The organism is Levilactobacillus spicheri DSM 15429, assembly GCF_001435095.1.
Classification (GTDB): domain Bacteria; phylum Bacillota; class Bacilli; order Lactobacillales; family Lactobacillaceae; genus Levilactobacillus; species Levilactobacillus spicheri.
Genome location: NZ_AZFC01000028.1, coordinates 126721 through 176521, shown reverse-complemented (window position 1 = coordinate 176521; position 49801 = coordinate 126721). Strand labels below are relative to the sequence as shown.

Below are 49801 nucleotides of genomic sequence, written 5' to 3'. Positions count from 1 at the left end.
GCTGACTAACAATCATTTCACCACGGGAAAAACGCCGACGCCACGTTGCTGGATAGTGGCTGGTCAGCCACATCAGTTAAGCAGCTGGCCACATTGTCGATTCCTCCAATCAGGAACGTGACGTTAAGATTAGCGCTGGATGGTCGATACCGTGCAATCGAGCGTTGTTGCCCAATTAGGCCGTGTTCGCCGAGAGGGAGGTCAGAATCGGGCTCAGTCGCCTCGTTTCTGTTATCCGGGTGAATTTCCCGGATTACAGAAAGGCCGAGCTTTGAGATCTTCGCGGGTTGGGCGAGGAGCTCAAAGTCGTGCCGGCAACGTTCCAGCCCGATTCTGGCCGACCGGTAGGCGCTGATTTCGGCTAGCTTGTCTGCCAACGTGGGGGTTGGGTCTCGCTGCAACTTCTTTGGGGCGTGTAAGTCGCGCTCGGGCGGGGGATTTGCTAAAATAGAGGCAAGAAAGCGTGACTGACGACATCGAAGGAGGCCATTAGGATGACTGAAAACTTGCTGTTAAACACCCAAGACTCCCGTGAATTGCTGCAACACCTTGACGAATGGCAACGCTGGCGGCAGTATCAGGATCCCATGACCGCCGATATGCACTGGGACCGGTTCATCGAGAAGAGCCGGGAGAAGGCCGCCTGGCAAGCCGGCTTGGCCACGGAGATTGACCATTGGGAATCCCTGCAGGCCATTCATCGGGCCCTGCAGGACCAATTAGTCGGTGCCGCCCATGGTGGGCAGACGCCGCAATAACGTCATTTGACTGTGAACGAACATCGTCTGGATGGTTAACCCCATCCGGACGATTTTTTTATTTTATTTTTAGGTAAACGTTAACCTAAAGCGTTCAGTCGTAGCAGGCGTTTGGCTAATTATTGCTGACACCAAAGCAATTGCATGAGTGGATAAACTTTAGGAAAACGTTTGACAAGGATTAGGAAAACGTTTACCATAGCTTATGAAATCACGTGAGGTCAATCGAGACGGAGGTCCTGAAGATGGCAGACAGATTATTCATTGATCCAACCACGTTCGCCCACAATTTTGCGACGGCGGCGACGGAAGCGGGCATCGACACCAAGCAGGTCACCCAAGAGGCGAAGAAATACCTGCTGAGTTATTTAACCGCTTATTACCTGGTAAACGACTTTAATCAAATTGAAAAACAGAACTTTCAAGCACCCGAATCGACGGTCAAGTTCAAGGACATGAGCTTTGAACAACTCCTGGACCGGGTCAGTAAACTCAATAAGTACTAAACGGAGGAAACCACGATGACATTAATTTTAAACACCTGGATCTTTGAAGCGGCGGTTCAACGGGGCACCTCGCAGGTGGACCTGGTTCAGCGCACGGCCGACCTGGGCGCCGACGGCATCGAAGTTCGGCGCGAATACTTTACCGACCTGCCCCGAGAAACGGCGGCGGTGGGGCAAGCGGCCCGGCAATTGGGCCTGATCGTGAACTACAGCGTGCCCGATGAGGTTTTCCTCGACGACGGCACGCTAAATCCCAAGCTGCCGACCTACTTTGCCGAGGGACAAGCCATGGGCATCAGCAAGATCAAGTTCAACACGGGGAACTTCGACCGGTTCACCGGCGACCTCGCGGCGGGTCTGGCCCAGCTGCCCCTGGACCAGATCGAAATGAACGTCGAAAATGACCAGACGCCGGTCTCCGGGACGGTCAGCGCCATTCGGACCTTCCTGGATGCGGTTCACGCGCAGACGTCGGCCAATCTCGGCTACGTGTATGACCTGGGGAACTGGGCCTTCACCCACGGGGATGCGGTCGCCGCGGCCAAGGCCTTGGCCCCGTACACCCATTACATTCATTTGAAAAACACCGCAGATCACGCGGGCACCCTGGTCACGACCGACGACCTCGACACGGGGCTGTACGACTGGCGGGCGCTGCTGACTAACCTGCCCCACGACGTTCAGTTCGCCCTGGAGTACCCGATGGCCACGGACGACCAGATTCGCCAACAAATTCAACTTTTTCGCGCGGGAGTAGGTGATTAGCATGGCCTCGTCGATCAGTGCCATTTTATTGTTAGTGACGTTTGTCGGCTTCATTTATTACATTATCAAGGGCGGGAACCTGATGATCGGGTTCTTCGTCATGGCGATTCTCTGGGCCATCATCGGCCAGGTGCCGGCGGACCAAGTGATTCAAAAGGTCTTCGCCGACCCCGCCCTGAACTACGGCCCGACCATCATCTACATCGTCTTCGGGTCCTGGTTCGGCCGCGTCCTGGTCGATAGCGGCATCGCCCCGGCGATTTCCGAAGCGACGAACAAGGTCGGGAAGAAGCGCCCGTTACTCGCGGTGATGCTGGTCATCATCGTGACGGCCTTTATCTTCGTGAGTGCTTACGGTGTCGGGTCGGTCATCGCCATCGGGGTCATCCTGTTACCGATCATGTTGTCGGTCGGGCTGCCCCGCGACATCGCGTTGTCGGCCTTCTCCATGGCGATTGGGGCGCCGATGTACTTAAACGTGGTGCTCTACAATCAGATCAAGGCCTTCTTCCCCAAAGCCGAATACGGCGGGACCTACTTGGTCTTCGGGGTCTGCGCCACACTGGTGCAGTTACTGGCGGTCATGGGCTTTCTTTTCTGGCACCGCAAGCAGATCGACCCGACCAAGGCCGATGAGAATCTGAAGATCATCGGGGCGGAAACGCAACAGGCCGCGAACGTGAAGGTTCCCAAGCTGGCCTTCATCGTCCCCATCGTGCCGGTGTTGATGAACATGCTTTTCAAGTGGGATGCCATTCCGGCGCTGACGCTGGCGACCCTGTTAGCCATGTTGTTGACCGGTAAATTTAAAGGCTATCAAAAATTCGTCAACTTCCTGAACAGCACCATCAAGCAGGCGATTAGCGACATTGCCGGCCTGATCATGTTCCTGATGGCGCTGATCATGTTCAGTGGGGCGGCGTCGATGGACGCGGTGCGTTTCCGGCCGTTGTTCGAGGCGATTCTGCCGCACAACATGTTGATCCTGGCGCTGGCCTTTGGGATTCTGGCCCCGCTAGCCCTGTTCCGGGGACCCTTCCACGTGTGGGGCGCCGGGGCGGCCACGGCCGCGGTTCTCTCCGGTATCGGCCTGTTCAGTGACGCCTTCCTGCTGCCACTGCTCTATGTGCCGACCCTGATGGCGGTTTCGACCGACATCACCCAGTCCTGGAACGTCTGGGGGCTGGATTACATGAAGGTCCAGACCAAGGACTTCCTGCGCCACGGGGTGCCGGTCATGTGGCTGGTCTCCATCGTAAACGAAATCCTGGTGTACGTTTTCTTCGGATAAACAACTGCTTTGTTCGTTCAAGTCGGTGGGAGCTGTCGATTGCTTCCGCTCAGCTGGGCCGTGACGACCGTGGTGAAATTGATGTTACCGGGTGTTTCTTGCCCGGTTACATCAAGGCCGAGCTTCGGAGACTCGTGGGTTGCGAGGCTTCGGAGTCGTGCCCACCTCGGCCGGCTTGCTCGCCGACGTGAAGCGACTGTTCTCAACAATGACAATTGAGCAAAAATTTAAGAAAAGAGGAGACAAGAATGAGTGAATTGATGACGATAGGCGAACCGATTGTGACGTTTGCCTCGAAAGAACCCGACGTGTCCATGACCGACGCCCTGGAATTCCATAAGATCCTGGGCGGCGCCGAACTGAACGTGGCGATTGGGGCCAAGCGCCTGGGCCACTCGGTCGACTACATCTCGCAGGTGGGGGAGGAACCCCTCGGCGACTACGTGATCAAGACCATTAAGAGCCACCAGGTCGGCACCCGCTACATCAGCCGGACGCCCGACTATTGGACGGCCTTTCAGCTCAAGGACCGGGTCACCCACGGGAACCCCTCGACGCAAAATTACCGCGAGGGGTCCGCGGCGGCGCACCTGACCAAGGACGTCATCGACCAGATCGACCTGAGCGACGTCAAGGTGGCGCACATGTCCGGCATCTTCCCGGCCATCTCCGCGACAGCCGAGGAGGCCTTCCGGGCGCTGATGGGCCGGTTGGAAGCCGCTGACATCCTGACGACCTTCGACCCGAACCTGCGGCCGACCCTCTGGCCAAGTCAGGAACAGATGGCCCGGACGCTCAACGAGTTGGCGGGCCACGCCGACATCGTGCTGCCTGGGGTGGAAGAGGGGAAGCTTCTGATGGGGTCCGACGATCCCGAAGCAATTGCCGACTTCTACCTCCAGGGCGCGCGGACTCAGGTGGTCATCGTGAAGGTGGGGCCAGCCGGGGCGTACGTCAAACGTGCGACGGGCGAAAGCTACATGGTCAAGGGCTTTCAGGTCGACCACGTGGCCGATACCGTGGGCGCCGGGGATGGCTTTGCCATGGGCGTCATCACGGCCTTGCTGGAACACAAGTCCCTCAAGTCCGCTGTGATGCGGGGCAACGCGGTCGGGGCCCTGCAGGTGCAGACCTACGGCGATAACGACGGATACCCGACGCCGGACGAATTACGGGCATTTTATCAACGGGAAGGAGTCACTGAAGACTAATGGACTTACAAGTAGCGATTGACCGGGTCACCCTGGAGCGGGCGGTCGACTTAGCGCGGCAGCTCGACGACCAGGTCGACATCATTGAACTGGGGACCTCGCTGATCAAGGATTACGGGGTACTGCAGATTCACCAGGCCTTGCCGGCACTGCGGCATGCCAAGCTGTTACTAGACATCAAGACCATCGACGAAGGCGAATACGAGTTTGACAAAGGCTTTGCGGCCGGGGATATCTTGACCGTGATGGGGGCGGCTTCGCGGGGGACCCTGGAAAAGGTCTACGCGCTGACCCAGCAGCGGCAGAAGCAGATGTTTATCGATATGATGGAGATCAACGACGTGAAGACTGGCCAAATCGTGGACTTCCCGCAGGCGATTTACGGGATTCACCACGCCAAGGACGCGCAGACGGGCTTTGACGCGGCGGCCACGGTCGCGGCGTTCCACCACCAGTATCCGGGGGTTCAGCACATCTCCGTGGCCGGGGGCATCGACCTGGCCATGGCCCAAAAGTTGGCTCAGCAGGGGATCGCGGAGTCCGTCATCGTGGGGAGCGCCATCGTGAAGACGGCCGATCCCGTGGCAACAGCACAGAAATTTATGGAGGTTATGCATTCATGACATTGATTGAACAGGTTACCAGCGAAGTAGACGAAGTGATGGGGTTGATCGATGAGCAACAACTCGACCAGGCCGAAAAGATTTTACAAAAGGACCAACGGATCTTCGTGTTGGGGGCCGGCCGTTCCGGTCTGATGGCCAAAGGGTTTGCGATGCGTCTGATGCACATCGGGTACACGGTCTACGTGATTGGGGAGACCATCACGCCGTCGATTCAGGCGGGGGACGTCCTCCTGTCCGTGTCCGGGTCCGGGAAGACGGCCAGCATCTTAGAGCTGACCGAAAAGGCCCACGAAAACGGGGTCAAGGTCGTGGCGGTTACCAGTCACGCCGACTCACCGCTGGGAAAGCTGGGCGACGCGACCATCGTGGTGCCCGGGGCGACCAAGGCGGGCGACGGGGTCAAGTCGATCCAGTTGCTGAGCACGCTGTTCGACCAAAGCGTCCACATCACGTTGGACATCCTGTGCCTCAAGCTCAGCCGGCGGGACAACGTTTCTAACGCTGCCGCTGCCGCAACGCACAGTAACATGGAATAAGCGTTCCCCATAGTCAAAAAAGCAGTGTGATTGCAAGAGAATCACACTGTTTTTTCGTAGAATCAGGTTGGCGTGGTAGAATAAATTATTGGCACGTGACGCGGCAGGCGGGGTGTTTAAAACCGGCCGGCCCCACGGTCGTCACGGCCCAGTTGAGCGGAATCAATCGGCAGCTATTACATGGCAACTTAACCAGCGACTGAGGCTTGGCCTCGGTCCGTACATATTTTGAAAGGGCGATAACCGCTATGGCACGTAAATCGAATAAAAATGCAAATATTAAAGACGTTGCGGCCCTCGCCGGGGTCTCCATCGCGACGGTCTCCCGGTTTCTGAACGGCAACCTCGGCCGGATGTCGGCCGCCACGGCGGCCAAGGTCCAGGACGCCATCACCAAGCTGAATTACGTTCCCAATTCCGTCGCGCGCCAGATGATCACCCGTTCCAGCAAGTTGGTCGCGGTCATCGTGGCCAACATTGACGATTACTTCTCGACCGAACTCTTTAAGGGTATCAGCTCGATCCTGGAGAGTCAGGGGTACATCGGGGTCCTCTTCGACGCCAACGCCGACATCGAACGGGAAAAGACGCTGTTGCGGGCGATTGGCTCGCACCAGTTCGACGGCTTGCTGCTCCAGTCCTTCAGCAACCCGCAGACGGTTCAGGAGATCCTGCACCAGCAGATGCCGGTGGTCAGCGTCGACCGGGAAATGGACGCCTGTCCCTGGCCCCAGGTGATCACGGACAACTTCCAGGCCGCCCAGGAGGCCACCGAGTACTTCGGCCGGCAGGGCTACACCCACGTGGTCGTTTTGACGTCGGAACTGGACCTTAGCCGGACCCGCCAGGAGCGCTACCGGGGCATCCTCTCGGCGGCCCAAGACGTCGACGTGCTGGAGGTCTCCGAGGCTTCCTACAACCACAGCGAGGTCCATCAGCGGCTGACCGCGCTGATTCACAAGAGCGACCAGAAAACGGTGGTCTTCGCGTTGAAGGAACGCTGGTTGCTGGAATTCTTCCCGAACCTGATCATCTCCGGGTTGATCGATAACCAGGAGGTCACGGCGACCGGGTTCGCCGACACGGACTTCATCCGCCGCATGGAACCTAAGCTGACACTGATCACCCAAAACCCGTTCCTGATGGGGGCCAGTTCGGCCGAAATCATGTTGCGGGAGCTGAACGGAGAGCACGTCGCACCGGACCGGATGATCATTCCGGCCAAGTTGCAGTAGGGGGCGAAACGATGCAGGTGCGCGAATTTTACGAGGCCGACAAACCGACCCTGTTGTTGTCGCTGCATCCGGCGATGGCCGCGCGGGTGCAACGGCAGGATAAGGTGCTGGAGTTTCGCAAACGCTTCTACCAACGGCCCTTCCAGGCGTTCGTCTGTGTGACCGGACCGGGCGGCGGGGTCGGCCTGTTTATCGACGTTGCCCAACCGGAAACGGCGGCCGTGACGACGCTGATTCAACGGGGGATGCGGACGCAACAAGATGACCCGGTGGCGTTGCGCGACTATTTCGGGACGGCCACGCGGGGCTTGGCCCTGCCGATTCGAACGGCGGTGACCTTACGATTACTCCCACGGGAACGCCTCCGGGAGCAGTTCCCCGGGTTCGTGGCGCCCCGGGCCTATCAATTCCTGGATAAGCCGGAGAAACGACCACTCTTGCAGCACTTGTTAACGGCAGAGGTGGTCGCTTCTTGGACGAGGTGAACCGAGCGTCAGGCAAATTGGGCCTGGCGTTTTTGACTTGGCGGTTAAGTATTGGGTGAGCCGAACAAGGGTGAGGGATGAGAATCAATTCATGCTAAGAATAGTTTGTAAATAAGTTATCCCCACCAGTTATCCCCATTGTGGATAGAAAAAAGGACGTCCAATTTGGGCGTCCTTTTGGTTAAACGGATTAGTTTATTGTTCTTCGTACCATGAGTAGTGGAAGTTGCCTTCACGGTCACGCCGTTCGTAGGTGTGCGCCCCGAAGTAGTCCCGTTGTGCTTGCAACAAGTTAGCTGGCAGCACTTCTGCCCGGAAACTGTCGTAGTAGGTGATGGCAGCGGAGAAGCTTGGCACCGGAATGCCGGCTTGAACGGCCGTTGCGACCACGTCACGGACGGATTGTTGATATTTAGCAGCGATGTCCTTGAAGTAGCTGTCGAACAACAGGTTGCTCAACTTCGGATCCTTGTTAAAGGCATCGGTGATGTTTTGCAGGAATTGGGCCCGGATAATGCAACCGCCACGCCAAATCTGTGCTAATTCACCGAACTTCAAGTCCCAGTCGTAGGTTTCGGAAGCCACGCGGAGTTGTTCGAACCCTTGAGCGTAACTCATCAACTTACTGAAGAAGAGGGCTTGACGAACCTTTTCCACGAATTCGGTCTTGTCGCCAATTTCGGCCTTGCCTTGCTTAGCGGCTGCTGGCAATTCCTTGGAAGCCTTGACCCGTTCGTCCTTCATCATGGAGATGTACCGTGCGTAAACGGATTCGGTGATGACGGATTGTGGTACTTGGATGTTCAGAGCATCTTCGGAACTCCACTTACCAGTTCCTTTGTTGTTCCCCCGGTCCAAGATGGCATCGACGATCGGCAAGTTCTTGTCGTCGCCCAGGTCATCCTTCCGAGTCAAGATGTCGGCGGTGATTTCGATCAAGTAGCTGTCGAGTTCGCCCTTGTTCCATTCCTTGAAGATGTCAGCCATTTCGTCCACGGAGATGCCGGCGACGTTACGCATGATGTTGTAGCTTTCGTCGATCAGCTCTTCGTCCCCGTATTCGATCCCATTGTGGACCATCTTAACGTAGTGACCAGCACCGTTCGGGCCGATGTAGGTGACACATGGCTTGCCGTCTTGAGGGGCCTTAGCAGAGATTTGTTCCAGGATTGGGGCAACTAAATCGTAGGCTTCTTTTTGGCCACCGGGCATCAAGGAAGGACCTTGCAGGGCACCCAGTTCACCACCGGAAACCCCCATGCCGATAAAGTTGATGCCGGACTTGTCCAGTTCGGCGTTCCGCGCCATGGTGTCGTGGAAGTTCGTGTTCCCACCGTCGATCAGGACGTCGCCCTTGTCGAGTAATGGCAACAATTCTTGGATAACGGCGTCGGTTGGCTTACCAGCCTTGACCATCAAGAGAATCCGCCGCGGCTTTTCCAGGGACTTCACGAAGTCCTCAACGCTGTAACTTGGAATCAAGTTCTTGTCGCTGTGATCCTTCATGACGTCCTTGGTGCGGTAATCGGACCGGTTGTAGATGCCGACCGTGTACCCACGACTTTCGATGTTCAGGGCTAAATTCTTGCCCATGACCGCCATACCAACAACACCAATGTTTGCTTGTTTGTCTGCCATTCGAAACCTTCCTTTGTGTATCAGAATTAAAATCAGGCCTTACAAACTAAAGTGTATCATCTCACAATCTGAAAGTGAAATAATTTGCCCCATCTTTTGAAAGGGGCCCCTTAATTTTCATGAGGCGCCCGTTTGACGGTAGCCATGAGCCGGTCGGGGTCGTCGTTGAGCCCCTCGATGTTGGCGGCCACGCGAGCCAGCAGTTCCTGGAGCATCAGCCGTTCGCCGGGGGTGAAGTCCTGGGTGCCAACGGTCAGCAGGGCCTGCTCGTAGCCGTGCAGCTGCGCGGCGTCGGCCTGGGCCTTGGCCGTGGGGACCAGCCGTTTGCGCCGCTGGTTGGTGGGATCGGCTTCCCGCGTCAGGTAGCCGCCGGCGCTGAGCTTGCGGACGGCCCGCAGGCAGGTCGAAGGGTCGACGTGGAGCTGGGTCGCCAGGTCGGCCTGGGTGATGCCGGGGTTTTCGAGGATGCGGAGCAGGTAGAGAAATTGGTTCGCCTGCAAGTTTTTGGGGGTGAAGAGGCGATTGCCCATGATCGAGGTCGCCCGGGCGATCAGCCCGATACTGCGGAACGCATTTTGCATGATTTTGGCCTTCTTTTTGAAATTAGTTATTGCAATTGCAATTAAAAAGTTGCATACTTGCCATTAATCATAACACGAAAGAGGACATGATAACATGATTAACTGGCAATCATTAACCTACGATGAGCTGACGAAGGACAATCTGTATGATCTTGCATATGAACGTATTCAAATCTTCGTGAAGGCCCAACAACGACCGTACCAGGAACTCGACGCGGCGGACAAGGTCGCTCACCATATCCTGGGTTACCAGGACGGGCACCTGGTGGCCTACGCCCGGGTCTTTCAGACGGAGAATCACGCCACCTTCGGCCGGGTCCTGACGGCGCCGGCCGTGCGCGGCCAGGGAGTGGGCCGCCAGCTGATGGCTCAGATCACGGCGGAGTTGGCCCGTGACTTTGCCGGCCAGTCGGTGGTCATCGAGGCCCAGGTCGATAAGCAGCACTTCTACGAGAAGTTTGGGTACCGGATCGATGGTGCCCCGTTCATCTTCAATCAGACGCCGCACATTAAGATGGTTCGTCAAGAAGGCCGGCTGCAAGCGGCTGAATAGTTTGTGATATTCATCTCAATCAGGCGGAATTATTTGTCGGTCGGGGGAGTTTCCAATAGCTGAAAGGGTCATACAAGCCGGGACGTTGTGGTGCCTTAACCGGGTAGACCAATTGGTGAGATGATGAAGAAAGTTCTGATAATGGGAAGAATTTACCCGTGAAAATTGCCACACGGGGAAGGGTGCGGACGGCCAAACGACGGTGACAGGACTTACGGCCAACATAAAAACCCGTTCCCCCTCTGAGCAAAAGGGAACGGGTTTTTGATGACTTGATTTACTTGTTGAGGCGGTAGATCCATTCACGGTGATCGCGTTGGATGAGTTCTTCAGCCGCAGCAGGTCCCATGGAGTGTGGCGTGTAGTTCGGGAATTGTGGTTCTTGTAAGTCCCAAACGCGACGGATCTGGTCCACGAACTTCCAAGCGTAGGAAACTTCTGGCCAGCTGGAGAAGTTGGTCCCGTCACCCTTCAAGACGTCATGCAACAGACGTTCGTAAGGTTCTGGCGTTTCCTTGGACTTGGCCGCATCGACCATGTAGTCCAACTTGATTGGTTCCGTTTGGAAACCGGCGTCGGCGGTCTTGGCGTTCAATTGCAGTGAGAATCCAGCGTGTGGTTCCACGAAGATGGTCAGCACGTTAGCTGCCAATGGCGTCGATTGACTTTGTGGGAAGGCGAAGATGTCCACTAATGGCTTCTTGAAGACGACGTCCACACGGGTGAACTTGTCGGCTAACATCTTCCCAGTCCGGACGTAGAATGGGGTACCAGACCAGCGGTAGTTGTCGAACAACAACTTGCCGGCAACGAACGTTTCAGTCGTTGAGTCGTGAGGCACGTTGTCTTCGTGACGGTAGTCGGGTTGGTCGTTGATCGACCCGTATTGGCCCCGGACGAAGTTGGTAGCGGCGTCGGCCACGTTGTAGACCCGCAGACTCCGTAAAGCCTTGACCTTTTCAGCCCGGATATCGGTGTCCGTGAAGGCCACTGGTTGTTCCATGGCTAACAGGCTGACGATTTGCATGATGTGGTTTTGGACCATATCCCGCAAAGCCCCACTGTTATCGTAGTAAGAAGCCCGTTCTTCAACGCCCAGCTTTTCGGACAACGTCACTTGGATGTTGTCGATGTACCGGTTGTTCCAGAGGGATTCGACTAAGGTGTTCCCGAAGCGCAGGGCTTCGATGTTTTGGATCATTTCCTTCCCCAAGTAGTGGTCGATCCGGAAGATTTGTTCTTCCTTGAAGGACTTGCTCAAGGCGTCGTTTAATTGCTTAGCGGAGTCGTAGTCGCGACCGAATGGCTTTTCGATGACCAGCCGGTTGAAGGCGTCCTTGTTGGTGGACATCAAGCCTTGGGTCTTCAAGTCTTGGGCAATCGTGCCGAAGAATTGAGGCGCCATGGACAGGTAGAAGATCCGGTTACCCTGTAACTTGTACTTCTTGTCCAACTTTTCGGCGGCGTCCTTTAAAACGGAGTAGTGCGCCTGGTCGGTTACGTCGTGTGCTTGGTAGTAGAAGTGGGAGATAAAGTCCGATGCTTCCTTCGAGTCGGCCCGGTTACCACTGTCGGCCAGAGACTTCTTAACGGCGGCGCGGAACTTGTCGTCGTCGAGCGTCTGCCGCGACGTGCCGATAACGGCGAAGTGGGTCCGCAGGTTGCCCTTCTTGTATAAGTTGAAGAGACTTGGATAAAGTTTCCGGTATGCTAAGTCCCCGGTACCACCGAAGAACATGAATAAAGCTGTACGTTCAGTTGCCACGAGATAGTCACTCCTTAAGTGAATGTCAAATGTGTTGTGTTATATGAGCAGAAAGTTACTTGAGAAACTGGGTTGTACATCGGTTAAGAACGAGATGGGCAAGTTCATCTCGTCACCGCGAGGGCCTGACGTTGCCGTCTAGACCACTTCGGCATTTATTATACGCTATCCTCCTCTGAAAAGCGACCTTTTTAAAGCAAGAATTCAAAATTTAGACAACCGGTTGCAATGCCGCAATATCAACGTTTTCATCGAAAAGACGTTTTCATGAAAACCAATTATTTTTCGGAGAATCCGCCTGAAAACGGCTTTCGAGAAACCGCTTTTTGTAATCGTTACCACTAGAGTATAACAAAAACGCCCGCCTCCCTGGGAAACGGACGCTCGGATTTTTCAGTTAGTTGGCTAAGGCTTTTAACGCCGCAAAGTCGGCGTCGCTCAGGGTGATGTCCTGGGCCCGGACGTTTTGCCGTTCGTGGTCGCTGGACTTGGTTCCCGGAATCGGAAGCATCACGTCGGAGCGCTTCAGTAACCAGGCTAACGCGATTTGCGCGGGCGTGGCGTCGTACTTCTGGGCAATCGTGGTCAGCGTTGGGTTGGTGATCAGTTTCCCGGTGGCTAACGGGTACCAGGGGATGAAGGCAATGTGCTGCGATTCGGCGTAGTTCAGCAGGTCCTCATCGCTGCGGTTGATCAGGTTGTACTGGTTCTGCACGGACGCGATGGGAACAATCTGCTGGGCGGCCTTGAGTTGGTCAACGGTGACCTGACTCAGGCCGATGTGGTCGATTTTCCCGGCGTCCTGGTAGGCCTTGAGCACGTTGAGCTGGTCGGCCAACGGGTAGTGGGGATCGATCCGGTGCAGCTGCATCAGGTTGATGTGGTCGACGCCCAGGGAGAAGAAGTTCAGCTCAATCTGCTGCTTCAGGTAGTCCGGGTTGCCCAGCGGCGTCCAGACGCCGGGGCCTTGGCGGGTAAAGCCGACCTTGGTCGCCAGCATCACGTGATTATCCGGCCGGGCCTTGAGCGCCGCGGCCAGGTAGTGGTTGGCGTAGAGGGGACCGTAGGCGTCGGCGGTGTCGATGAAGTTGACGCCGCTGTCGATGGCCGTTTCGATCACGTGCGGGGCATTTTCCGGATCAGCGGCGGGGCCCCAGACCCCGTCACCCGGGAGCTGCATGGTCCCGTAGCCTAAGCGGTTGACCGTGTGTTGATCGTCAAACGTAAACGTTTTTTCCATAAAACAACTCACCTCATTTAAATTTTGGAACACCTTAACCCTAGTTGGTAAGCGGCCAGCCGGCAACTATTTTCGCAGAACATACAGTAGTAAGTTTAGGGAACGATTAAGGTACCTAAAGAAATGCTAAACTCTGCAAAATTAATGTCACTAAATTGTATAAAATCTGTTATACTACGAGGCGGTTAAAAAAATTCAGTCGGTGGGAGGTCACCGACAACATTAAGGGGTCTGAGTGATGAAAAAATTTATGGTAGCCTTGACTGGTTTAGTCACGTTAGCCACGGTTGGTGCAACGGTACCAGCAGCGCCCGTGACGGCAAACGCCGCAACGAAGACGACGAAGTCAACCTACGTTAGCCCAAGCTTGAAGGTTAACGCCATCTACAGTAACGCCAAGAAGATTACGGGGACGGCCACGAAGGGTGCGAAGATTGAAGTCAAGAGCACCAAGAACGCGAAGAAGAACATTGCGAGTGCTACGGCATCCAGCAAGACGGGGAAGTACACCGTTAAGCTGTCCAAGTCGTTGAAGGCCAACAGCAACGTTTACGTCTACGCGACGAACACGAAGACCAAGGCTTACTTCTACCGGATCATCCGGGTCCAAGCCGCTGCTACCAAGGCAACGACGAAGAAGACGACCACTAAGTCAACCACCAAGAAGACGACAACTAAGAAGACAGCGACTAAGAAGACCACCACTTCCAGCACCAAGAAGGTCACGAGCTACGGCATCAAGACCCCTACTGGTACTTGGAAGTCCAACACGGCCAACAAGTACTCCCAGGTTTGGGTCTTCAGTCAAAAGACTGGCCTGAACCAATACTTGTACAAGAACGGTAAGAAGGTCAAGACGTTGGTTTCCTACGCGAAGTACAGTGTAGATGCCAAGACGCCAACCTTCTGGAAGATCACGTACACGCCTAAGGGTGCCAAGAAGTCTTCGACCTTATACATGCGTTTCACGTCTGCTAAGAAGTTCAAGGTCGTGAACAGCAAGAACCAGGTCGTGAAGACCAAGGCCGGCGTTGCGCCAGCTGCTAACTGGACTTTCAGCAAGAACTAGTCCGCTAAATCAGATCATTGAAACGCGTTCACCAATTGGTGGGCGCGTTTTTTCTTTAGTGGTGAATGAGGATGGCATGATGGGATGACTATTTCGCTTCACGCCGGCGAGCAAGATGGTCGTGGTGGGCACGATTCCGAAGCCCTGTGAAAAGCACACAGGTCTCCGGAACTCGGCCTTGATGTAACCGGGCAAAGAACACCCGGTAACATCAATTTCACCACGACCATCAAGTCGCCTCTGTTACGCTAACCTAGTGGGTTGACCGACATCAACGGTACGAATTGGCAACTATTCAGCACCAGCCAGTCGTTGACACCCACTTTCCGTCAGTGGTCAGGCCATCCGCTATCCCGCAACGTGACGTCGGCGTTTTCCCCCGTGGTGAAATGATTGTTAGTCGGCGTTCTTGGCTGGCTTACAATCAGGCCGAGTTCTGGAAACTCGCCGGGTCTTGGCGCGGTTTCAGAATCGTGCCCACCTCGGGGGAATGAAGCCGACCGAACGTTGCGCCAGCTACCACCAAGTTGCCAGTGTCATCCGAAAGAATACACAGGAAAAGGGCCCGAGACGATTTGTCTCGGGCCCTTGGCGGTTAGGCGCGGTGTGTTTGGAAGAAAGCGTGGGTTAGTTGGTGGCCAGCTGGTGCGTGGCCGGTGCGGTCGTCTTGGCGACCCGTGGCTTGTAGCCAATCAGGCGCATTGCGTTGAAGATGACGACCAGGATGGAGGCTTCGTGGACGAACATTCCACTGGCCATGTAGATGTAGCCGTAGACCAGGCCAATCAGCAGGAAGGCCACCGTTAAAATGGCGATCGTGATGTTCTGCTTGGTGTTGGCGGACGTCTTGCGGGCCAGACCTACCGCGTGGTTCAGGGCGGTGAAGTTGGATTGCATCAGGACCACGTCGGCCGTTTCGATGGCGACGTCGGTCCCACCACCCATAGCAATCCCGATGTTGGCGGTGGCTAACGACGGACTGTCGTTGATACCGTCCCCGACGAAGGCCACGTTCCGGCCTTGGTCTTGGAACTTCTTGACGTAGGTCACCTTGTCGGCCGGTAACAGGTCGGCGTGGACCTCGTCGATGGCCAGGGAGGCGGCTACGGCGTCGGCGGTGGCTTGGTTATCCCCGGTCAACATGACCAGGTGCTTGATACCTTGACGCTTCAGGGCGGCTAAGGCAGCGGGCACCTCCGGCCGAATCTGGTCGGCGACCCCTAAGATGTAGGCGAGTTTACCTTGGTAGCCCACCAGGACCGTGGATTGGCCGTCGTCTTGGAGTTCGTGTAAGTCGGCCGTCTGTTTGTCTGTCAGGGTGATGCCGTTTTCAGTGAGTAACTTGGCGTTGCCGACGTAGAGTGGCGCGTCGTTCCAGGAGCCAATCATGCCCCGGCCCTTGACCGTTTCGGTGGTCATGTCACCGGTCACATCGGTCAGATGGGCGGCGAGGTGTTGGGTGATGGCTTGGGCTAACGGGTGGTCGGAGGCTTGTTCAACTTGGGCGACACCGGCTAAGAGGCTGTCGTCGGTGGCGTAACGTTTGGTGGCGGCGACCGTCATTTTCCCGGTGGTCAGGGTCCCAGTCTTATCGAAGACCAGGGTATCGACTTTGGCCAAACTGTCGACCACGTCGCCCCCCTTGATCAAGATACCGTGCTTGGCACCGTTCCCGATACCGGCCACGTTGGAGACCGGTGCGCCGATGACCAGGGCGCCGGGGCACCCCAGGACCAGGACGGTGATGGCTAACCGTAAGTCACGGGAGAAGGCGAACACGAGGATGGCGATGACCAGCACGGCTGGCGTGTAGTACTGGGCAAACTTGTCGATGAATTTTTCGGCGGGGGACTTGGTATCTTGGGCTTCTTCGACTAATTCGATGATCTTGGCAAAGGTCGTCTCGTCACCGACCTGGGTGGCCGTGACCTGGACCGTGCCACTTTCAACGATGGCGCCAGAGTAGACGCTGTCGCCAGTCTGCTTGTTGATGGGCCGGGATTCACCGGTGATGGAGGCTTCGTTCACGTAGCCGGAACCATCGGTGACTTTTCCGTCGACGGGCACTTGGCCGCCGGCTTTGACCAGCACCACGTCGCCCTCTTCCAGGTCGTCGACGTCGACGTCACTGGTGGTGCCGTCGCTGGCAATCAGGGTGGCGGTGGTCGGGGCCATTTCCGTTAAGGATTGGATGGCGCCCCGGGTCTTGGCCAACGTTTTCTGTTCCAGGTAGGACCCGAACAGAAAGAGGAAGGTCACGACGGCGGATTCTTCGAATTCACCGATGGCGAACGCCCCGACGACGGCGATGCTGACTAAGAGTTCGATACTGAAGACCTTGGCGCGCAGGGCGCTGATGGCCCGTAAAACGATGGGGGCGGCGGCAATCACCGAAGCGATGATCCAGGCGACTTCCGTGACGGCCGGCAGGTGCAGGAACCAGGTGTTCAGGAAGCCGACGATGATGAGGCCGGCGGACCAGAAGGTGATGGGGGTGGTGTGTTGATAGATATAACGTTGAAAAGCCATAAGTAATCGTTCCTTTCGTATGATGGCAGGTTGGGTGAGTGAAGCTTGCTGTTTCCTAATTGATGAATTCATTATGCGCCCGGAACGGGGAGATTAACTTGATGTGAATCAAGTGGGCGAAAAAGATTGCGAAAAGCAGTGTTATTTTGAAAAATCGGGCTTTGTAATCGCTTTCTTAACCGCTAAACTAGGACATGGGAACTCTAATGATGAAACGATGGAGAAAGAAGCGGTGACGCATGACAACAGATTTTAGACAGTTTGCCCCGGTTCCGCCTAAGGGATGGAATAGCTGGGACGGGTACGGAGCTTCCGTGCGAGAGGAGGAAGTCAAACGCAACGCGGACTACATGAGTCAACACCTGAAGCAGTTCGGCTGGGAGTACGTGACGGTCGACATTCAGTGGTACGAACCGACGGCCGATTCATCGACCTATCATAACTTCGCCCCACTGGTGATGGACGACTATTCCCGGTTGTTGCCGGATCCGAAGCGCTTTCCGTCGGCGGCGAACGGTCAGGGGTTCAAGCCCTTGGCAGATTACGTCCACCAGCTGGGTCTGAAGTTCGGAATCCACATTATGCGGGGGATTCCCCGGCAAGCGGTTCACCAATCGACGGCCATTCGGGGGACCACGAAGACGGCTCGGGACATTGCGCTCAATAACATCTGTCCGTGGAATTCGGATATGTACGGCGTGAACGTGGCGTTACCTGAGGGCCAGGGGTACTACAACTCGTTAATGGACCTCTACGCTAGCTGGGGTGTCGACTTCATCAAGTGTGACGACATCGCCAACTCGGTAATCTATCAGGGGACCCATAAGGCGGAGGTGACGGCACTTCGCCGCGCCATCGACCAGACCGGGCGGAACATGGTGCTGTCCTTGTCACCCGGACCAGCCCCCGTCAAGAACGGTGCGTTCTTCCAGCGCACCGCCAACATGTGGCGGATTACCGACGACTTTTGGGATGATTGGGCCCTGTTACGGAACATGTTCGACCGGGCAGCGGAATGGTCGGCCATGTCGCAGCCCGGCACCTGGCCAGATTGTGACATGTTGCCCCTAGGTCACATCGGTATCCGGTCGGTCGACGGTCCTGGGGGTGACCGGCAGACCCGCTTCACCCCGGCGGAACAACGAACCATGATGACCCTGTGGTGTCTGATGCAGTCACCGCTGATCATGGGAGGAGAACTCCCAGACCTTGACGACTGGACGACGTGCCTCCTGACGAATGCCGACTTGTTAGCGATGGACGACCAGATCACCGCGAAGGCGGAGACTTACCGGGATGACCACGTGATTGTGTGGCAGGCAACCAGTCCGGTCCACCAGTACGTGGCGGTCTTTAACGTCGCCGATGAACCGGTGACCTTGACGCCAAATCAGCGGGTGCGGTTTGGTATCCCCCAGCAGGGGACGGCAATCTGGCAAGGCCAACCCGCAATGTCGGCGGTGACCCAGCCGTTACAGCCGCACGATGTTTGGCTGATAAAAGCCTAAATTAAAGGGCTCCCGCCGATTGGCAGGAGCCCTTCACTAGCTCGCAGTCTAGTGTGTAAAATTAATCTTCATCGTCGTCATCATCGTCTTCGTCGAGGCCATCGCGGGCGTCGTTGCCCAGGACAGCTTGGAGTTCCCGGATGATGTGGTTGTTGGTCCCACGTAAGGTGACCAAGAAGGCGGCCAGCGCTGGTCGTTCTTCCTTTTCAGCCAGCTTGATGGCCCGGTCGATGAACAGGTTGTGGGTGTCGGCGTCGCGCACCAATTCGGCCACTTGGTCTTCGGCACTCAGGTACTTCTTGTCGCCGCCCTCTTGGAGCATGTTGTAGTCGTGGAATTCTTGGGTGGTGGTCGAGACAATCTCGCCCTCATCCAGTAACAGCTCGCCTAAGGCGTCGAATTGGTGCCGGTAGGTGTCGATGTAGCCACTCAGCAGTTGGCGAACGCTTAAGGCCAACGGTCCCTTGACGGACCACCGAACTTGGTGGAACTTCACAATGGAGATGTGCAGGTTGGCCAGGATGTGGTTGGTCATCGCCCCAGCGGTGGGAACGTGGTGGTCGTGTTCAGTTTGGGCTTGTTCAGCGGCGTAACGGTCTTCAATGGTCATCGTAGTCATGGGCGTAACTTCCTTTCAGTTTGAGGGGATTAGAGGGCTTTTACTTTAGAACTCTTCACGGTGTAGCCGAGGTCGGTCACCGTGTTGGCCAGGTCGTCGGCGGACGTTTGACTATCGTCAAACTCCGCCTTGATCTTGCTGGCGTTGAAGAGTACTTTGACATCCTTGACGCCGTCCTTGTGGCTCAGGGCGCCTTCGATCTTGGTCATGCAAGATGGGCAAGTCAGGTCGTCTAATTTCATGGTTACTTTTGTCATGATGAATTCCTCCTGTCTTGATTACATAAGTTAGTATACGGGCGGCTGGGTCGAAAAAACTTGACTCAAATCAAGCTAGCGAAAAAAATGACGAAAAAAGGGATCTTTTTTGAGAAAGGGACCCAGAAACGGACTGACGCGTTGCCCGACTAAAAGCCGTCCCCGGCACTGAAGCCAAATCGTTGAAATCACGCGTTGGCGGGCCGGAAGGTGTTTCGCTTTGGGGGTAAGTATGCGACAATGAAGCCAATGAGACGAAACGATAAGTGAGGGACACTATATGGGAAAAACCAAACAGGAAGTTAGTTTGATGGGGATTTTAGCGGCGACCTTACTGCTGAACGCGGCGGCAGCGTGTATGTGGCCGCTGACCACGGTCTACATGCACAACCAGCTGCATCAGACCTTGGCGCTGGCCGGCGTCGCGTTGTTGGGGATGTCGCTATGTATGATTTTTGGGAACTGGTTTGGCGGGTGGCTCTTTGACCACTGGTCGCCGTTCTGGTCGGGCATCGTGGGGACGCTGTGCTCGATGGTGCCGATGATGCTCCTGATCTTCTTTCACGGTTGGCCGGTCTTCGGCATCATGCTGCTCTTCATCGGGTTGGGCGACGGGATCGTGATGACCGTGGTCAACTCGTTCGCGGCCACCGTGACCACCATCTCGAGCCGTAAGGTTTTTAATTACCTCTATATCGGGATGAACCTAGGGGTCGTGATTGGGACACTAATGGTCGGTTACCTGATGGCCCACGGGGTCGTCCTGGTCTTCTCGGTCGCCGCCATCTTTTACCTGGTCCTGCTCCTGATCCTGCTGTTCGACTTCAACGTTCAGCCGGTCACGACCAAGCTGGAACACACGCAGGGACCCGCTAAGCCGGCACACCTCAAGTTGATCTGGCTGATTGCCCTGATGGTCTTTTGCCTGTACCTCAGCTACTCGCTGTGGGAAAGCGTCATCTCGGTGCACATGACCAACCTGGGCATCTCATTTGAGAAGTACAGCCTGCTCTGGACGTTAAACGGGTTGATGATTGTCTTTGGCCAACCGCTGGCCAACCGGCTGGGCGCCAACTTCAAGCTGAGCACCCAGATCTACGCCGGCACGCTGGTGTTTGTCCTGTCGTTTTTGATTCTGGTGTTCGCCAAGAGCTACGCGACGTTCGTCATCACCATGATCATCCTGACGGTCGGCGAAATGACCGGCTTCCCGGGAATCCCAGCCTGGATCGATAGTCTGGCCGGCAACAACGACAAGGGGAAGTATCAGGGAATTTACAACATGGCGATCTCCTTCGGGCGGGCCGTGGGGCCGCTCTACGGGGGACTGCTGATTGAGTACGGCAGTTACCGTTCACTCTTCTGGTCGGTCACCACGATCATGTTGCTGTCATTGGCGGCCGTGGTCTGGCACAACCAGCGAATCCAGCACCGTCGGATTAAACAAGACTAATGAAGTATTTAAAAAGACAGGTTCCGCAACGATTGCGTGCGGGACCTGTCTTTTTAACTAGGAATGGGTTTGCTTATAAAGTGGTTGTTTGGATTGTCGATTCAGCTAGTAATCGTCGTGTACATCCTCCTCCCAGCGCTGATAACCCGCCGGCGTCTCTAAATCATTCACGGGACGATTGGCCTGGGCAATCGCGGCTTGAAGGTTCAAGGTGGCCTTTTGCCGTTCCGTCAACGCAACGTCGAAGGGCATTCGGCCGGTTGCGGCAACTTTTTTCAAAAATAGGGTGATGGCTGCTGATTGGGACAGCCCCAATTGCTCGAAAATGGCGTTGGTTTCAGCGACTAAAGAACGGTCAACGGTCACTTGAATCTGCTGAGTCTGGTTTGTTTGCATGAAAATGGCCCCCTTAGTTTACTAAGTAGGGCCACTATAGGATATTCAAATGAGTTTGACCCGCTAGAGGTCTTGAATTGACCCGAGCAGGGAATAATCAAGGTGGTTCACCGTTCGGCTTTCAGAGGCGTTGAGTTAGGGTGTCATCACCGTCACCGGATTACCGTGGTCCTTGATCAGTTCAATCAGGTCGGCGGTTTTCAGGTAAACGGTGGCGGTGTTGTCGTTGGGGTGCACGCCGATGATGCCCGGGGCCTCTAGAAGCGCGGCGTCGATATAGAAATGAACTTGGTGCGAGGCATCGTTAAGCAGTCCCAGCGGCGTCACGGCCCCGGCCTTCAGCCCCAGCATCGTTTGGAGTTCCGCCGCGGATGCGAAGGACAGGCGGCGGGTCCCGTAAGTTTTGCGAAAGGCCTTCAGGTCGAGTCGCCGGTCACCCTTGAGCGTGACCAGGTAGTCGTTTGCGTGATGATCATCGCGCAAGAAGAGGTTCTTGGCCTCGGCTTCGGGATGGGGCAGAGTGACCTGCGTCAGGTCCGCCATGGTGTAGACGGCGGGATGCTCGATGATCTCGTGCCAGATGTGGCGGTCGGTTAGCAGCTGGTAAATAGCGGCCTTGTTCATCGTTCCACCCCGCTATCAGGCGTCGGTGGGCCGCAGCCAGCCCTGTTGCCGCAGGCCGGTCAGGATGCCCGCGCGCTGTTGGGGGTCGCGGCTCAGCTCGGCGGCGATGTGGTGGCTGAAGGTCTCCTCGCGCTGGTTGGTGGTCCGTTGCTGGTAGTAGCGCGTGATCAGGGCGTTGTAGGCGACCAAAGTCGGGTCATCGGGAGTGATGCGCTGATAGCCGTTGGTGAAGTGGACCAGTTCTTGGGGCAGGCGGGGCTTGTGTTCCGGCTGTTCCGCGGGATGGCCGATGGCGAGGCCCAGCACGGGGAAGGTCAGTTCCGGCAGGTCCAGCAGGTCGATCACCCGGGGCACATCGTTTAAAATACTGCCCATGATGGTGCTGCCCAGTCCCAGGCTCTCGCCGGCGGTCACCACGGCCTCGGTCATGATGGTCGCGTCGAAGATCCCCGCCAGCAGCTTGTCTAGGCTGTGCAGGTTGGCCGTGGTCGTGGCGTTGGCGGGCGCCAGCTGGGCGTTGCGGTACTGGTCGGCCACGAAGACGAAGTAGTGTCCGGCCCGTTCCAGCCAGTGGTGTCCGCTGATGTCCCCGAGCACCGCAAGTTTGGCGGGATCGGTGACGCTGATGACGCTGGCCTGCTGGGAAAAGGTGCTGGTAGCCGCGTGTTGGGCGGCGGTGATGAGCGTTTGGACCTCCGCTGACGTCAGCTTCTCGGGGGTGAACCGGCGGATGCTGCGGTGGGCGAGTAAGGTCTCGAGGGTCGGATTAGTCGACATGGCCGTTGACCTCCTTTAAGCGCGCCACCATGGCGGCGTAGACCCGTTTCTCGTCGGCCGGGACGCCTCGAAGTTCATAGTTGGCGATAAACGGCGCGTTGAACTGCCGGGCGTAGCGTTTGGCGGTCAGGCAGTACTGCTCGTTGAAGTTGCGATTCCCACTGCCGACGACGCCCAGCAGGTACCGGGCGTTATTCTGAAAGGCGATGTACTCGCCTAAAACGTTGGTCATCAGCTCCTTGACGCCGTTGTCGATGCCGTTGCCGCCGTTCAGGTAGGTCGGCACGAAGCAGAAGTACGGGGTCGTCTCGGGCTGAAAGTCGCTGGCCTCGCTGATCTCGGTGGCTTCGATGGTTGGGTTGGCGTCGTCGGTCGCGTGCTGTTGCGCCGCGTAGTCGGTCAGGTGTTCGATGAAGTTGCGGGTGTTGCCTTCGATGGAGATAAATAAAATCCGGATTGGTTGCATGGTTAAGTCCCTCCGATAGATAACAGGATAATTGGTTAGGGTGAATTGAGTGGTGCTGCAAGGCAGGTCGCGGGTAACCGGTCCCTGGTGGTGGGCCCGTTACAGCGACCAGTCAACTTCATTATCCTAACACGCGCCACGCTGGTTGTCATAAAAGTGGGTGGGATTGGCGAGAACCTTATCGCTAAAGAATGGTGAGTGCTTTATGCGGCCACTTCATTTCAATTGCTGGGCGTTGTCGATGACTACCAATTCAGACGGGCCATGACGACCATTACCGCTCGCTAACCGGTTAGTGCTATGTGGGGGGATTGGATGATTATGGTTGCCAGTTTGTCTCGTTTAGAACGGGTTACCCCGCCAGGTCAGCGGAACGGAGGCGACTTGATGGCCGTGGTGAAATTGATGTTACCTGGCGTTTTGGGCCAAGTTACATCAAGGCCGAGCTCCGGAGACCTGCGATTTTTGCAGGGCTTCGGAGTCGTGCCCACCACGGCCATCGTGCTCGCCGGCGTGAAGCGAATGTTATTATCCATGTAAAGATGTCGAGGCCACAAAGGGGTTGCCAGACTATCAGGGATGTGCTAACCTAGGGCATAACTTAAGAAAGAACGAGGTATTTCAGCCGATGCGTAACTAACGAAGACCCAAGTGAAGACAGACTCACCCGCATAAGGGGTGGACTCTGCCTGGACACTGGGATCGCTGGTTACGCCGACTGAGTTGCCAAGGCAACCGGTGGGCGCGCTTTTCGAACGGAAAAGGCGACCACTTTTTTTGCGCACCAACGATTCCCGCCATTTAAAAGGGGGACGTTACCTTGACACAATTATTATTAGATCAATTAAGTAAAACCGTTGCGGGCCAACCGCTCTTCACCACCGACCGCTTGAGCGCCCAGACCGGCGACCGGGTCGGCATCATCGGAGCCAACGGGGCCGGCAAGACCACGTTAGCCCGCATCATTGCCGGACAGGAGGCGGACTTCACGGGCACCCGCCAGGTCACGGACACCGTGGTCCTGGTGCCGCAGATCGCGCCGACCGAGGACAAGTCCGGCGGCCAAAGCATGCTGGCCCGGGTGCGGACCGCACTGGCCAAGCGGCCGGCCATCCTGATTCTCGATGAGCCGTCCGCCAACCTCGACGACCAGCATCAGCGCTGGTTGAACCGGACGCTTCAACACTTTGCCGGGGTCCTGCTGGTCATCTCACACGACCGGACCCTGTTGCAGGCCGTTGCCACCACCATTTGGGCGGTGGACGACCACCATTTTAGCCAGTACAACGGCACCTTTGACGCCTATGAAATGGATAAGCAACGGCGGACGGCCAACGCGACCGACGCCTACCGCCACGAGCAGCGGGAACGCCACGACCTGCAGCTAGCCGCCCAGAAACGCCGCGAGAAGGCCAACCGGGTGCGCAAGGGCGGCCGGAACCTCTCCGCCGCCGAACGGGGCAACACCAAGTCGTTACGGGAACGAACCGCCGGTAAGATTGAGCGGGGCGCCCACGCGATGCTGGACCGGGCCGACCGCCAAGTGGTGACGGAAAAGCCGCACCAGGTCGCGAGCATCAAGCTGGTCGCCACCGACCTTCCGCCGGTGCAGGGCAAGTACCTGATCAGCGCCAGTGACCTGGACCTACGGCGGGACGGTAAGTTACTGCTTCGGCGGGCCAGCTTTCGCATCAAGCCCGGCGAGCGGGTCGCGTTGACCGGGGCCAACGGGAGCGGCAAATCGACGTTGATCGACGCCATTTTGGCGCACCAGCCCCAGACCCATCTGGCGGCCAGTGCGCGGGTGGGCTACTTCCACCAGGACATGACTGAGCTGCCGACCGACCGGACGGTGTGGGCGACCATGGCCCGGGCCACGACGCTGGATGTGAACCGGACGCGGCAGGTCATGGGGGCCTTCGGGCTGACCGCGCGTTTCTACGACCGGCTGGTGGGTGACCTCAGCGGGGGAGAGCGGGTCAAGCTGCAGCTGCTGGCGATCCTGGTCAGCGCCAGCAACCTGTTGATCCTCGACGAACCGACCAACTACCTGGATCTGCCGGCGCTGGAAGCCCTGGCGGATTATCTGGTGGGCTACCCGGGGACCGTCCTGTTCGTGGCCCACGACCAGGCCTTTCGTCAGCGGGTCGCGACCCGGACGCTGGCGGTCGATCATCAGCGGCTCGCGGACCCGCAGAGCACGGCGCAGGGGACCCCGGCCACCGATTTGCCGCGGTTGCGCTTCGAGTACGACCAGCTGATGCAGGCGCCCGAGCTAGATCAGGCCAAACTCAAGGAATTACGCCAAAAAATCGCCGCTGCCCAGCATGAAAACGGTTAACGTTTAGATTTTCTTAAAAAACACTTACGAAGAAAAATTTTTTCTGCTACAGTAATCCATTGTGTGGAAAATGAAAGTGAGTGTGAAAAAATGGATTCAGTACAATCAAACCAAGCAGTCGCCGACAAGGTGCGGGTCCCAGTGGCCCATCCCATGCTTGCCATGATGGGGATGCTGATTGGCGGATTCGTGGGGATGTTCAGTGAAACGTCACTGAACATTGCGTTACCCCAATTAATGGCGCAATTAAATGTTTCAACCGCAACGGTCCAATGGTTGGTCACCGGCTACATGCTGATGATCGGGATCGTCTTGCCGTTATCCAGTATCATTACCAAGTGGTTCACCACCCGGCAGGTCATCCTGTTCGCGCTGATCGACTTTGCGGTTGGCGCCATCATCTCGGCATCGGCCCCCGGTTTCGGGGTGCTGTTACTGGGACGGATGATCCAAGGAATCGCCACCGGGCTGATCCTGCCGCTGATGTTTACGGTTGCGATGCAGATTTTCCCGCCGTACAAACTAGGTGCGGCCATGGGGATGGTCGGTCTGGTCATCATGTTCGCCCCTGCCGTGGGACCAACGCTGGCCGGTTTAGTCCTGGGAATCGCTTCGTGGCGGTGGATCTTCTGGCTGTTCGTGCCGTTCCTGGTGATTGCTTTTCTCTTCGCGGTGACCTCGTTAAAGAACATCGCGCCCGTGACGCGGCCAAAGATCGACTTCCTGTCGATCCTGTTATCGATGGTCGGCTTCGGCAGTCTGGTCGTCGGGGTCAGCCTGGCCAGTGACCAAGGCTGGGGCTCACCCGCTGTCTTGGGCGCGCTGGTCTTAGGGCTGGTCGTCTTGGCGTGGTACAGCCACCGGCAACTGACCATGGAGAACCCCATCCTGAACCTGAAGGCCTTTGCCATTCCAGGATTCCGGACCGGGGCCGTTCTGGTCATGATCAACTTCGGGATTATCCTGTCGGCGATGTACCTGCTGCCGATGTACATCCAAAAGGGGCTGTTAGTGCCTGTTGCCTTGACCGGGGTCATCATGTTCCCTGGGGGCCTGATGAACGCGATCGTCTCCGCCGTCTCTGGTCGTCTGTATGACCAGGTCGGCGCACGGCGGCCCGCGATGTTGGGCTTCATCATCTCGATGATCGGGGCCTTGATGCTGGCGGTGACCACGACGCACAGTGCCATCTGGTACATTATCCTGGCCCACGTGGTCTTGATGATCGGGGCACCGTTAGCGATGTCGCCATCGCAGACCCACGGGTTAAACGCCCTGACGGGGCCGATTGCGGCCGATGGGAGTGCCATCATGAACACCTTACAACAAGTGGTCGGCGCGATCTCTACGGCGGTTGCTACCAGTCTGTTGGGCATCGGGCAAGCGGCCTACTACGCTAACGGCGCGCACCAGGCGGCCGGTGCCTTCGTGAACGGGGCCCACTATGGGTTCTACTTCACGTTGGTCTTGGCTTTCGCCGGGTTCCTGTTAGCAACGCGGTTACCAAAACACGAAAAATTGGGTTAAGCCATGCTTGACCATGGGCTCGGGAGAACGCTCCCGGGCCTTTTTGTTTGGGCAACTGACGGGAAAACCTGTCCCTAAAAAGCCAACAAAACTTTGTTAATCGTTTAATAAAACCAAGCGATGGATTAACCGTTTACCCAATGAGGAATGTTACCCTACGAATTGGAGACAGGGGGAGTTTTCATGGAGTTAGGACAACGGATTCGCTCGGCGCGGAAGCAGCAGAACATGACCCAGGCCCACCTGGCACAGCTGGTGGGGGTCGATCCGTGGGTGGTCGACCGCTGGGAAGGGGGTATCTGTGCGCCCGCACCGGCCCAATTGGATAGGGTGAACCGAATCTTACGGTTACACCTGGAAGCGCGTTACCGCGTGCCCACCGTACGGGGAAAACGGAGGTCGTGGTGGCCGTGGTCGGCAAGGGAAGATTCATGAGAGATGAGAAAAAACGTCCGGTCTAGCAATGCTTGCGAGACCGGACGTTTTTATTGGGAATACAAAAAAACGCACGAACCGAGGTCCGTGCGTTGTCAATTAATGCTCGTCGTGATGATGACCGTGCTTGTTCTCGTCGTCGCTATCGTGCGTCGTTTCTTCTATTTGAAGTTTCGGTTGAACCGGGTTAACGGTGACCTCAAACCAATTAATGAAGGAATTCTCGTAATCGATGACCTTCAGGTCGAAGTTTTCGAGGTGAATCACGTCGTTGACCTTGATGTCCGGGTAGTTGTCGATGATGTACCCGGCCAGCGTGACGATATCGGTGGACTCAAAGTCCTTGATATCCACGTTGAAGTACCGTTCGAAGTCGTAGGTCGTCATCTTCCCGTTCACTTGGAACGTCCCGTTGGGTTGCTTGAAGATGTACTGATCGTTGGCGTCGTCGATCTCATCGCGGACCGTCCCGAAGAGTTCTTCGTAGATGTCCTTATCGGTGATGATCCCGGAGGTACCCCCGTACTCGTCGACCACGACCACGATAGGCGTTTGGTGCTTGATCATCTGTTGCAAGACCTGCGTGATGGGCGTCGTTTCCGGCGTCGTGGTGATATCCCGCAGCAGCTTGTCGACCCGAATCGAGGAGTCGACCTGTTGCTGGCGAATCAGGTCATAATTGTAAACGTACCCGAGAATCTTATCCTTGTCGTTATCGGCGACGACGGGCAGACGGCTGAACCGTTCCTGCAGGTAGACCGTTAAGGCTTCCTTGACCGTCGAGGTGATGTCGATGACTTCCAGTTGGGTCCGGTCGATCATGATGTCCTTGGCGACCTTATCGTTTAACTCGAAGGCCCGTTGCATGTAGACCAGGTCGTTCTTTTCCAACTCCCCGCCTTCTACGGCGCTGCGGGACAGACTGAGAATCTCGGCCTGCGAGAAGACCTCGTCGCTTTCGTTGGCGACCTTGAGGCCCATCATCTTGACCACGCCGGTCGCGCTGGTGTTTAACAACCAGACGAACGGGTAGAAGATGACGTGGCAGTAATGCAGGGGTGTGACCACCAGCATCAGGACCTTCATCGGCATGTCGATAGAGATGTTCTTCGGCACGATTTCGGTGAAGACCACTTCCAAGTAGGTCAATAACAGCACCCCGATGATGGCACTGACGGTGTGCGCCGTGGTGCTGTTGATGTGCATCGGGGCGATTCCCGCCAACAAGATGTCGACGAAGAACGTCTCCCCGATCCACCCTAAGATGATTCCGGCCAGGGAGACCCCGACTTGAGTCGTTGATAAATATTCATTCAAATTGGTGACCATTTTCATGGCCCGAGTCAGCTTGGCTGACGGCTTATCACGTTCGTCGATTTTCTCTTGTAACGCGCTAGGCCGGGTCTGAACCAGGGCAAACTCGCAGGCAACAAAGAAAGCTGCAAAGAAGAAAGTAATTAAAATAATAACTAAGTTTACAACTATCTGACCGCTATCCACACATCATTCCTCATTTCGCTTATTCTATCTGTCCATTATAGCGCGGATGACCACGCATTTGTAGTCTTTAAGTTGAGCCAAATTGTACCGCCAACGCGGCCCGAACGCAACCGAACACCGAATATTTCTTCCTAAATAATGGCAGGCGATTGAAAAGTGACCCGCTTTGGAAGTAAACAGCGCTTCCGGGGGCGGCAAAAATCGGGCTGGAACGGGGTGGGCACGGATTTGAGCCCGTAACCCAGGTCCTCAAATACCGGCCTTTGTCTAAGCCGGCTGAAACCCGCCGACTAAGACAAATTTCGCCCCTGAGCCCATTTTTGTCGCCCCCTCCAGCTGAGACCTTGCGATGTCGTTACCGGCTAACGGGGGGCAGAAATGAAAGAATGATGTTGCTTTTGTAAAGATATGACAAGCAGAACCGCTGTTAATTGATGACCATAGCGCCTGCCGGTCGGCTGAGATTGGAGAAAACTTAGCCATGTATCTCCGTGATATGGGCAACTAGTTGAAGTCAGCGAAAGCTGTCAATTGCTTCCGTTTGGATGGATCATGACGACCGTGGGCACGACTAAGTGGGACAGTGGAACGGCACGTCAATAGCACGACTTTTTTAATCAATTGGCAGAACACGTATCCTTGAAGTAATTTTGCCTATCAAATCTAGCAATTGAATGGGGATCGTCATGGCCAGAAGTCAATCCAGTAAGGGTGATGAAAGCCATGACAACATTGATAGCAGCCGATTTGGACCGTTGGGCGAGGGTGATGGCACTATGGTCAGCGAAACAGAGGCGACTTGATGGCCGTGGTGAAATTGGTGTTATTCGGCGTTTTCTGCCGGATTACACCAAGGCCGAGCTTCGGAGACCACGGTTTTGGTGGGCTTCGAAGTCGTGCCCACCTCGGCCATCTTGCTCGCCGGCGTGGAGCGGCTGATTTCCGCAGTTGAAGCGGCTTTTAGCACGTAGCAATGTAACAATCAGCCCGCACCAACCGCGACCAGCAGGTGGGTTAGTTGACCCAACTGGGGTGGGGCCTTTGGTTGGGAAAAGGGGGCGGGGCCGCTATGATGAAATTAATCGAAGGTGGTGCTTAACGTTTTTGGTAAAAAGGACTAGACTAAAATTAGTTACATCAAAGGAGATTTTTGATTATGGCAGACACACCAAAGGAAAAAGCAGACGAACCGAAGATCACCATTCCCGCAGCGGATGTTGACAAGGCGGCAAAGCTGATCTTGAAGCCGGGGTATGTGACGAAGCACGATCTACCAAAGATGGTAGATTTGGCTTGGGCATCGGCCTTGAACGACGCGGTTACCGCGCACTTCTTGAACGATGACGACAAGCACGACCCATACGTTTACTTCGAACAGTTTGACTTTGCAGGTGGAGATATCGACTCAATTCTCTTCAACATGGACATCGTCCCAAGCCGTGAAAAGGCTTTGCAAATCTTAGGCGAAGAGATTGGTCAAAAGTTGGTCAACCCGCCGAAGAAGATGGACTTGATTTAACTGCTAATTTGATAACAGATTCCCGTTAGCTTGCCGGCTGACGGGAATTTTTTTGTGCGCCGAAAAATACCCGAGGGGGTGAATGACTTTTTCACCACCTTCCGGGTGATTGTGGCGAACCATTCAGCTGAAAAATGGTTTAACCATCTGATGACTTGACCGGCCATTGAGAACCGTTAACCGGGTGAGATGGATTGCGCAAAATGGTTGTTATGCCGCGATGAAAGCGGCCAACTCCCGGTAATCGCACGATTACTTAAAGCTATAACTGGTTTACAGCCTTTGAATTGAAAACATTGCAACCCGAAAAAACGCCGTGAAAAAGCCTTGACCAATTTTCAAGATGTGGTCAAAAAGCCATATCTATTTAATACTTTACAGGGTAATATACTTGTTAGCAAAACACCATATTTTTAACGTTATTTATTCACGCAAGAATTCATAGGGAGGGTTACATGATTTTTGGCGTTCTCATTCCGGCTTTGAATCCGGACGAAAAACTCATTCAGCTGGTTCACGGTTTGTTGGCGAGCCCCGCACCCATCGCGACGATTCTGGTCGTCGATGACGGTAGCGATGCGGCCCACCAACCCGTGTTCACACAACTGGCCCACCTGCACGCGTCTCGGCTGGCTCTGGTTCACCACGACCACAATCGGGGCAAGGGGGCGGCTTTAAAGACCGGCCTGCGGACCTATCTGGCCCAGGATCAGCCGGTCGACGCTATCGCCACCCTGGACGCCGATGGGCAACACACCGTGGCGGCCCTGGAAGCTTGCTTGAACCGCGCTCAGACTCATCCGGACGATTTGGTGATTGGTGCCCGGCAGTTCACCGGGAACGTCCCGTGGCGCAGTCGTTTCGGCAACGTGTTGACCGACAATCTGGTCCGGTTACTGACCCACCAGCGCATCAGCGACACGCAGACCGGTCTGCGGGTGATTCCCTGGGCGTACGTGGCCGCGCTGAGCCGGTTCCCGGGCGAACGTTTCGAATTCGAGTTCGACATGTTGCTGGAGGCCAAGGCTCACGGGGTGGCCGTGAACGAACAGCCGATTCCCACCATTTATCTGGACGGCAACGCGTCGTCACACTTTCGGGTGGTCCGCGACTCGCTCGCCATCTATTCCCGATTTATTAAATTTGCCCTGAGTGGCCTGACGTCCTTTCTGATCGACATCGGGTTATTTAGCCTGCTCACGCTGTTACTGGGCAACGGGACGTCGCTGCGGACCATCATGGTTGCGACCGTACTGGCCCGGGCGTGCTCGTCTATCGCCAACTACCTGATCAACCGGCACCTGGTCTTTGCCGACGCTGGGGAGCAGACCCTGGCGAAATACGTGGGGCTGCTGGTGGTTCAGACGTTGGCTTCGGGTTACCTGACCCACGCCCTCACGGTGGGGCTGAACCTGTTCCTGACCAACGGCAACCTGGTGCCCACGCTGGCCAAGCTGATTGGCGACTTCGGTCTTTTCTTGGTGAGCTATTACGTGCAAAAGACGTGGATCTTTCGGGAGCGGGAACATGTCTAATGAACGACGCATTTTAAACGTTCTGGCGATTGCCCTGTCGGTGATCTACCTGCTGTGGCGGGTCTTCTTCACGATTCCCTGGCACGCCCACCTGTTTACGCTGATTTTCGCGCTGTTGTTGGTCTTCAGTGAAATCGTGTCGAACTTTACCGGTTTCATGCTGATTTTCTTTCGGATGCTGGCGACCACCAAGAAGCAGGACTTGACGATTCCCGATTACGACGCTCGCCAGCCATTGCCGGACGTCGACCTGATCATCGTGACGCATAACGAGGACGTAGAGCTGCTACGTAAGACCATCAACGCCGCGACCTACATTAAATATCCAAACCATCGAAAACTGCACATCGTGGTCGCCGACGACGGCAACCGCGAGGCCGTGCGGGCCCTGACCGACTACTACCACGTGGGGTACATCGGCATGGACGGCAACAAGAAGGCTAAGGCGGGAAACATCAACCACGCCTTGGAACAGCTGCATTCGCCGCTATTTGTCATCTTCGATACCGACATGATCCCGTTCTCCGGCTTTTTAAACGAAACGGTGCCGCTGTTTCAACAGAACTGGCGCGAGCTGCAAGACGACCCGGACCACGCGGAACCGTTGGGCTTCGTGCAAACGCCGCAGAGTTTTTACAACGCCGACATTTTTCAATTCAATCTCTTTTCCGAAAAGATCGTGCCCAATGAGCAGGACTTCTTCTCCCGCGACGTGAACGTGCTCAACGGGGGCAATAAGCGGGCCCTGTTCACCGGGTCCAACGCCGTTTTCCTGCGGCAGGCGGTCGATGACGTCGACGGTTTTCCGACCAACACAATCACTGAGGACTTCCAACTGGGTACCGAACTGAACATGGCCGGCTACATCAGTCTGGCTACCAAGGTACCCCAGTCCAGTGGTATCACGCCAATCGACCTCAAGGGGGTCATCAAGCAACGGACGCGGTGGGCGCGGGGGGTGATTCAGAGTTGTCGCAACCTGCACATCTTCACCAACCCCAAGCTGTCCTGGATGAACCGCCTGATTCTGCTGAACACCTATGCGTATTGGTGGGCGTTTTTCCGGCGGATGGTCTACATCATCGCGCCGCTGCTCTACGCCATCTGGAAGATTCAGGTGGTCGACGCCAACTTCTGGATCCTGATGGTCATCTGGGCGCCGGGGTACTTCCTGCTGCACTACGTGATGGGGGACACCTCCGGCAAGGGGGACAAGGCGGGGATGATCCGTAACGAGCGCTGGGGGGAGGTCCAGGAGACCTTCTTCGCACCGTACCTGTTCATTCCGGTCATCTTAGAAACGGTCGGCATCAAGGCCAAGAAGTTCAAGGTCACCTCGAAAAACGTGACCTTCTCCATCAAGGACAAGCTGTACATGATTCCGTACCTGGTCCTGTGGGCCGTGACACTGTTCGCGATTATTAAATTCAATTACGGCAAGTATGGGTCGGAAATTCTGGTCGGCAGTGTCATCACCTTCTGGCTGATGATGCACTTCATCAACCTCAGCATGTGCCTGTTCATCGCGATGGGCCGGCACGTTTACCGGAAGAACGAGCGCTTTACCCGGGAGGTCCCCGGCAAGGTTAAACTAGCGGGGGGGCAGGACTGGCACCCAATTCGGACCACCGACGTCTCCGAGGGGGGCGCGGCGTTCACCTTTACCGATAACGGGACCATGCCGTTACAGGCCAACGATGCCATCGAGTTGCGGCTGCGGTCGCAGCATAACTGGATTACGTTAACGGGGAAGGTCGCCCGGGTGGTACCACGTGGCAAACAAATGCCGCTGTACAGTGCCCAGGTGGCGGTCGCGCCCGATCACAACCGAGACAACTACCTCCAGCTGATCTATGACGGGGCAAACCAGACCTTGCCACAGGTCCAGGACGCGTGGATCACACCGTTCGATGAGCTCTACATGAACCTGGTCGTCCGCACCCGGGCCTGGGAACGTCGCTTAAGCGAACGCTTCAACCGGGTCTAACGTCTGACTCAAGAAAAGTAGACTGCGGTAACCAGTGCTCCACGCCGGCGAGCAAGATGGTTTGAGACTTAGTTAACGGTCGTAGGACTAGTCATTCGATTATTCATGATTATCGAAATAACTGTTAACCGGAACGCCGTGAGCACACCTGTAGCTGAATCTAGGTCATTGCAAGCAATGTTACTGGGGCGAATACATGAACGCCACATTGAGTGGTCTTGGACGTTGGCCGAAAAGAGTTCTCACAATCGTGACCATGACAACGTTAGCTGCCAGTTGATCCCGTTAGTAGTGGGGACCGCACTAGGTGAGCGCAACGGAGGCGACTTGATGACCGTGGTGAAATTGATGTTGGCTGGGGTCTTGTCCCAGCCTACATCAAGGCCGAGCTTCGGAGACCCGTGCACTTCGGGGCTTCGAAGTCGTGCCCACCACGGTCATCTTGCTCGCCGGCGTGGAGCGGCCATGAACGTCGCTTGAGGCAGTTTTAGAGCGACGGACAACGACGATTTAAGCAGTTTTGAAGTAGGCATCATCAAGTAAACGCAATATAAGAAGGGAACCACACCATGACGACCTGGCTGGGCGGAATTGCATACGGATTGGGACTAACGGGTTACACGGGAGCGCTGCGGCGCCTCGGGGTCAATCCGTATTTGCGTTGGGTGACCGCGCTGTTGATCCAGATTCTCCTGCTGTACGGCTTCGCCATGGGCGGCCAGCTGACCCTGGGGATTCGTGTGGTCACCGGCATAGGCTGGGACCTCGCCGTCCTCTGGTTTTTGCTGGGGCTCTTTCACCGCGGCCAACTGCCGTTCGTGGGCCTGCACCTGTTTGACTTTTGGATGGTGGCCCTGGGGTGGGCCATGGCCGCGGTCTTGGCCCGCAGTCCGCTGGTCCACTACGATAACTTTTCGCACTGGGCCGTGATGGTCAAGTTCCTCTACTTCACGGGGCATCTGCCCGGGGCGGCGGACCACCTGATCTCGTTCACCTCGTACCCGCCGGCGACGGCGCTACTGATCACCCATTTTTTACACTGGACCCGCTTTAGCGAGGGCCTGATGCTGGTGGCCCAGTTCGGTCTGATCTGGGCGGCCGCCTACGCCGTGTTCGCGGTGCTGCGTGACCGGACCCGCGCGTTGACCGCCATGATCCTGTGCCTGACGATTGCCGGGTCGCTGGTCTTCAACGTCGCGATTCGGCTGAACAACCTGCTGGTCGACCTGGTCTTGCCGCTGCTGGCGGTGGCCGCGCTGGCCGGCGTCTTCGTTTACCGGCGCCGCCCCTGGCTGTTGTGGCCCCACGTGGCCCTGTTTACCGCGGGACTCCTGCTGGTGAAAAATTCGGCGACCTTTTACGTGGTGGTCCTGGCCGGGTACGCCCTGGTCGTCAGCTGGCAAAACAGCCGCGGCTGGGCGCGGGTCCGGCAATGGGGCGGCGCAGTCGTGGCGTTGAGCGCGGGTGCGGGGCCGTTTCTGTTGTGGCAACACCACGTGCAGACGACCTTCACCCTGTCGAAACACGAGATCAGCGCGCAGGCTTACCAGCACCAGCTCGCTGGCGAGAGCCCGCAGATGCTGCTGCGCATCGGTCAGCACTTCTTGCGCCACGTCCTCGATTGGCACCAGCTCTCGACGCAGGGGTTGTTGCTGATCAACGCCGTGCTGTTGGGGGCCTGGCTAATCATCTGGCTGGTCAACGGGCACCGCAACCGGCTGTGGGCCACGGCTTTGCTGATCGACGGCCTAATGCTATTGTACGATGTCAGTTTGTTGGGGATGTACGTGTTGTCGATGCCCTACGCCGAAGCCATTTTGCTGGACGGCATCGAACGGTATCGGGCCAGCGTAGTCATCCTGGGCCTGTTTATCGGGGCGATGGTCCTGGTGCGGATCATCGACGCGACCTTCTACGAACAGACCTTTGAGAAACGCGACTCGCGGTCGTTTACCTCCATCATGAGCAAAAACGCCTACCAACTCAGCACGCTGGTGGCGGGGTTCTTCGCCGTGACCCTGATGTACTCGGAGATCACGGGGACGACCTTTACCAACCGGATGAACCGCAACACGCTGCCCCGTCAACTGGCGCGCACCTCGCGGCCCTGGCACCACCTGAACCACCGCAAGGTTCTGGTGGTCGATGAACAGGCCGTCGACGTGGACGACTACTACGCGGGCTACGTGGGACGGTACTACTATTTCACCGACCAAGCGGTGGGACAGGAGAACTTCATGCTTAGCCCGGCGGCGTTCGACCGGGTGATTCAGCACTACGATTACGTGGTGATTCCGGAGCACCACCGGACGTTCACCGTCCTGACGCAGAAGGTGTACCACCAACACGTGGTGACCGGGCTGTATCGGGTGCACCGGCACGCCTTGGAGCGGCAGGACTAACGGCCTTGTCCCGGTCCGCGTTGAGGCGGCGTTAACTTACACGGGGTATTCTGGAAACGAAAAGGAGGACGACCATGGCGTGGCTGGGGTTAGTGTTTTACGGATTGGGATTAATGGGCTATAACGCGACCTACCGGCGACTGGGGGTCAGTCCGTACTTATCGTGGCTGACGGACATGCTGACGCAGATTCTGTTGTTGTACGTCTTCGCCATGCTGGGCTGGCTTAACCTGGGCATCTGGGTGGTCACGCTGCTGGGCATCGGCATGCTGGTGATCTGGACGGTTCTGGGCCGCCTGGGCAAGGGGGCCGTGCCCTTCGAAGGCCTGCACGTCTTTGACCTGTGGATGATCGGCCTGGGGCTCGCGATGGCCAACGTGCTGGGGCACAGCCCGCTGATCCACTACGACAACTTCTCGCACTGGGCGGTCATGGTGAAATTCCTGACGTTTACCGGGCATCTGCCGGGTGCCCACGACGCCATCATCTCCTTTACCTCGTACCCGCCGGCCACCGCGCTGTTCATGACCCAGTTCGTCCACTGGGTCGGCTTCAGCGAGGGCGCGATGCTGATTGCCCAGTTCCTGCTGATCTGGGCGGCGTCTTACTCGGTCTTCGCCGTGCTACGGGACCGGAGCCGGGTGCTGACCAGCTTCTTGCTGTGCCTGACGATTGCGGTCTCCTACGTTTTTAACATCAATATCCGCTTGAACAATCTGCTGGTCGACTACGTTCTGCCGGTACTGGCGGTCGCCGGGCTGGTCGGTGTTTACGTGTACCGCCGGCGCCCGTGGCTTCAGGCCGCTCACGTGAGCCTGGTCGGAGCGGTACTCCTACTGGTGAAGAACTCGGCGGCCTTCTTCGTGGTCGTTCTTGTCGGCTACCTGCTGACCAGCCTGATTCGGCAGGCGCAGGGCCGCTGGTGGCGACAAACGCTGACGGTCCTGGGCCGGTTGGCGCTGACCGTGGGGACCATGGTCCTGCCGTTTCTCTGGTGGGAGTGGCACGTCAAGACCACCTTTACCGAGTCCAAACACGAGATCAGTGCGCAGGCCTACAGCCAGCAACTGGCGCACGAGGGGACTCGGGCCGTCTACAAGATTGGCCAGCGGTTCCTCGACCAGATCTTCAGTCAGCAGTCGTTGTCGACCAAGGGGATTCTCCTGATCAACGTCGTGCTGCTGGTGAGCTGGCTGTTGTTGCGGGTGGTCAGCCACCAACGGACGCCGCTTGTGAAGCTGGCGCTGTTGCTCGACGTCATTTTCATCCTGTATTACGGCAGTCTGTTCGGCATGTACATTCTGTCGATGCCCTACGCGGAGGCGATTACCCTGGACGGGTTCGAGCGCTATATGTCGAGTACGGTGGTGCTGAACCTGTTCATCGGGGCGATGGTCTTGGCCTACTATCTGGACACCGCGCTGTACGAGCAGGACTTCACCAAGCGGGACCTGCGGGCGTTCAAGTCGATTCGCACCAAGAACGCCTACCAGCTGGGGAGCTTCCTGATGATCTTCTTCGCCATCATCATGATGTACTCGGAGATTAACGGGACGACTTTCACCAACCGGATGAACCGCTCGACGTTGCCGATTCAGCTGGCCCGGACCGGGAAACCCTGGACCCACTACAGCCACCGGCGGGTCCTGCTGGTCGACCCGCACCCCGGGGATGTCGATAGCTACTACGCCGGCTTTCTGGCGAACTATTACTTCTTTACCGATAAGGGGGTCGGCCAGGAGAACTTCATGGAGTCGCCCAGCGCCTTCAAACAGAACATCCAGCGCTACCAGTACGTGGCGGTGCCGGAGTATCACCACACCTTCACGGTCATGATGCGTCACGCCTATCACCAAAACGTGCGGACGGGGCTCTTCAAGGTTACGGTAACGGGGCTACAACGGGTGCGGTAGCCGCTAAAAATCAGAACGATTGGTCCCAGGATTGGAGAAATGATTCTCGAATCCTTTTTTTGTTCTCACGATGACACATACCGCTAACGGGTTATTCGTTGTTTGTGCGTTGAAACACCAAACCGCGAGGTCAAAAATAAAAAAATATTTTTGTGAAAATTAATTTCATGATATAAAGGGCCGTGAACTGTCACTAGCAGAATTGGGATACTTGTTAAAAGATGTAAAGATGAACTATTTTTTGACAATTGGTAAATCGTAAGTTAGACCAATTTATCATGGGGTGATTTAAAAAGGGGCGTCACGAGTAGTTGGAAGCACTTACATTTAAGCAGAAAAGATGAACTTTCTAATCGAAACAATAAAGCAACTTTATACTGTGAAATGGTTGCGTCCGGTCTTATCTGCTGGGCGTTGTGGAACAATGTTGAAAATAGCAACGCGGGACGGTTCACAACGAAAACTTATCTCCCTGAATCATTATCCACATGGAAAAATCTGTGGTATTATAAGTAGGATTATACAAAGATTATTGTAGGATGACTGAATAATGGGGCGATTAAATGAAGGGATTAGATCCGAAACGCGCATCGGAATTGTTCCGGTCCAATAGTAAAAAGCATTTTAAGATGTACAAGGCAGGCAGGAAGTGGCTCGTCGCGGGGATCTCTGCGCTGAGTGGACTGCTCGGCCTGGGGACCGTGAGTCCGACCGCAGCAAAGGCGGACACCAAGACTATGGCGGCCAAGACCGTCGACAAGGAGGACGTCGCCGCGACCCAGACGACCGGGACCATCCCGGCCACGTCGCAGACGACCGTGACTTCCGCAACGGAAAAGAGTCAGAGCACCACGGAAGCCAGCACGTCGACGCCGAGTGAATCGACATCGACCAGTGGTAATGAAAACACGACTAAAAATGACACGACGTCATCGGAGGCAACCGGTAGCACGACTTCGGCTGATACGACGCAGACGGGTGCCACTTCTTCTGCTACGCCTGCCGCTAACGCGAACGACACGACAACAGATACGACAGCCAATACGACAACGACAGAGACTGCAACGACACAAACGGATGGTACGACCTCAACCAAAGCCTCAACTCCTACAACTGAAAATGAGACGCCATCGGCTAACGAGACTAGTGGGTCCGTGGCTGATGCGAGTGAGAGCGAATCGCTTTCCGATGCGGGGAACGATGCCGAAGAATTAGATGCCTTAAACTTTAGTGACCTAGCCAACGCTGACGGGACCCTGAACCTGAACGGCTTCTTGAAGATGGCCACGGAGACTTACGGCCTGACCCTGGACCAAGCCAAGGCGGTCGCGGATACGACGAACGCCAACTACAAGATTGGGGTAGCCGACGCCATCAAGGATATCAAGGCGGCTTTGGCCCAGATCGACTTAAACAATGGGTCCACCATTGGGGATGCCATCGGTGCTTATATCTCGGGAAAGACCTCGAATATTAGCACAGGGGTGGCCACCCTTTCTAACATGGTGGATGCGTACACGGACAATACCGCAATGGCAAACGATGACGCCAATCAAACGCCTAACTGGAAAGGAAGCAGTTACTCCGGTGGGGCTCTGACTGGGACGAATGCCATTAACTATAATGGTGGGTATACATCTGTGACGGCCAGCTTTATGGCTGGGATGAAGGTTGGACAAGATTAAGACGGCCTCGAGCGATGCGGATTCTGGGAATGCCAATGAATTGTTGAATGCTGTAACGTATGACCATAGCCAACTGACCAGTACCAGCAGCTTTGGCGGGGGCCTCGTTGCGATGACGGCCAGCGTTGATAGCCTGATTTCGGGCGCCTCAGGGTTTGCTTCTAATACGTTGGGGTACACCAGCGACGGCAGTGAAGTGGGGAACCTGATCTCCCAGGCGACGACCGAACTGAGAACCTATATTAAGGCGATTGCTCCTTCATTGGTGAACAGTATTGCCAAGCAAGCCTTGTCCGATATTCGATCAATTGGCGGAACGATTGACGATTCTGACTACGCACCGGCTGATTTATCGACGGCCGTTAGTCTGAATGCCAACATGTCGGCCCTGATTAAAACTTTTGGGTTTTCATCGTTACTGGACTCGACCTTCTTGAACAGTATGTACCACGCTATCCGGGGCAATATCCAGACGGCGATTGAAAGTAACTGGGCCAAGGGTGAGGCTCAAGCCTTAAATGACTTTTTGGGCGCCAATTCTAGTGTTTATGGAACGGGGACTCAATCACCCTATCAAACGCAAGTGGACGGTTATAGTGAGTCAGATCCTAGCCAGATTATGAACACCAATGATGGTAAATCATTGAGTCTGTTATCGCAGGCGACCGGGTATGCCTGGACGCAAAAGGTTCTAGGAAATGTCATGTCGATTGCCTCAAATGATGCGCTGGGGGGCACGAAGAAGTCCACGCCGGACGACATTATCAATCAGATGGTGTCCAAGGGCATGATTACGGCCACCGAAGGCAGTGAGCTGCTGGCAGCGGCTCCTCACAGCTTCGGTAGCAGTTCCTTGGACTATGTCCGTCAGGGGACGGGGGCCCAGAAGGTCATCCAGAGCCTGTATGATGCTGAATATGATGCCGTTAACGGGGCTGTACTGGACTACCAGCACACGCCAAACATTTCGGACGCTCAAATTAGTGAAAACCAAAAGGCGTTTGTTTATAACAGTGGGTCCGATGACGGGTTAGCCGCGGCCCACTTCCAGGTGACCGTTCAGGCTTACACCAAGGTCTTGCAGGCTCTGAGAGGGGTCAACGCAACCTATCAAGGGATGCTGTTAGCTGATAAACTGGTCTATCAAGTAGCGACTCAAGATAAAAACGTTACAAATGAAGACAATGGGACAGCGTTGAACCCGCAATTGGATCCATCATTCAAGGGTGGACAGGCGATGCCATCTGCCAGTGAAGCGGGTAATTTGACGGCTGACAATTGGCCACTTTTGCTTCGGTATCAAGGCCTAGGATTGTCAACGTCTGCCGTTGCCTCCCTTCCACAATTTATTGTTGGTCAGACCGGGACGATGACGTATACGCAAACGCCGGTCAACCTTCCCGATAACACTGTTAAGCAAAGTAACCAGGATTATCTGGCGAAGTTGATTACAACGGTGCTTAAGGAAAGCTACGCTCAAGAATTGACCGTTGCAACGAAGGCCTTTCGAGATGGGCAAGCGTTGGCAAAGGAACAATTCGCCAAGTCTACCACGGGGTTGATTCCGCCGGTTGATGAGGCGGGGAGCTATCACGACGGTGCCGATGAACTGAACTATCAAGATGATGGCACGTATCAGAGCAACACAAGATACGGGAAATTACCGTTGACGATTGGGTATGCTACCAAGGTTGCCTCCAGTGGGGCTATTTTTACCGCCGGGTACAACCTGAATTTGGCGACGATTACGATCAACACGAAGGTTGCGGATAGTAGTAATAAGACGATGTCGACAGCCTTCAACAATAGCAGCATGAAGGCGGCTAACGGATCGAAAGTCTACACGTTAGTAGGCAGTCAGGTCACCGTCACTGCGCCAACTGCAGATGCAGGTTGGAGCGTTGTAGGGAACACGAACCCGGCGACCCTGACGGTCAGTGGGACGACCGGGGCCGTTACCTTTGCCTACACTAATGCGGCTGCTGACTTTAACTTAACGGATCTGCCAACGGAGACGGGAAGCTACAATGGTCAGAATGCAAGTTCTCTGCTGAATAACGTGACCTACAATGCTTCTTGGAATAACAGCAGTACATCGACACCTATTACGTTGGACAGTAGCTGGCTCACCGTCATGAATGATGACGCTAAAGTCAATGATTACACGTATCACTTGACTGAGGCCGGAGCGAACGCCTTACTGGCGAAGTTGCAGACGCTGGTTCAATCCGGACAGGTCTTACCGACCGCGGCCTTACTGCAGACCGCTACTGGGAAGATTAACATCGTTCAAACGACCGATGAGCAATATCTGCCAAAACTGACGACCCATGAAGTGCGGACTACCGTTGGGTCAACGGTTCAGGCAACGGACTTTGTGACAACGGCTACTAACGCTGCCGGGAATCCGTTACCCGTTACTACGAGTACTGTGTCGGCTGATGGGGCGCCATGGACTTGGGGGACGCCCGGGACGCACACGGTTACCCTGACGCTTTTCGATCCAACGAGTAACCAGACCATCACCCAATCGGCTGTGGCTGAGGTTTACACCAGTGAAGCTCTCGGCTCACTGTCCGAATCCATGATTGTCACCAGCATGACCTCGCAATTAGACAGTGCCTCCGCTGACGTATCAGCCAGCCGGTCGGCCAACGTGCTCCAAAGCGAAAAGATCAGTGATTCACAAGAAGTGGTAGGCTCGCAATCGACCAGTATTCTCGATTCGCAATCCGCGTCCATCAGTGAAGATGAGGCCAGTCAGTCGGACGCCGAGTCGTCGTTAAGCGACGCCTCGACTTCGGCCATCGACAGCGACAACTCGTTGAGTGCCCGGTCCGCTTCCGATTCTGATTCGCTGGACTCCATGTCCGTTTCCGAAGCCAGCCTGAGCGAGCGCCTTGCGAGCGACTTAGGTGAGCTGTCCGCACAGTCGGCTAGCCAAGCCTCCGTTTCGACCGCCAGTCAGAGTGCCTTTACCTCGGCTCAGCAGAGTCAAAGCGCGCAGATCTCGACCTCGCTGGATAGCATGGACGCCGCCGGTCAACAAGACGACAGCGTGTCTGCTTCCTTGTCCAGCCTGAGCGATCAATCGACGTCTCAAGCCAGTCAATCGGCTGAGCAGAGTGAGAGTCAGGCTTCGGCCTCGAAGTCCACGTCGCTCAGCACCAGCGCAAGTCAATCTGTACAAGCCTCACAAGCTGTATCACAGAGCGCTGAAACGAGCGCGTCCGAAGCCAGCCTGAGTCAAGTCAGTGCCTCGGCTTCTAAGTCCGAGTCCGTTGCCACCGTTCTGTCGAACCGCCAAAGTCAGGCCGACCAATCGGTTTCCGCACAGAATTCACAGACCGACCAAAGCATCAGTAACGCCATTCATTCGACGTCGATGGTCACCTCGGCCGTGACGTCGCAATTAAACAGTTTGAGTGCTATTTCACAATCTGAAGACAGCGACCTGTCCGCATTCTCCGCAAGCATGTACAGCTTGGCCAGCAATGGGGACCAGTCCGGCTTCTCCGAGAACGCGGAGAGTCTCAGCAATTACCTGAACTCTAACGCCGCCCAGAGCAACGCCTTGTCCGAATCGCTGCAGAGCCTCAGCAACGAGCAGTCGGCCGTCCGGAGTATCTCGACGTCGATCAACGACTCCCGGTACTCGCAGTCTGCCGCCAGCGTGTCCGTTGTGACCTCGCAGTCCGAGGCCAGTCTGGCGCAAATCTCCGCGTCAACGTCGCAGTTGATCTCGCAGATTAACGCGTCCGAAGCCAGCGGCAGTGAACGCCTGGTCTCCGACGCCCGGTCCGAAGCCTCCGTTGCTTCCGCCGAAGACAGCATCGCCAAGGCCTCGAACAGTTACCTCGATGCCTCGGCCTCCGCTAGCACCTCGGCCAGCGTCTCCGCGGATGCGTCCGCGAGCGTTTCGGCCAACCGGTCGTTGAATTCGGTCACCAGCGCCATGTCGGCGAGCGCCAACAGCCTGAGTGACCGGTCCGCCAGTGATTCGCAGTCGTTAGCCGACATCACGTCCGCCGAAGACAGCATGAGCCTGGTAGCCAGTCAGGTCGCCAGCACCTTATCGGCGGCTTCGCAGTCGTTAGCCTCGCTCTCAACCACCAGTCTCAGCGCTTTGTCGGCGTCCGAAGCCAGTCAGAGCGACGAGATCAGCAAGTCGTTGACCAGCATGGCTAACGCCAGTCAAAGCAACGACAGCGTCTCGGATGCCCTGACCAGTCTGAGCAATCAGTCGGCCAGTGAGTACTCGGCCCAATCCGAGTGGTCCGTGGCCAGTCAAAGTATTTCCACGAAGAATTCACAAATCGCGAGTGACGCGGTGAAGTCGACCACGAGTGCCTCCGCGTCGACGAGTGTGGCGGAATCCGAAGCCACCGATTCCGCGAAAGCCTCGGCCCAGGCGAGCCAAAGCCGTTCTCTGGTCAGCCTGCACCAGTCGGTTTCCGTCATCAGTCTGGAAAACTTGCCGTCTCAAGACAGTGATTCCGCTAACTCCGTTTCGGCCCTGTCGCTTTCCGAGTACTCTAACTCTCTGGTCAGTCTCAGCGAGTTGGCCAACTCGACGGCGAGCCAGAACAGTGAAATCTTGCAGTCCGAAGCCAGCCTGAGCACCCGGTCCGTCGAGAACTCGGCCTCCGAGTCCCTGCAGGCCAGCGCCATCAGTAGCTTGAGCACGGTCTCGGCCAGTGCCTCCGCGTCAATGCGGTCCCTGAGCGATGCCTCCAAGAGTGAGGCCTCGGCCCACGCCTCCGCCAGTGATTCGGCCAGCACCTCGGCCAGTCAGTCGGCAGACGCGTCCGCGAGCGTCTCGGCTTCCCAGTCGTTAGCCAGCGTGACCAGCGCGATGTCCTTGAGTCTGGCCAGCATCAGTGACCAGTCGATGAGCGACGCGCGTTCCGCGGCCAGTCAATCGACGCAGGAAGCTAGCCTGAGTGCCCGGACCAGTGCTGATATCAGTGCCTTGTCGACGGCCTCGCAGTCGTTGGCGTCGCTTTCGACCACCAGTCTCAGCAACCTGTCGGCTTCCGAAGCCAGCCAGAGCGCCGAGATCAGCAAGTCGCTGACCAGCATGGACCACGCCAGCCAAAGTAACGACAGCGTGTCGGACGCCTTGACCAGCTTGAGCAACCAGTCGGCCAGCGAATACTCGGCCCAGTCCGAGTGGTCCGTGGCCAGTCAGAGCCTTTCAACGAAGGACTCGCAAGCCACGAGCAAATCGATTGTCACTTCTAAGAGCCTCTCCACGTCCATCGCGGACGCCTCCCAGAGTGCCGATCAATCGGCCAGCGCCGCCTCAGAGGCCGACGATAGCCGGTCGCAGGCGAGTGGTTCCCGCTCGGCCGCCCTGGATAGCCTGAGTAACCTGGTCTCCACCAACGCCAGTGACGAAAAGTCGCTGTCCGTGATGAGCCAGTCCGAATACTCCGAATCCCTGAGCAGCTTGAGCAATTTGGCATCGGCCACGACGAGCCTGCTGAGTCAGGTCTCCGATTCCGAGGCCAGTCAAAGCGACCGGACCATCTCCGGAATCGCATCGACCTCGGTCGTCTCGGCGTCCGAAGCCAGCATGAGTGACTCGGCTGAAAGTGCCGCGTCGGCCATGACCTCGTTGAGTACCGCGGCCAAGAGTGAAGCATCGGCCCACGCGTCCGCGAGTGATTCGGCCAGCACCTCGGCCAGTCAGTCCGCCGACACTTCGGCCAGCGTTTCGGCCGACCAGTCGTTGAGTGACCTGGGCAGTGCCCTGAACAGCGCCGCCGAGAGTCTCAGCGAGCGGTCCTTATACGACGCGGCTTCCACGGCCAGCGTCTCGACCGCCGAAGCCAGCCTGAGCGCCCGGACCAGTGCCGACATCAGTCAGCTGTCCGCCGCTTCGACGTCCTTAAATTCCATCTCAAATACCAGTATCAGTAACCAGTCGGCGTCCGAAGCCAGCCAAAGTGCCGAGATCAGCAAGTCGCTGACCAGCATGGATAGTGCCAGTCAGACGGATGACAGCGTCTCGGACGCGCTGAAGAGCCTGAGCACCCAGTCGGCGAGTGAAAGCGCCGACCGCTCCGAGTGGTCCGCCGCCAGTCAAAGTGAACAGACGGCCGCTTCCACCGAAGCGTCTCAGTCCACGAGCGCGGCCATTTCCGCCAGCCAGTCGCAGGATGCGGCTGAATCCGAGACTTCCAAGTCCTTGGCCCAAGCCGCATCGACTGAGGCCAGCCGGTCCACGGCCAGTGCGTCCCGGTCGGCCGCCAATGACAGCCTGAGCGACCTGAACACTTGGGATAGCGGCGCCGCGGACTCCTTGTCCGCCACCTCGTTATCCGAGTACTCGACGTCCATCGACAGTCTGAGCGACTTCGCCGTCTCGTTATCCGACCTGCTGAGCCAGGTCACCGTCTCCGAAGCTAGTGTCAGTCAACTGTCCGCTTCCGGATCCGAGTCGACCTCGATGGTTTCAGAATCTGAAGCCAGCATGAGTCAGTGGTCGGCCAGCGCCTCGGCTTCGCTGAAGTCCTTGAGTGAAGCGGCTTCCAACGAAGCATCGGCCCACGAGTCGGCGAGTGCCTCGGCCAGCGACTCAGCCCAGAACTCCGCGAGCGTTTCGGCTGACCAGTCCGCCAGTGTCTCGGCCGCAGAATCGCTGAGCACGGCGATTAGCCAAGCCAGCGCGAGCGAGGAGAGCCTGAGCGTCGCCTCGGCTGACGCCTCACAAGTCGCGTCAGCAGTTGCCTCCGCTGAAGCCAGCCTGAGTGCTCGGACCAGCGCCGACATCAGTCTTTTATCTGAAAATTCACAAGCCTTAAATTCCGTTTCGGCTACGAGTCTCAGTAACCAATCGGCTTCCGAGGCCAGTCAAAGCACCGAAATCAGTCGTTCCCTGACCAGCATGAACAACGCCAGTCAGACGGACGATAGCGTGTCAAACTCCCTGCAAAGCCTGAGTAATCAGTCACTGAGCGAGAGTCAAGCAACGTCTCAGCTGTCCGTCAACAGCACGAGTCAGTCCGTCGCCGGTTCCCAATCGGCTGACGCGGCCAGCTCCGCTTCGACGGCGGCCAGCGAGTCGCAGGCTAGTGTCGCTTCGCAGGCCAGCGCCTCCGCGAGCGTCCAGGCCTCTGAGTTGACGAGTCAAGCCAACGCCAGTGCGTCCCGGTCGACGGCCAACCAGAGCCTCAGTGATCTGAGTACCTGGGATGGCAGCGACGCGGCTTCCTTATCCACGGCGTCGCAGTCCGAATACTCTGAATCCTTGGTCAGTCTGAGTGAGCACTCTGATTCCATTGCCAGTCAGATCAAGCAGGGGTCAGCCTCCGCGGATAGTGTCACGCTGCAATCGCAATCCGGGTCCGAATCGACCTCGCAAGTGTCGGCCTCCGAAGCCAGCATGAGTAACGGTTCCAAGAGTACCGCCTCGGCGATGACCTCGCTGAGCGCCGCCTCCGAGAATGAAGCGTCGGCTCACCAGTCCGCGAGTGAGTCGGCCAGCACCTCGGCCAGTCAGTCCGCCGACAACTCGGCTAGCGTTTCGGCTGACCAGTCGTTGAGCGTGGTGAGTGGCGAGATTCTCCAGAGCAACAACAGTTTGAGTGAACGGTCGTTGAACGATGCCTCCGCATTGGCCAGCGTTGCGTCCGCCGAAACTAGCTTGAGTGTCCGGGCCAGTGCCGATATCAGTCAATTGTCGGCGCACTCCCAAGCACTGAACTCCCTGTCGACCACCAGCCTGAGCAACCTGTCGGCTTCCGAAGCCAGCCAGAGTGACGAGATCAGCAAGTCGTTGACCAGCATGGATAACGCCAGTCAAAGTAACGACAGCGTCTCGGATGCCCTGACCAGCTTGAGCGAACAGTCGGCTAGCGAGTACTCGACGCAGTCACAGTGGTCCGTCGCCAGTGACAGCACGGCGTCGGTTGAAGCCAGTGCGGCTTCAGCGTCCACGTCCGCTGCCACCAGCGCGGCGGCCTCGCAAACCAGTGCTGAATCCGCGGCCAGCGCCTCGACCAGTGCCGTGACGAGTGCCGTTGAGAGCCAATCGACGGCCAGCGCTTCACGGTCGGCCTCCGACCAAAGCCTGAGTGAGTTGACCAGCTGGGACAGCGAATCGGCCGGATCCTTATCCGCCGCTTCGTTATCCGAGTACTCGACGTCCTTAGTCAGTCTGAGTCAGCAGTCGCAGTCGGCCTCAACGGAACTGAGCAATCTCTCGGATTCTGAGGCCAGCATCAGTCAACGGTCGCTTTCCGGCAACGCCTCGACCTCGATGGTTTCAGAATCTGAAGCCAGCATGAGTCAGCTGTCGGCCAGCGCCTCGGCTTCCATGAAGTCGGTGAGTGACGCCTCGTTAAGTGAGACGTCCGCTCACGACTCGGCGAGTGCCTCGGCCGCCAACTCCGCGTCGATCTCCGCCAGCCAGTCCGCCGACCGGTCGGCCAGCATCTCGGCTGATCAGTCCGTCGCTTCGGTGGAAAGTGCCGCCGACAGCCTGGACAACAGCCTGAGTCAAGTATCCTTGAGTGGCTCGCAGCGGACCTCGCAAGTGGTCTCCACTGAACGGAGCCTGAGTGCCCGGATCAGCGCTGACATCAGTCAACTCTCCGCTCACTCAACCGCCTTAACATCCATTTCTGAAACCAGTATCAGTAACCAGTCGGCTTCCGAGGCCAGCCAGAGCAATGAAATCAGTCGCTCCCTGACCAGCATGGATAGTGCCAGTCAAAGCAACGACAGCGTCTCGGACGCCCTGAAGAGTCTGAGCACCCAGTCGACCAGTGAAAGTCAGTTCTTATCTGAGCTGTCCGTTAACAGCCAGAGTCAATCCGTCACGGCATCGCAGGCCGCTTCCCAAGTGGACTCCGCGACCGTCTCGGCCAGCGAGTCACAGGACATCGCGAACGTGCAATCGGCGGCTTCCGTCAGCGCGGCCGCTGCCTCGACCGCAAGTCAGTCCGAGGCCGTTGCGTCCCGGGCCTCGGCGAACGCCAGCCTGAGTGACCTGAGTACCTGGGACGACTCCGCGGCAGAATCCCTGTCGACGACGTCCTTGTCCGAGTACTCGACGTCCCTGAAGAGCCTGAGCAACCGGTCGGAGTCGCTGACCAGTCAGCTCGACCAGTTCTCGCAGTCAACGGCCAGTGTCACGTCACAGTCATTGTCCGGTTCCGAATCGACCTCGATGGTTTCCGAGTCCGAAGCCAGCATGAGTCAGTTGTCAGCCAGCGCCTCGGCTTCGCTGAAGTCGGTGAGTGACGCCTCGTTAAGTGAAACGTCCGCGCACGATTCCGCCAGCGAGTCGGCCAGCAATTCAGCTGACGACTCCGCGTCGGTTTCGGCCAGCCAGTCCGCTGACCGGTCGGCCAGTCTTTCGGCCGACACCTCGTTGAGCAAGGTCTTGAGCGCGGCCTCCCAGAGTGCTGACAGTCTCAGTCAGGTCTCCCTCAGTGACGCCGAATCGGCTTCCTTGATTTCGACCGCCGAGGCCAGCCTGAGCCAACAAACCAGTGCCGCTGACAGTCTCTTGACCAGCGCTTCGAATTCGTTGGCATCGCTCTCGACCATTAGTTTGAGTAACTTGTCGGCTTCCGAAGCCAGCCAGAATGCCGAAATCAGCAAGTCGTTGACCAGCATGAACAACGCTAGTCAAAGTAACGACAGCGTCTCGGATGCCCTGACCAGCCTGAGTGAACAGTCGGCCAGCGAGTACTCGGCCCAGTCCGAGTGGTCCGTGGCCAGCGAGAGCATCGCGTCCGTTGAAGCCAGTGGGGCGTCACAATCCGCCTCCGTTTCGACCGACATCAGTGCCTCGCAAACGGCCTCCGTTTCTACGGCGTCCGCGTCGACCAGTGCCGCGACGTCCGCCGCTGAGAGTCGTTCAACGGCCAGCGCGTCGCGGTCGACCGCCGACCAGAGCCTGAGTGACCTGAGTAGTTGGGATAGTGAATCGGCGGGCTCCTTATCCGCCACCTCGTTGTCCGAGTACTCGACGTCCATTGAGAGTCTGAGTGCCGCTTCCGATTCGGCTGAGAGCCTGAGCGCTCAAGTGTCGGACTCCGAAGCCAGCCTGAGC

Annotated in this window: 35 protein-coding genes and 1 pseudogene; 24 read left to right on the top strand and 12 right to left on the bottom strand. The window is 56.7% G+C overall.

Annotated features, from left to right (window positions below):
* The first annotated feature begins 494 nt into the window (after positions 1 to 494).
* From FD37_RS08680 to FD37_RS08640, 9 genes are all read left to right on the top strand, one after another.
* Positions 495 to 758, top strand: coding sequence for a hypothetical protein (locus tag FD37_RS08680; protein ID WP_045806882.1), 264 nt, complete (start codon positions 495 to 497; stop codon positions 756 to 758).
* Positions 759 to 1003: 245 nt separating this feature from the next.
* Positions 1004 to 1264, top strand: coding sequence for a hypothetical protein (locus tag FD37_RS08675; RefSeq protein WP_045806883.1), 261 nt, complete (start codon positions 1004 to 1006; stop codon positions 1262 to 1264).
* 15 nt (positions 1265 to 1279) lie between these two features.
* Positions 1280 to 2029 (top strand): sugar phosphate isomerase/epimerase family protein, encoded by a 750-nt coding sequence (locus tag FD37_RS08670; RefSeq protein ID WP_056964839.1) that lies wholly within the window; start codon positions 1280 to 1282, stop codon positions 2027 to 2029.
* Between the two features lies 1 nt (position 2030).
* On the top strand, positions 2031 to 3320 hold the full coding sequence (locus FD37_RS08665) for an SLC13 family permease (RefSeq protein WP_056964837.1): 1290 nt from the start codon (positions 2031 to 2033) through the stop codon (positions 3318 to 3320).
* Between the two features lie 248 nt (positions 3321 to 3568).
* Positions 3569 to 4531 carry a sugar kinase gene (locus FD37_RS08660; protein ID WP_056964834.1) on the top strand — a complete coding sequence of 321 codons (963 nt, stop codon included), beginning with the start codon at positions 3569 to 3571 and terminating at the stop codon, positions 4529 to 4531.
* On the top strand, positions 4531 to 5154 hold the full coding sequence (locus FD37_RS08655; protein ID WP_056964832.1) for an orotidine 5'-phosphate decarboxylase / HUMPS family protein: 624 nt from the start codon (positions 4531 to 4533) through the stop codon (positions 5152 to 5154). Before FD37_RS08660 ends, FD37_RS08655 begins: the two co-directional genes overlap by 1 nt.
* Positions 5151 to 5693: a 6-phospho-3-hexuloisomerase gene (gene hxlB / locus FD37_RS08650; RefSeq protein ID WP_045806888.1), complete on the top strand. Its 543-nt coding sequence runs from the start codon at positions 5151 to 5153 to the stop codon at positions 5691 to 5693. The genes FD37_RS08655 and hxlB overlap by 4 nt, the downstream gene beginning before the upstream one ends.
* 248 nt (positions 5694 to 5941) lie before the next feature.
* On the top strand, positions 5942 to 6928 hold the full coding sequence (locus FD37_RS08645; protein WP_056964830.1) for a LacI family DNA-binding transcriptional regulator: 987 nt from the start codon (positions 5942 to 5944) through the stop codon (positions 6926 to 6928).
* Positions 6929 to 6939: 11 nt separating this feature from the next.
* Entirely contained in the window at positions 6940 to 7413 is a 474-nt protein-coding gene (locus FD37_RS08640; RefSeq protein WP_056964828.1) for a hypothetical protein, read from the top strand.
* Between the two features lie 195 nt (positions 7414 to 7608).
* Here FD37_RS08640 and gndA read toward each other — a convergent pair whose 3' ends face one another.
* Positions 7609 to 9051 (bottom strand): NADP-dependent phosphogluconate dehydrogenase, encoded by a 1443-nt coding sequence (gene gndA / locus FD37_RS08635; RefSeq protein WP_045806893.1) that lies wholly within the window; start codon positions 9049 to 9051, stop codon positions 7609 to 7611.
* Positions 9052 to 9161: 110 nt separating this feature from the next.
* Positions 9162 to 9632 carry a MarR family winged helix-turn-helix transcriptional regulator gene (locus FD37_RS08630; protein ID WP_082605161.1) on the bottom strand — a complete coding sequence of 157 codons (471 nt, stop codon included), beginning with the start codon at positions 9630 to 9632 and terminating at the stop codon, positions 9162 to 9164.
* A gap of 94 nt (positions 9633 to 9726) precedes the next feature.
* Between FD37_RS08630 and FD37_RS08625 the strand changes: the two genes are divergently transcribed.
* The gene (locus tag FD37_RS08625) at positions 9727 to 10185 is read left to right on the top strand and encodes a GNAT family N-acetyltransferase (RefSeq protein WP_186811318.1); all 459 of its coding nucleotides are present in this window, start codon (positions 9727 to 9729) and stop codon (positions 10183 to 10185) included.
* A gap of 277 nt (positions 10186 to 10462) precedes the next feature.
* Here FD37_RS08625 and zwf read toward each other — a convergent pair whose 3' ends face one another.
* Both zwf and FD37_RS08615 read right to left on the bottom strand, forming a co-directional pair.
* Positions 10463 to 11950, bottom strand: a complete 1488-nt coding sequence (gene zwf / locus FD37_RS08620; RefSeq protein ID WP_045806895.1) for a glucose-6-phosphate dehydrogenase — start codon at positions 11948 to 11950, stop codon at positions 10463 to 10465.
* Between the two features lie 397 nt (positions 11951 to 12347).
* Entirely contained in the window at positions 12348 to 13190 is an 843-nt protein-coding gene (locus FD37_RS08615) for an aldo/keto reductase (RefSeq protein WP_045806896.1), read from the bottom strand.
* Between the two features lie 238 nt (positions 13191 to 13428).
* On the opposite strand from FD37_RS08615, the gene FD37_RS08610 reads away from it, so the two are divergent.
* Positions 13429 to 14259: an Ig-like domain-containing protein gene (locus tag FD37_RS08610; protein WP_056964826.1), complete on the top strand. Its 831-nt coding sequence runs from the start codon at positions 13429 to 13431 to the stop codon at positions 14257 to 14259.
* A gap of 627 nt (positions 14260 to 14886) precedes the next feature.
* On the opposite strand, the gene FD37_RS08605 is transcribed toward FD37_RS08610, so the two are convergent.
* A complete protein-coding gene (locus FD37_RS08605; protein WP_056964824.1) occupies positions 14887 to 16788 on the bottom strand; it encodes a heavy metal translocating P-type ATPase in 1902 nt (633 codons plus the stop codon).
* Between the two features lie 103 nt (positions 16789 to 16891).
* Here FD37_RS08605 and FD37_RS12830 point away from each other — a divergent pair, with 103 nt between their 5' ends.
* Positions 16892 to 17044 carry a hypothetical protein gene (locus tag FD37_RS12830; protein ID WP_156652732.1) on the top strand — a complete coding sequence of 51 codons (153 nt, stop codon included), beginning with the start codon at positions 16892 to 16894 and terminating at the stop codon, positions 17042 to 17044.
* Positions 17028 to 18296 (top strand): glycoside hydrolase family 27 protein, encoded by a 1269-nt coding sequence (locus FD37_RS08600; protein WP_056964822.1) that lies wholly within the window; start codon positions 17028 to 17030, stop codon positions 18294 to 18296. The genes FD37_RS12830 and FD37_RS08600 overlap by 17 nt, the downstream gene beginning before the upstream one ends.
* Positions 18297 to 18357: 61 nt before the next feature.
* Here FD37_RS08600 and FD37_RS08595 read toward each other — a convergent pair whose 3' ends face one another.
* Complete coding sequence (locus FD37_RS08595; RefSeq protein WP_056964820.1) at positions 18358 to 18915, bottom strand: Dps family protein; 558 nt, start codon at positions 18913 to 18915, stop codon at positions 18358 to 18360.
* A 29-nt stretch (positions 18916 to 18944) separates the two neighbouring features.
* Positions 18945 to 19172 carry a heavy-metal-associated domain-containing protein gene (locus FD37_RS08590; protein WP_045806905.1) on the bottom strand — a complete coding sequence of 76 codons (228 nt, stop codon included), beginning with the start codon at positions 19170 to 19172 and terminating at the stop codon, positions 18945 to 18947.
* A gap of 280 nt (positions 19173 to 19452) precedes the next feature.
* Here FD37_RS08590 and FD37_RS08585 point away from each other — a divergent pair, with 280 nt between their 5' ends.
* Positions 19453 to 20625 carry an MDR family MFS transporter gene (locus tag FD37_RS08585; protein ID WP_056964818.1) on the top strand — a complete coding sequence of 391 codons (1173 nt, stop codon included), beginning with the start codon at positions 19453 to 19455 and terminating at the stop codon, positions 20623 to 20625.
* 105 nt (positions 20626 to 20730) lie between these two features.
* On the opposite strand, the gene FD37_RS08580 is transcribed toward FD37_RS08585, so the two are convergent.
* The 4 genes from FD37_RS08580 to nrdI all read right to left on the bottom strand — a co-directional run bounded on the left by FD37_RS08580 (position 20731) and on the right by nrdI (position 22888).
* Positions 20731 to 21021 (bottom strand): type II toxin-antitoxin system RelB/DinJ family antitoxin, encoded by a 291-nt coding sequence (locus FD37_RS08580; RefSeq protein ID WP_056964816.1) that lies wholly within the window; start codon positions 21019 to 21021, stop codon positions 20731 to 20733.
* A gap of 135 nt (positions 21022 to 21156) precedes the next feature.
* The gene (locus tag FD37_RS08575) at positions 21157 to 21645 is read right to left on the bottom strand and encodes a prolyl-tRNA synthetase associated domain-containing protein (RefSeq protein WP_056964814.1); all 489 of its coding nucleotides are present in this window, start codon (positions 21643 to 21645) and stop codon (positions 21157 to 21159) included.
* A 15-nt stretch (positions 21646 to 21660) separates the two neighbouring features.
* Positions 21661 to 22422, bottom strand: a complete 762-nt coding sequence (locus tag FD37_RS08570; RefSeq protein WP_056964812.1) for an NADPH-dependent oxidoreductase — start codon at positions 22420 to 22422, stop codon at positions 21661 to 21663.
* Entirely contained in the window at positions 22412 to 22888 is a 477-nt protein-coding gene (gene nrdI, locus FD37_RS08565; protein ID WP_056964810.1) for a class Ib ribonucleoside-diphosphate reductase assembly flavoprotein NrdI, read from the bottom strand. Before nrdI ends, FD37_RS08570 begins: the two co-directional genes overlap by 11 nt.
* Positions 22889 to 23708: 820 nt before the next feature.
* On the opposite strand from nrdI, the gene FD37_RS08555 reads away from it, so the two are divergent.
* The 3 genes from FD37_RS08555 to FD37_RS08545 all read left to right on the top strand — a co-directional run bounded on the left by FD37_RS08555 (position 23709) and on the right by FD37_RS08545 (position 27191).
* Positions 23709 to 25229 (top strand): ABC-F family ATP-binding cassette domain-containing protein, encoded by a 1521-nt coding sequence (locus tag FD37_RS08555; RefSeq protein WP_056964806.1) that lies wholly within the window; start codon positions 23709 to 23711, stop codon positions 25227 to 25229.
* A 90-nt stretch (positions 25230 to 25319) separates the two neighbouring features.
* Positions 25320 to 26756 (top strand): DHA2 family efflux MFS transporter permease subunit, encoded by a 1437-nt coding sequence (locus FD37_RS08550; RefSeq protein WP_056964804.1) that lies wholly within the window; start codon positions 25320 to 25322, stop codon positions 26754 to 26756.
* A gap of 183 nt (positions 26757 to 26939) precedes the next feature.
* Positions 26940 to 27191: a helix-turn-helix transcriptional regulator gene (locus FD37_RS08545; RefSeq protein ID WP_056964802.1), complete on the top strand. Its 252-nt coding sequence runs from the start codon at positions 26940 to 26942 to the stop codon at positions 27189 to 27191.
* A gap of 99 nt (positions 27192 to 27290) precedes the next feature.
* Here the strand turns inward: FD37_RS08545 and FD37_RS08540 are convergent, their stop codons facing one another.
* Positions 27291 to 28691 carry a hemolysin family protein gene (locus tag FD37_RS08540; protein WP_045806915.1) on the bottom strand — a complete coding sequence of 467 codons (1401 nt, stop codon included), beginning with the start codon at positions 28689 to 28691 and terminating at the stop codon, positions 27291 to 27293.
* A 1156-nt stretch (positions 28692 to 29847) separates the two neighbouring features.
* Between FD37_RS08540 and FD37_RS08535 the strand changes: the two genes are divergently transcribed.
* From FD37_RS08535 to FD37_RS13050, 7 genes and pseudogenes are all read left to right on the top strand, one after another.
* On the top strand, positions 29848 to 30210 hold the full coding sequence (locus tag FD37_RS08535; protein WP_045806916.1) for a hypothetical protein: 363 nt from the start codon (positions 29848 to 29850) through the stop codon (positions 30208 to 30210).
* Positions 30211 to 30665: 455 nt separating this feature from the next.
* Entirely contained in the window at positions 30666 to 31745 is a 1080-nt protein-coding gene (locus tag FD37_RS08530; RefSeq protein ID WP_056964800.1) for a bifunctional glycosyltransferase family 2/GtrA family protein, read from the top strand.
* Positions 31738 to 33732, top strand: a complete 1995-nt coding sequence (locus FD37_RS08525) for a glycosyltransferase family 2 protein (protein ID WP_056964798.1) — start codon at positions 31738 to 31740, stop codon at positions 33730 to 33732. The genes FD37_RS08530 and FD37_RS08525 overlap by 8 nt, the downstream gene beginning before the upstream one ends.
* Positions 33733 to 34301: 569 nt before the next feature.
* Positions 34302 to 36134 (top strand): hypothetical protein, encoded by a 1833-nt coding sequence (locus tag FD37_RS08520; RefSeq protein ID WP_056964796.1) that lies wholly within the window; start codon positions 34302 to 34304, stop codon positions 36132 to 36134.
* Positions 36135 to 36208: 74 nt separating this feature from the next.
* Entirely contained in the window at positions 36209 to 38047 is a 1839-nt protein-coding gene (locus FD37_RS08515; protein WP_056964795.1) for a glycosyltransferase family protein, read from the top strand.
* Between the two features lie 563 nt (positions 38048 to 38610).
* The gene (locus FD37_RS08510; RefSeq protein ID WP_056964793.1) at positions 38611 to 39732 is read left to right on the top strand and encodes a KxYKxGKxW signal peptide domain-containing protein; all 1122 of its coding nucleotides are present in this window, start codon (positions 38611 to 38613) and stop codon (positions 39730 to 39732) included.
* Positions 39719 to 49801: pseudogene (locus FD37_RS13050) on the top strand (hypothetical protein); the annotation flags it as partial. The gene FD37_RS08510 and the pseudogene FD37_RS13050, both read left to right, overlap by 14 nt.

Coding starts and splice junctions, on each gene's coding strand:
- FD37_RS08610 (WP_056964826.1), top strand. CDS start 13,429: ATGAAAAAATTTATGGTAGCCTTGACTGGTTTAGTCACGTTAGCCACG.
- FD37_RS08615 (WP_045806896.1), bottom strand. CDS start 13,190: ATGGAAAAAACGTTTACGTTTGACGATCAACACACGGTCAACCGCTTA.
- FD37_RS08580 (WP_056964816.1), bottom strand. CDS start 21,021: ATGCAAACAAACCAGACTCAGCAGATTCAAGTGACCGTTGACCGTTCT.
- nrdI (WP_056964810.1), bottom strand. CDS start 22,888: ATGCAACCAATCCGGATTTTATTTATCTCCATCGAAGGCAACACCCGC.
- FD37_RS08510 (WP_056964793.1), top strand. CDS start 38,611: ATGAAGGGATTAGATCCGAAACGCGCATCGGAATTGTTCCGGTCCAAT.
- FD37_RS08575 (WP_056964814.1), bottom strand. CDS start 21,645: ATGAACAAGGCCGCTATTTACCAGCTGCTAACCGACCGCCACATCTGG.
- FD37_RS08600 (WP_056964822.1), top strand. CDS start 17,028: ATGACAACAGATTTTAGACAGTTTGCCCCGGTTCCGCCTAAGGGATGG.
- FD37_RS08520 (WP_056964796.1), top strand. CDS start 34,302: ATGACGACCTGGCTGGGCGGAATTGCATACGGATTGGGACTAACGGGT.
- FD37_RS08645 (WP_056964830.1), top strand. CDS start 5,942: ATGGCACGTAAATCGAATAAAAATGCAAATATTAAAGACGTTGCGGCC.
- FD37_RS08675 (WP_045806883.1), top strand. CDS start 1,004: ATGGCAGACAGATTATTCATTGATCCAACCACGTTCGCCCACAATTTT.
- FD37_RS08660 (WP_056964834.1), top strand. CDS start 3,569: ATGAGTGAATTGATGACGATAGGCGAACCGATTGTGACGTTTGCCTCG.
- FD37_RS08595 (WP_056964820.1), bottom strand. CDS start 18,915: ATGACTACGATGACCATTGAAGACCGTTACGCCGCTGAACAAGCCCAA.
- FD37_RS08670 (WP_056964839.1), top strand. CDS start 1,280: ATGACATTAATTTTAAACACCTGGATCTTTGAAGCGGCGGTTCAACGG.
- FD37_RS08590 (WP_045806905.1), bottom strand. CDS start 19,172: ATGACAAAAGTAACCATGAAATTAGACGACCTGACTTGCCCATCTTGC.
- FD37_RS08665 (WP_056964837.1), top strand. CDS start 2,031: ATGGCCTCGTCGATCAGTGCCATTTTATTGTTAGTGACGTTTGTCGGC.
- FD37_RS08655 (WP_056964832.1), top strand. CDS start 4,531: ATGGACTTACAAGTAGCGATTGACCGGGTCACCCTGGAGCGGGCGGTC.
- FD37_RS08515 (WP_056964795.1), top strand. CDS start 36,209: ATGGCGTGGCTGGGGTTAGTGTTTTACGGATTGGGATTAATGGGCTAT.
- FD37_RS08535 (WP_045806916.1), top strand. CDS start 29,848: ATGGCAGACACACCAAAGGAAAAAGCAGACGAACCGAAGATCACCATT.
- FD37_RS08630 (WP_082605161.1), bottom strand. CDS start 9,632: ATGCAAAATGCGTTCCGCAGTATCGGGCTGATCGCCCGGGCGACCTCG.
- FD37_RS08530 (WP_056964800.1), top strand. CDS start 30,666: ATGATTTTTGGCGTTCTCATTCCGGCTTTGAATCCGGACGAAAAACTC.
- FD37_RS08625 (WP_186811318.1), top strand. CDS start 9,727: ATGATTAACTGGCAATCATTAACCTACGATGAGCTGACGAAGGACAAT.
- FD37_RS08680 (WP_045806882.1), top strand. CDS start 495: ATGACTGAAAACTTGCTGTTAAACACCCAAGACTCCCGTGAATTGCTG.
- FD37_RS08550 (WP_056964804.1), top strand. CDS start 25,320: ATGGATTCAGTACAATCAAACCAAGCAGTCGCCGACAAGGTGCGGGTC.
- FD37_RS08525 (WP_056964798.1), top strand. CDS start 31,738: ATGTCTAATGAACGACGCATTTTAAACGTTCTGGCGATTGCCCTGTCG.
- FD37_RS08640 (WP_056964828.1), top strand. CDS start 6,940: ATGCAGGTGCGCGAATTTTACGAGGCCGACAAACCGACCCTGTTGTTG.
- gndA (WP_045806893.1), bottom strand. CDS start 9,051: ATGGCAGACAAACAAGCAAACATTGGTGTTGTTGGTATGGCGGTCATG.
- hxlB (WP_045806888.1), top strand. CDS start 5,151: ATGACATTGATTGAACAGGTTACCAGCGAAGTAGACGAAGTGATGGGG.
- FD37_RS08570 (WP_056964812.1), bottom strand. CDS start 22,422: ATGTCGACTAATCCGACCCTCGAGACCTTACTCGCCCACCGCAGCATC.
- FD37_RS08545 (WP_056964802.1), top strand. CDS start 26,940: ATGGAGTTAGGACAACGGATTCGCTCGGCGCGGAAGCAGCAGAACATG.
- FD37_RS08605 (WP_056964824.1), bottom strand. CDS start 16,788: ATGGCTTTTCAACGTTATATCTATCAACACACCACCCCCATCACCTTC.
- FD37_RS08585 (WP_056964818.1), top strand. CDS start 19,453: ATGGGAAAAACCAAACAGGAAGTTAGTTTGATGGGGATTTTAGCGGCG.